The 57,671-nt window shown below is 36.7% G+C and carries 58 protein-coding genes and 1 pseudogene (2 of these 59 running past the window's edge); 29 read left to right on the top strand and 30 right to left on the bottom strand.

What is annotated here, in order from left to right; all coding sequences use genetic code 11:
• Window positions 1-1,886, bottom strand: partial view of an NACHT domain-containing protein gene (locus ACTHN6_RS05930; RefSeq protein WP_440434804.1) — the start only. It extends 2,245 nt beyond the left edge of the window; 1,886 of the gene's 4,131 nt are visible here — the first part of the coding sequence; it begins with the start codon at window positions 1,884-1,886; the stop codon falls past the left edge of the window.
• 268 nt (window positions 1,887-2,154) lie between these two features.
• On the opposite strand from ACTHN6_RS05930, the gene ACTHN6_RS05925 reads away from it, so the two are divergent.
• Window positions 2,155-2,649: a hypothetical protein gene (locus tag ACTHN6_RS05925; protein WP_440434803.1), complete on the top strand. Its 495-nt coding sequence runs from the start codon at window positions 2,155-2,157 to the stop codon at window positions 2,647-2,649.
• Here the strand turns inward: ACTHN6_RS05925 and ACTHN6_RS05920 are convergent.
• The 7 genes from ACTHN6_RS05920 to ACTHN6_RS05890 form a co-directional block, all read right to left on the bottom strand.
• On the bottom strand, window positions 2,636-2,824 hold the full coding sequence (locus ACTHN6_RS05920; RefSeq protein WP_440434802.1) for a hypothetical protein: 189 nt from the start codon (window positions 2,822-2,824) through the stop codon (window positions 2,636-2,638). The genes ACTHN6_RS05925 and ACTHN6_RS05920 overlap by 14 nt on opposite strands.
• Window positions 2,825-2,992: 168 nt before the next feature.
• Window positions 2,993-3,916: a hypothetical protein gene (locus ACTHN6_RS05915; protein ID WP_440434801.1), complete on the bottom strand. Its 924-nt coding sequence runs from the start codon at window positions 3,914-3,916 to the stop codon at window positions 2,993-2,995.
• A 251-nt stretch (window positions 3,917-4,167) separates the two neighbouring features.
• Window positions 4,168-5,238, bottom strand: coding sequence for a ParA family protein (locus tag ACTHN6_RS05910; protein WP_440434800.1), 1,071 nt, complete (start codon window positions 5,236-5,238; stop codon window positions 4,168-4,170).
• A gap of 286 nt (window positions 5,239-5,524) precedes the next feature.
• A complete protein-coding gene (locus ACTHN6_RS05905; RefSeq protein ID WP_440434799.1) occupies window positions 5,525-6,106 on the bottom strand; it encodes a RusA family crossover junction endodeoxyribonuclease in 582 nt (193 codons plus the stop codon).
• Between the two features lie 202 nt (window positions 6,107-6,308).
• Window positions 6,309-6,950, bottom strand: coding sequence for a hypothetical protein (locus ACTHN6_RS05900; protein WP_440434798.1), 642 nt, complete (start codon window positions 6,948-6,950; stop codon window positions 6,309-6,311).
• 348 nt (window positions 6,951-7,298) lie between these two features.
• Entirely contained in the window at window positions 7,299-7,805 is a 507-nt protein-coding gene (locus ACTHN6_RS05895) for a hypothetical protein (protein ID WP_440434797.1), read from the bottom strand.
• Window positions 7,806-8,021: 216 nt separating this feature from the next.
• Window positions 8,022-9,302 carry an AAA family ATPase gene (locus ACTHN6_RS05890; protein WP_440434796.1) on the bottom strand — a complete coding sequence of 427 codons (1,281 nt, stop codon included), beginning with the start codon at window positions 9,300-9,302 and terminating at the stop codon, window positions 8,022-8,024.
• A gap of 462 nt (window positions 9,303-9,764) precedes the next feature.
• On the opposite strand from ACTHN6_RS05890, the gene ACTHN6_RS05885 reads away from it, so the two are divergent.
• From ACTHN6_RS05885 to ACTHN6_RS05870, 4 genes are read left to right on the top strand one after another with little or no spacing between them, the layout of a single operon-like run.
• A complete protein-coding gene (locus tag ACTHN6_RS05885; protein ID WP_440434795.1) occupies window positions 9,765-10,028 on the top strand; it encodes a hypothetical protein in 264 nt (87 codons plus the stop codon).
• Between the two features lie 3 nt (window positions 10,029-10,031).
• Complete coding sequence (locus tag ACTHN6_RS05880; protein WP_440434794.1) at window positions 10,032-11,045, top strand: CBASS cGAMP-activated phospholipase; 1,014 nt, start codon at window positions 10,032-10,034, stop codon at window positions 11,043-11,045.
• Between the two features lies 1 nt (window position 11,046).
• A complete protein-coding gene (locus ACTHN6_RS05875; RefSeq protein WP_440434793.1) occupies window positions 11,047-11,994 on the top strand; it encodes a cyclic GMP-AMP synthase DncV-like nucleotidyltransferase in 948 nt (315 codons plus the stop codon).
• 58 nt (window positions 11,995-12,052) lie between these two features.
• Window positions 12,053-12,625, top strand: a complete 573-nt coding sequence (locus ACTHN6_RS05870) for an SEC-C domain-containing protein (protein WP_440434792.1) — start codon at window positions 12,053-12,055, stop codon at window positions 12,623-12,625.
• Between the two features lie 74 nt (window positions 12,626-12,699).
• Here the strand turns inward: ACTHN6_RS05870 and ACTHN6_RS05865 are convergent, their stop codons facing one another.
• From ACTHN6_RS05865 to ACTHN6_RS05850, 4 genes and pseudogenes are all read right to left on the bottom strand, one after another.
• Entirely contained in the window at window positions 12,700-13,461 is a 762-nt protein-coding gene (locus tag ACTHN6_RS05865; RefSeq protein ID WP_440434791.1) for a restriction endonuclease, read from the bottom strand.
• Window positions 13,462-13,678: 217 nt separating this feature from the next.
• Entirely contained in the window at window positions 13,679-14,686 is a 1,008-nt protein-coding gene (locus ACTHN6_RS05860) for a hypothetical protein (protein ID WP_440434790.1), read from the bottom strand.
• A 292-nt stretch (window positions 14,687-14,978) separates the two neighbouring features.
• Window positions 14,979-16,053, bottom strand: a pseudogene (locus ACTHN6_RS05855) (IS3 family transposase); the annotation flags it as partial.
• Window positions 16,054-16,294: 241 nt separating this feature from the next.
• The gene (locus ACTHN6_RS05850; protein WP_440434789.1) at window positions 16,295-16,600 is read right to left on the bottom strand and encodes a hypothetical protein; all 306 of its coding nucleotides are present in this window, start codon (window positions 16,598-16,600) and stop codon (window positions 16,295-16,297) included.
• 400 nt (window positions 16,601-17,000) lie between these two features.
• Here ACTHN6_RS05850 and ACTHN6_RS05845 point away from each other — a divergent pair, with 400 nt between their 5' ends.
• The 4 genes from ACTHN6_RS05845 to ACTHN6_RS05830 all read left to right on the top strand — a co-directional run bounded on the left by ACTHN6_RS05845 (window position 17,001) and on the right by ACTHN6_RS05830 (window position 23,234).
• Window positions 17,001-17,306, top strand: a complete 306-nt coding sequence (locus tag ACTHN6_RS05845) for a hypothetical protein (RefSeq protein WP_440434788.1) — start codon at window positions 17,001-17,003, stop codon at window positions 17,304-17,306.
• 223 nt (window positions 17,307-17,529) lie between these two features.
• The gene (locus tag ACTHN6_RS05840; RefSeq protein WP_440434787.1) at window positions 17,530-20,568 is read left to right on the top strand and encodes a SusC/RagA family TonB-linked outer membrane protein; all 3,039 of its coding nucleotides are present in this window, start codon (window positions 17,530-17,532) and stop codon (window positions 20,566-20,568) included.
• Window positions 20,569-20,578: 10 nt separating this feature from the next.
• Window positions 20,579-21,937, top strand: coding sequence for a RagB/SusD family nutrient uptake outer membrane protein (locus ACTHN6_RS05835; protein ID WP_440434786.1), 1,359 nt, complete (start codon window positions 20,579-20,581; stop codon window positions 21,935-21,937).
• 1 nt (window position 21,938) lies between these two features.
• A complete protein-coding gene (locus tag ACTHN6_RS05830; protein WP_440434785.1) occupies window positions 21,939-23,234 on the top strand; it encodes a TlpA family protein disulfide reductase in 1,296 nt (431 codons plus the stop codon).
• 27 nt (window positions 23,235-23,261) lie between these two features.
• Here ACTHN6_RS05830 and ACTHN6_RS05825 read toward each other — a convergent pair whose 3' ends face one another.
• The 4 genes from ACTHN6_RS05825 to ACTHN6_RS05810 form a co-directional block, all read right to left on the bottom strand.
• Entirely contained in the window at window positions 23,262-23,573 is a 312-nt protein-coding gene (locus ACTHN6_RS05825) for a hypothetical protein (protein WP_440434784.1), read from the bottom strand.
• Between the two features lie 145 nt (window positions 23,574-23,718).
• Window positions 23,719-24,117 (bottom strand): MauE/DoxX family redox-associated membrane protein, encoded by a 399-nt coding sequence (locus ACTHN6_RS05820; protein WP_440434783.1) that lies wholly within the window; start codon window positions 24,115-24,117, stop codon window positions 23,719-23,721.
• A 149-nt stretch (window positions 24,118-24,266) separates the two neighbouring features.
• Window positions 24,267-24,539: a helix-turn-helix domain-containing protein gene (locus ACTHN6_RS05815; protein WP_440434996.1), complete on the bottom strand. Its 273-nt coding sequence runs from the start codon at window positions 24,537-24,539 to the stop codon at window positions 24,267-24,269.
• A 35-nt stretch (window positions 24,540-24,574) separates the two neighbouring features.
• Window positions 24,575-25,267, bottom strand: a complete 693-nt coding sequence (locus ACTHN6_RS05810; RefSeq protein ID WP_440434782.1) for a hypothetical protein — start codon at window positions 25,265-25,267, stop codon at window positions 24,575-24,577.
• 165 nt (window positions 25,268-25,432) lie between these two features.
• Here ACTHN6_RS05810 and ACTHN6_RS05805 point away from each other — a divergent pair, with 165 nt between their 5' ends.
• The gene (locus ACTHN6_RS05805; protein WP_440434781.1) at window positions 25,433-26,182 is read left to right on the top strand and encodes a ThiF family adenylyltransferase; all 750 of its coding nucleotides are present in this window, start codon (window positions 25,433-25,435) and stop codon (window positions 26,180-26,182) included.
• Between the two features lie 8 nt (window positions 26,183-26,190).
• Here ACTHN6_RS05805 and ACTHN6_RS05800 read toward each other — a convergent pair whose 3' ends face one another.
• Complete coding sequence (locus ACTHN6_RS05800; RefSeq protein ID WP_440434780.1) at window positions 26,191-26,955, bottom strand: response regulator transcription factor; 765 nt, start codon at window positions 26,953-26,955, stop codon at window positions 26,191-26,193.
• Window positions 26,956-27,079: 124 nt separating this feature from the next.
• On the opposite strand from ACTHN6_RS05800, the gene ACTHN6_RS05795 reads away from it, so the two are divergent.
• Window positions 27,080-27,775 carry a hypothetical protein gene (locus ACTHN6_RS05795; protein WP_440434779.1) on the top strand — a complete coding sequence of 232 codons (696 nt, stop codon included), beginning with the start codon at window positions 27,080-27,082 and terminating at the stop codon, window positions 27,773-27,775.
• An 89-nt stretch (window positions 27,776-27,864) separates the two neighbouring features.
• On the opposite strand, the gene ACTHN6_RS05790 is transcribed toward ACTHN6_RS05795, so the two are convergent.
• Complete coding sequence (locus ACTHN6_RS05790) at window positions 27,865-28,626, bottom strand: response regulator transcription factor (protein WP_440434778.1); 762 nt, start codon at window positions 28,624-28,626, stop codon at window positions 27,865-27,867.
• Window positions 28,627-29,591: 965 nt separating this feature from the next.
• Here ACTHN6_RS05790 and ACTHN6_RS05785 point away from each other — a divergent pair.
• From ACTHN6_RS05785 to ACTHN6_RS05760, 6 genes are all read left to right on the top strand, one after another.
• Complete coding sequence (locus ACTHN6_RS05785) at window positions 29,592-29,798, top strand: hypothetical protein (protein ID WP_440434777.1); 207 nt, start codon at window positions 29,592-29,594, stop codon at window positions 29,796-29,798.
• Window positions 29,799-29,830: 32 nt separating this feature from the next.
• Window positions 29,831-30,223, top strand: coding sequence for a single-stranded DNA-binding protein (locus tag ACTHN6_RS05780; protein ID WP_440434776.1), 393 nt, complete (start codon window positions 29,831-29,833; stop codon window positions 30,221-30,223).
• Between the two features lie 43 nt (window positions 30,224-30,266).
• The gene (locus tag ACTHN6_RS05775) at window positions 30,267-30,743 is read left to right on the top strand and encodes a hypothetical protein (protein ID WP_440434775.1); all 477 of its coding nucleotides are present in this window, start codon (window positions 30,267-30,269) and stop codon (window positions 30,741-30,743) included.
• A gap of 11 nt (window positions 30,744-30,754) precedes the next feature.
• A complete protein-coding gene (locus tag ACTHN6_RS05770) occupies window positions 30,755-31,189 on the top strand; it encodes a DUF6908 domain-containing protein (RefSeq protein ID WP_440434774.1) in 435 nt (144 codons plus the stop codon).
• A 78-nt stretch (window positions 31,190-31,267) separates the two neighbouring features.
• Window positions 31,268-31,750 (top strand): JAB domain-containing protein, encoded by a 483-nt coding sequence (locus tag ACTHN6_RS05765; RefSeq protein WP_440434773.1) that lies wholly within the window; start codon window positions 31,268-31,270, stop codon window positions 31,748-31,750.
• A 787-nt stretch (window positions 31,751-32,537) separates the two neighbouring features.
• Window positions 32,538-32,786: a hypothetical protein gene (locus tag ACTHN6_RS05760; RefSeq protein WP_440434772.1), complete on the top strand. Its 249-nt coding sequence runs from the start codon at window positions 32,538-32,540 to the stop codon at window positions 32,784-32,786.
• Between the two features lie 94 nt (window positions 32,787-32,880).
• On the opposite strand, the gene ACTHN6_RS05755 is transcribed toward ACTHN6_RS05760, so the two are convergent.
• Window positions 32,881-33,057: a hypothetical protein gene (locus ACTHN6_RS05755; RefSeq protein ID WP_440434771.1), complete on the bottom strand. Its 177-nt coding sequence runs from the start codon at window positions 33,055-33,057 to the stop codon at window positions 32,881-32,883.
• Window positions 33,058-33,115: 58 nt separating this feature from the next.
• On the opposite strand from ACTHN6_RS05755, the gene ACTHN6_RS05750 reads away from it, so the two are divergent.
• From ACTHN6_RS05750 to ACTHN6_RS05725, 6 genes are all read left to right on the top strand, one after another.
• Window positions 33,116-33,487 carry a hypothetical protein gene (locus ACTHN6_RS05750; protein WP_440434770.1) on the top strand — a complete coding sequence of 124 codons (372 nt, stop codon included), beginning with the start codon at window positions 33,116-33,118 and terminating at the stop codon, window positions 33,485-33,487.
• Between the two features lie 235 nt (window positions 33,488-33,722).
• A complete protein-coding gene (gene eat, locus ACTHN6_RS05745; RefSeq protein ID WP_440434769.1) occupies window positions 33,723-35,099 on the top strand; it encodes an ethanolamine permease in 1,377 nt (458 codons plus the stop codon).
• A 43-nt stretch (window positions 35,100-35,142) separates the two neighbouring features.
• Entirely contained in the window at window positions 35,143-36,501 is a 1,359-nt protein-coding gene (locus ACTHN6_RS05740; protein WP_440434768.1) for a glutamine synthetase family protein, read from the top strand.
• Window positions 36,502-36,592: 91 nt separating this feature from the next.
• Window positions 36,593-37,741: an iron-containing alcohol dehydrogenase gene (locus ACTHN6_RS05735; protein WP_440434767.1), complete on the top strand. Its 1,149-nt coding sequence runs from the start codon at window positions 36,593-36,595 to the stop codon at window positions 37,739-37,741.
• Window positions 37,742-37,752: 11 nt separating this feature from the next.
• Entirely contained in the window at window positions 37,753-38,481 is a 729-nt protein-coding gene (locus ACTHN6_RS05730; protein WP_440434766.1) for a gamma-glutamyl-gamma-aminobutyrate hydrolase family protein, read from the top strand.
• Window positions 38,456-39,820 (top strand): aldehyde dehydrogenase family protein, encoded by a 1,365-nt coding sequence (locus ACTHN6_RS05725; RefSeq protein WP_440434765.1) that lies wholly within the window; start codon window positions 38,456-38,458, stop codon window positions 39,818-39,820. Before ACTHN6_RS05730 ends, ACTHN6_RS05725 begins: the two co-directional genes overlap by 26 nt.
• 355 nt (window positions 39,821-40,175) lie before the next feature.
• Here the strand turns inward: ACTHN6_RS05725 and ACTHN6_RS05720 are convergent, their stop codons facing one another.
• The 3 genes from ACTHN6_RS05720 to ACTHN6_RS05710 all read right to left on the bottom strand — a co-directional run bounded on the left by ACTHN6_RS05720 (window position 40,176) and on the right by ACTHN6_RS05710 (window position 41,496).
• The gene (locus ACTHN6_RS05720; RefSeq protein ID WP_440434764.1) at window positions 40,176-40,604 is read right to left on the bottom strand and encodes a hypothetical protein; all 429 of its coding nucleotides are present in this window, start codon (window positions 40,602-40,604) and stop codon (window positions 40,176-40,178) included.
• A gap of 238 nt (window positions 40,605-40,842) precedes the next feature.
• Entirely contained in the window at window positions 40,843-41,208 is a 366-nt protein-coding gene (locus ACTHN6_RS05715; RefSeq protein ID WP_440434763.1) for a hypothetical protein, read from the bottom strand.
• 6 nt (window positions 41,209-41,214) lie between these two features.
• A complete protein-coding gene (locus tag ACTHN6_RS05710; RefSeq protein WP_440434762.1) occupies window positions 41,215-41,496 on the bottom strand; it encodes a hypothetical protein in 282 nt (93 codons plus the stop codon).
• Between the two features lie 177 nt (window positions 41,497-41,673).
• Here ACTHN6_RS05710 and ACTHN6_RS05705 point away from each other — a divergent pair, with 177 nt between their 5' ends.
• From ACTHN6_RS05705 to ACTHN6_RS05680, 6 genes are all read left to right on the top strand, one after another.
• Window positions 41,674-42,261, top strand: a complete 588-nt coding sequence (locus ACTHN6_RS05705) for an RNA polymerase sigma-70 factor (RefSeq protein WP_440434761.1) — start codon at window positions 41,674-41,676, stop codon at window positions 42,259-42,261.
• Between the two features lie 170 nt (window positions 42,262-42,431).
• Window positions 42,432-43,313, top strand: coding sequence for a toprim domain-containing protein (locus tag ACTHN6_RS05700; protein WP_440434760.1), 882 nt, complete (start codon window positions 42,432-42,434; stop codon window positions 43,311-43,313).
• 222 nt (window positions 43,314-43,535) lie between these two features.
• A complete protein-coding gene (locus tag ACTHN6_RS05695) occupies window positions 43,536-43,925 on the top strand; it encodes a plasmid mobilization protein (protein ID WP_440434759.1) in 390 nt (129 codons plus the stop codon).
• Window positions 43,913-45,199 carry a relaxase/mobilization nuclease domain-containing protein gene (locus ACTHN6_RS05690; protein ID WP_440434758.1) on the top strand — a complete coding sequence of 429 codons (1,287 nt, stop codon included), beginning with the start codon at window positions 43,913-43,915 and terminating at the stop codon, window positions 45,197-45,199. Before ACTHN6_RS05695 ends, ACTHN6_RS05690 begins: the two co-directional genes overlap by 13 nt.
• 17 nt (window positions 45,200-45,216) lie before the next feature.
• A complete protein-coding gene (gene mobC / locus ACTHN6_RS05685; RefSeq protein ID WP_440434757.1) occupies window positions 45,217-47,214 on the top strand; it encodes a conjugal transfer protein MobC in 1,998 nt (665 codons plus the stop codon).
• 89 nt (window positions 47,215-47,303) lie between these two features.
• A complete protein-coding gene (locus ACTHN6_RS05680) occupies window positions 47,304-50,006 on the top strand; it encodes a PIN domain-containing protein (RefSeq protein WP_440434756.1) in 2,703 nt (900 codons plus the stop codon).
• A gap of 117 nt (window positions 50,007-50,123) precedes the next feature.
• Here the strand turns inward: ACTHN6_RS05680 and ACTHN6_RS05675 are convergent, their stop codons facing one another.
• From ACTHN6_RS05675 to ACTHN6_RS05640, 8 genes are all read right to left on the bottom strand, one after another.
• Window positions 50,124-50,501 carry a helix-turn-helix domain-containing protein gene (locus ACTHN6_RS05675; protein ID WP_440434755.1) on the bottom strand — a complete coding sequence of 126 codons (378 nt, stop codon included), beginning with the start codon at window positions 50,499-50,501 and terminating at the stop codon, window positions 50,124-50,126.
• Window positions 50,502-50,506: 5 nt separating this feature from the next.
• A complete protein-coding gene (locus ACTHN6_RS05670; protein ID WP_440434754.1) occupies window positions 50,507-50,812 on the bottom strand; it encodes a type II toxin-antitoxin system HigB family toxin in 306 nt (101 codons plus the stop codon).
• Window positions 50,813-50,950: 138 nt separating this feature from the next.
• Window positions 50,951-51,295, bottom strand: coding sequence for a helix-turn-helix domain-containing protein (locus tag ACTHN6_RS05665; RefSeq protein WP_440434753.1), 345 nt, complete (start codon window positions 51,293-51,295; stop codon window positions 50,951-50,953).
• The gene (locus ACTHN6_RS05660; RefSeq protein ID WP_440434752.1) at window positions 51,283-52,425 is read right to left on the bottom strand and encodes a tyrosine-type recombinase/integrase; all 1,143 of its coding nucleotides are present in this window, start codon (window positions 52,423-52,425) and stop codon (window positions 51,283-51,285) included. Before ACTHN6_RS05660 ends, ACTHN6_RS05665 begins: the two co-directional genes overlap by 13 nt.
• Complete coding sequence (locus ACTHN6_RS05655) at window positions 52,422-52,826, bottom strand: helix-turn-helix domain-containing protein (protein ID WP_440434751.1); 405 nt, start codon at window positions 52,824-52,826, stop codon at window positions 52,422-52,424. The genes ACTHN6_RS05660 and ACTHN6_RS05655 overlap by 4 nt, the downstream gene beginning before the upstream one ends.
• A 357-nt stretch (window positions 52,827-53,183) precedes the next feature.
• Complete coding sequence (gene mnmE / locus ACTHN6_RS05650) at window positions 53,184-54,557, bottom strand: tRNA uridine-5-carboxymethylaminomethyl(34) synthesis GTPase MnmE (RefSeq protein WP_440434995.1); 1,374 nt, start codon at window positions 54,555-54,557, stop codon at window positions 53,184-53,186.
• Between the two features lie 200 nt (window positions 54,558-54,757).
• Window positions 54,758-56,302, bottom strand: a complete 1,545-nt coding sequence (locus ACTHN6_RS05645) for an alpha/beta hydrolase family protein (RefSeq protein ID WP_440434750.1) — start codon at window positions 56,300-56,302, stop codon at window positions 54,758-54,760.
• A 71-nt stretch (window positions 56,303-56,373) separates the two neighbouring features.
• Window positions 56,374-57,671: the 3' portion of a sialate O-acetylesterase gene (locus ACTHN6_RS05640; protein ID WP_440434749.1), read on the bottom strand. It continues 628 nt past the right edge of the window; the window shows 1,298 of its 1,926 coding nt (coding positions 629-1,926); its start codon lies beyond the right edge, outside the window — the gene reads right to left on this strand; its stop codon occupies window positions 56,374-56,376.

The raw sequence follows: 57,671 nt of genomic DNA, 5'->3' as shown, positions 1-57,671 counted from the left end.
ATATCTGTGAATAACAGTATGCGTATGCACATGTCCTTGATGCGTTCAGAAACATCTCTTCTATTCAAACAACTCAATAAATAAGAAGTAATTGTATTAATACCATCAATAAATCTGCCTATCGTATCTTCATAAATTATTGTAGTTCTGGCATTTGTTTTTATACATTTTTCAATGAGCTTTTGAAGCAGGTCTAATTTAAATGTTGAATCAAATCGAGACGGTTCGGTTTGAAAAAGAAGCTCTATATTATCCTGTTCAATTAAACTAAATACTTGACTATATAATGGATTCTCTAAGGGAAGGATTGACAATAAGGTTGATATTGTTTGAACCCATTTGCCTTTTATTTTTCTGATATGCGTACCAACAGTAGAATATTTAACTATTTGCTGAAAAGATAGTTGAGAAAGCAATAGTGCAGCTAAATATTCCTGGAACATTGCGTTTACAAAACTCCATGAATTGTTATTGATACTAATCATAGAGTTATGGCGGAGTAATTCTATTTCATCAATATCAAAAAGTTCTTGTACTTGTTCATATTTAAAGGCATTTACACCGGCAAACTGCATGGCCAAGGCAAAGCGAATGATTACTTGTTCAAATTTGATATGAGCGTCTTGTATAACCTGTCCATTTTTTATGCGCCTTTTTAAAGAGTTTTCAAATGATTTGTTTAAAAACAATTTAATAATATCAATCCTGTTCGAAGGTATTTGCCCTGACATATTATATTCTTCAACCAGGTTAACAAGATAGAAAGGGTGGCTTAAAAAACCAGTAATTTTTGATTTATCAGCTAATAATACAAAATCGTCTATGCTTCCTTTTAATATTCTGCTCAGGTAATTATTACGGTCTTCCTGTCGGATACCATACAATTCGAATAACTCAAATTGTTGAAGCTTTTCTTTAATTCCTAATTGATCATAAAATTGTTTTCTACAGGTCACTATAATGCTTACGGAAGGATAAGAATCTGCAAACTGTTTAATATGTGTAACAATGTCCCTAAACCTATCTGTCGGAGCTTCATCTAAGCCATCAATAAAAAGCATTATATCTTTCAAAGGAATATTTTTCCAATAGCGGAATTTTTCATCGAGTATGCTTTCAAGTGATGCGACAAACACATCTTTGATTTCAAGAAACAGGGGCTGTAAACCCGAAGCATTATGCTGCAATTCAAATGCAGCTTGCTTTAAATAACTGCTTTTGCCCTGATATGCATCTCCAATGATGCAAATCCTCTTGCTTAAAATTCTTTCTTTATCAAGTAATGGTATAAGATCATCAAGTTGCCTCCCACTATTCCAACTCATCCACTCAATGCCTTTTGAAACAGACTTATAAATTTTGCGCGGTATATAGTCATTTACCGGCTTTATGTATATATATTTTTGTTGCGGAATGCAGAATAAGTCAGCAGCTTCCTTCCCAAAAAAGTGACTGACAATTCCCCAGTTAGATTTAAGGTATTTTTCTATGTCTTGTCTACCCCAGCAATGAAATTCGATTCCGTACTTACTCAATAATTCTTCTTTAAATTTTGCAATTGCAGTAATTAATTTTTTGTTATTGGTATCTATGCTGGTGGCTAATATAAAATGACTACTCTTTGCTGCAAGTTCGTTCCCTGTAAATTCGGATACTATTTTTTCAAGATCAGCTTCAGTTAGTTTTTTTACTTTTTTACATTGTACATTTAGTTGCTGGCCATGCTGGTAATTAAAACTTAATAAATCTGTGCCGCTTTGTTTATTGCCTTGTTTAAGATATTCCTGAAAATCACACCCAGGAAATTTAAACTCGGCAATAAGTATGCAAAGTTGCTGGAAATAGTCCCAGTTAAATTTGTTCCAGTTTAGAGAATTAGAAATCATAGATGCAATAAGTAAGCAATAAATAAGGTATGAAAAATTTATTTTATTGACAGACGTGTGGAAAAATGTTTATGCCACATTTGCAACTATTATGTAACCACAGCAATCGCAAGTTTCGTTTAATAACGCTTCCATTGCTTGTCTGGAAGGCACAGCGAATGCTTAGTTATTATACACAGTTCTTCTAACTTTAAACTAAAAAACTATATCACTAAGAGATAGATGGTCTATAAAGAATGCATATGTTAACAATTTAAGTATTGACGACTTGAAATTTATTTTTGGTCAATCAGAAAAAAAATTGGACGATACAATAAAAGTATCAGACTTAATAACGTCACGAACAAATAATTTGATAACGATTATTTCTGCGATCATTATTGCTTTGTCTGCATATATTATACAGCAATGGCAAACCGGAGATATAAACAACAAAATTTGGTCTGCGATTGCCGGTTTTGTTTATTTAATTTCCCTGATTGTTTACATAATAAGAAACATCCTCCCAAACAATTATTATGTACCAGGTTTATATCCAAAAGATGTAGTGATTGATAAATATTATAAAACTAAATTCCCTAAAGACGTGTCATTAATATTTGTCATTATGAACGAAATAGAAAATTATGAGTTTAGAATATCGTCAAACGAAAAATTGAACGATGATAGATGGGCAAAATATATCTGTTCTGTAATAGCATTGTTATTAATGCCGCTTACAGTTGGAATTTTGTTTTGTGTATTACAAATCACTCATCATTAGAGCCGCCCTTTCTTTGCATGCCTGCATCGTTTTGGCTTCTCGTAGAGAAATGACTTGTGTCTGTTGGGTCTGGCCTCAAAGAAGAAATGTCAACTGTTGTTGTGGTTTGTTGTTGAGATTGTCCGCTTTGTTCTCCAGAGCTTTGACTGTTTGAATTTTGTTGAGTGTCGTCCATAAAATGTGAATAATGCAAAGATTTATGTTATTATAGGTAGCACCAAATTAAATTTCACAAATCAAAGATTTGATAACACTACGGCGTAGTCATGGAGACTACCCCGAGCAGGGGTCCCGCTTACAATCGCTTTACATAGGATACTTTTGTTGTGCGTAGTTTTATATATTATTTTAATTCGACTGGATTTATGTTGTCAGCCGAAGCACATATTTTTACACTTATCTGTTTGAATTTAGTGTCAGTTTGATTGTATTTATCACCTTTAAAGTAATGGATTGAATGTTGTCTTGCGCTAATATTGTAGGCACAGCTTGTTTCATTTGGTTCTAAAGTTAAGATAGGTACTCTATATCCTTCATAGGTATTTGGGTCTCTTATTTTTTCATCATCAATATAAATGGTAATTATTGAAGAAGATTTATTTGTAAAACAGATATCACCTGTGTTTTTAATTTTACAATCATCAAGTTGTCCATTGTCGTAAGCAGAATTGTTTGTTTTTATAATGATTGGTAGAAGATTAGAGGAATCAACGTAACCATAAATATTTTTTCCGTAACGGTCTTTTCCCATAGGCAATATCCACCAATTAGAATTTGAAACTCGTCGTATTAAAACAAGTTGTCCATTTTCTAAGCGAATAGTCTTACTTGCATAAGCTTCATAGTTATTACCAGGCCCCATTCTAACGTTTATACCGTTACCCTTTGTATAATATAGATTACCCGGTAATGTAACTTCTCCTGCATTGACTAAATTAATTTTGTTTTCGTCTAAAACGTTAGCAATTTTTATGTTACCCTTCTCTGATTTAATCCAAAGTTCATTGTTGTTTTGTATAAAAACCCTTGAAAGATTTTTATTTACTTCGGTTACATCTTGAATTATAATTACTTCATTTTCAACTTTGAAACCTCGTTCAAAAGCGGCTATTTCTGGTTCCTCCGCTACTATTGTTTCCAAACTTGCACCTTCAATAATTTCACTTCCTGCTATTGCTTCTCCAGCAAACAATTCTGCAACACAACTTGTGAATAAGATAACAATAATACTCCCTAATAAGAAGAGTAAAAAGTTGCTTGGTTTCATATGAAAGATTTGAAGTTAAACGAAGTATTTATCAAATGTAGCAGTTAATTAAAAATTACGCCCAATGAGAGTTTGTGAAAAAAACCTTGTTGTTTACTCAAATATACACATGATGTAAATAGCTTAAACAGCATGTAATTATTGCTTTTAAAAAGCATGCAACCCAAAAGCAACTATTCAACAACGCCTTCATTGTTCGTCCTGCAAACGCAACGAATGCTTAGTTATTGTATGCAGGGCCAATATGAAATCTAAATCCTCGCAAGAATTGAATCAACTGCATCCAAGCATTCATCAATTCTTTGTTTGTTTAATTGTACTTGTTGTCCATGAACAGGATAATAATTAGCTCGCATCTGGCTAAGTCTATTTCCAAGATGTGCCGTTACTACACCTGCTGTATTAAAATCTCTGAGTAATGCGGAGTAATTCGTTCTAAAGTCTTGAATATTATTTGTCGCAACAGGTCTAGTTGTAAAATAGCCTGGATTTGCTGTATAAATATTATATAGTGCTTGGATTGAAGCATCGGACAAAGCATTAAAAGCATTGGCAGCTCCTTCAAACTGTGTTAACCGATTGCCTATAAGTAAATGTATAAGTGGAACATGCGTGTGAAATTGGCCTGCTTTTGTAGCAAATGTCCAAGCCCCATAAATTGGATGAGGTGGATTAGTGCCATGTAAAAGTATTGCCATCGCATTTGAAGCAGTTCTTGAAGAATCATCTGCATTAACAGGGCATAATAATCTATCACTGGCTGTTATAGCTAACTCTGTATAAATACCAAAGGCAGGATTGGTGTCAATAAAAACCATTAAATCCCTATTATTATGTACTCTTGCAAACTCGTCCGCATACGCTCTAAATATATTATGAATCCAAACCCAAGGTTGACTTGTTGGAGTCAACGCAGGTGCGTTAGCCTGATTTACAATAGCTGGGGAAATGGGTTCTAAATTACCGTCACCAGAAAGCAAAAACAGGTTATCTGTAAGGTTATTATTATAAGCATTTACGGAAACAGTAAAAGTGTCAGGGTTAGGTAAAGCGCCACCTTGACCACCCGCAATTACAGTACTTAAATATCCTACAACTGTTTGAGGAGTCGCGGCCGTACAAAGGTTTATAACATTTGTCTCACCAATTGTACCGCCACCTAAAAGCATCATGCTTGAATTGGCTTGAGGGCAGAGGTCAATAACTAAAACGTTTACATTGGGATTTACTTCTGCGTATCTGGTTGCAAGATGAAATGTAATTGTACTTTTACCCACCCCACCTTTATTGTTCCAAATTCCGTATCGATTTAAAATTGCCATTTAATATAAGTTTTTGTGAAAGATAATTTACGAAGAAAATTAAACCTGAGTTGAGGTGCTCGTCAGCCCTTGCATACAAAAATATGCGAAAGTTTACAGGCAAAACAATTTTTTAAACCACCCGATTGCCAGGTTTTTATTTAAGAAATGCGCAACCACGCACTTTATAAGTCAGTGTAAAGTTTGTTTAAAATGGATAGCAAACTCAAATTCAATATCTGATAACACTACAACGTAGTCATGGAGATTACGCCGAACTGGGGATACTCTTGTTGGCTGTAGTACTTTAGTAAAATTCAAAAGAACTAAACTCTTCATCTGTTGGTTTCGTGAATCTGTCAATAAATGCTTGCCCCCAATGTTCATGATTATCAGAAAATAAGGTTGGAACGTACTTGTCAATTACTGTATTGTCTATAATCTTTAAACCTATCATCAAGCCCACAATGTCTTGAGGAACTATTTGCTTGAATGCAATGGTTATTTCAATTTGATTGTCGTCTTCAAATACAATACCCTTGAAAGCGTCAAAAACTGATTTTAAAATATTATCAATATCCCTTCTTTCATAAAATTTTTTAAGTCCTGTTACACCAACCGTTAACAAAAGTTTTTCCTTATAAGGCCACCTTTTTTTTCGTTTTGCTACCAACTTTGCTCTCATATTTCCAATAAACTCTTGAGAGCCTCTTGAACCTTCTCCTTTCTTAAACAACGGTACATTCAATTCAGGAAAAACTTGTTTTATTTTCTCTTGCATTTCTTGAGAAATGGGTTTGAATTCTTTCTTTGAAGTCGGCACCTCAATTCTATGAAAGACGAATATTTCATCAATGTCAGGGTTTTGAAAGAATTGAACTGTTCCCATGGTATTAATGCTAACGTTAAAGCATTGGCGATGTGGCGGTAGTCTGTGTTCCGTCAGCCCGGTGCCGCTGCTGATTAAAGATACAAAAGCTCATTGTTTATTTTATTGCTCGGCATTATTCGTTGGCCGGAACTGATGCCGAATAACGGGATGAAAATATATTCGTTGCTCCGCCATATTGCCAATGCAACGTTATATGCAGTTAATTTGAGTCCATCTGAACTATGCGATTTTCGATGTCCTCTAATAATTTGAATACATATTTAAAATAGTTCGTCGCATTAAGTTTTGCAAAGTTTTCCATGTGCAGCGCCTGTAAGGGAGGAATTACTTTTGGATTCATACTTATTTCTTCAAGTTTAGTTGGTTCATTCAATGTCCCTTGAAACATTTGCACTTTGTCTGGAAGATTTGCGAGGATTTTAGTTGCGTCTGCATGAGAAAATCCATTTCGCATTAATTCTCTGACTGTAGTAAATAAAGTGTCCTTTTCGCTTTCTGTTATGAGATTTTCTTTTCTACATAACTCGATTGAATTTCCAAGATTAATAGAACTATATTTTTGATGGGGTTCAAGAAATACAGAATTCCATTTTTCAGTTGGAATACCTTTAATGCCGACAGCTTTTGTAATTAAAGCCAGTTTTAAAAGCCTTTCCAAAATATGATTAGTCAAGGTAATTGTCGCAAAGTGTAATTCTAAGATTATGCATTTTGCAGCTTGAAATACAATTGGGCTGAAAGCAAAAAATACTTTGTACCTATAGTCAAAGTAATAATTTACTTCTGTAAAATTTTCGTCAAGCTTGCTTATAAAGTCGTCCCTAAAGAGTTGTTGTTCCATTCAGTAAAGCAACCTCGATTGTAAGTTTTATTTGCACACAACAAATATAAAAGTATCCTCAAAGCCCCGATTAAAACCCCGTATAAAAAAATCCTGTGGGGCTTTGTAGATGCAAAGTTAAAAGCAAAGATTTGATAACACGGCAATTAGTTATAGAAACTACACCAGGCACCGGTGAATGCATCGTCCGCATTGCGAGACGATGCACGACATAAAAGATACAAAAGCTCATTGTTTATTCCGTTGCATGACGTTATTCGTCTGCCGAAACTAAAGCAATTAGCAATATGTTATTCAGTGCTTTTGAGTTGCCCCGCCCTATATGCCAATTGAACTGTTAGTGTCAGTTCAAGGTATGTCCAACACATATAACTTACAATTCTTATGAACTTCTAAAAGCGCGTCCAATACATTATTTAAATCCAACCTTTCACCACGAAACATCAGAGAATTATCAAATGAATTATATCCGCGGTGATCATTACCATCAAAACCTCCTCTGAGAGATGGATTCATTGCTAAATCAATATAAACACCGCCGGTACGATGATCAAACCAATCTTCAATCCGTTCATCATAATGTTCGAAGTGATTTCTAAAATTTCGATTTGATAGAATATTGTCTGCCTCCACTTTTAGCATCCCTCGCAATCTTTTTCCACGTACCCGATTCTTACCTGGCCAAAGAATCTTGGATATATTGGCTGTTGAGACAAGTATTGATTGAATTGAGCACCAAACTTCTAAGCGATCAAAATTTTTATGTGTAGCCTGTAATCTTTCAAAGGCTCTTTGTGCAATCTTTGATTGTAGTAAAATCTCACTAATAAAAATCATGTCTTGAAATTCATTCATATGGTGCAAAGGCTGAATTACCACTAACTCAAAAATATGCCAAAGTTAAACTACCTAGCTGCCAGGTTTTACTTAAGAAATGCGCAACCACGCACTTATAAGTCAGTGTAAATTTTGTTTAAACTGAATGGTAAATTCAATTCAAAGATTTGATAACACTGCAACGTAGTCATGGAGACTACGCCGAATATAAAATGGCGCGAAGATTTATTTCAATTAGAAATCAGGAAAATCTAACAAGCCAGAGAATAAATTGTAATCATCTCTTTGCTTTTTTTTAAGTGTTCGTTGTTCATACTCTTTTAAAAGAGAAGCATCTGTTCGTAAGGTGCTTCCTTTTTCATGAAATCTCTTTAGAACAGACTCTCCATGCAAATTTTTTTCGAGGCTATAAAACTGATCCCTTCGAATTTTATTTCTATCAAGTAGTGTTGTGTTGTGACTTGTATAAATTAATTGCGAACCATATTGGTTGAACGATGAATTATTAAAAAATCTTACTAAAGTTTCATAAAGGGCGAAATGAAATTTGCTATCTAATTCATCAATCATTAAAATTCTTTTATTTACAATCGAGTCTAAAAAAAGACCAATTATTCCAAAGAATTTTTTTGTGCCTTCTGATTCTTGTTTGCGTAAATCAAACTGTACTGTGCCTGCCTCATTTCCATTTTCGTCAAAAATTTTATGTATGGTATGAACAGTATATCTGTCTTTAGGTAAAAGCTCATTTAACAACATGAATTCAATAAAATCTACACCTACATCGCCGCTTTTCTCAGATAATGAAACTTTCTTGTCAAAAAACGCTTCAAACCCAACGTTCCCATCTTTTATAACTCTTAAAAAAACTGATTTGAAAATATCATCACGTAATTTTTCTGTGGCAAAGTCTATAAACTTATCAGTATCTAAATTTTCAATAATTATAATTTTCTGAAACCATTTTAATATATCGACAGCTGGTTGAACATTTAAAAAACTTAAAACAGATAAGAATAAAGTGTGATCCTGAACTCTTTTAAAAAGAGAATCAATGGAATTATCGGCTTCCTGATTCCAAGTTTTACTATAATTGATAATGCGCTTATTTCTATAAAACAAATTATTTTCTCTAATTTTTGGTTCAGCATAAAACAACCACTCTTCTAAAACTGCTCCCTTTAATACTTTATATCCATATCGGTATTTTCTATTGTTCAAGAAAAAGGATACTTCAAATTCTGTAGGGTCCGTATTGTTTTTTCTCAACAAAAAAGGTATTGTCGTTGACTGGAACACATTAGTTGAAGAGTTTCCAGAATACAATACGGCATATTTCATAGTAGCTAAAGCTTTTAATAAATTGCTCTTGCCACTTGCATTAAATCCAAGTATGCCAATAGATTTAACTAACCGGTAATCCCATTGTAGGCTTGGCGGTAAAAAAGTATTTTCCTTTCCGGTTTTTATTGAAGTTGCCTCAAATGACAAAATGCTTTTCGAACCGAAGGACATAAAGTTTGATAATGTAAAACTTATAAGCATTACTAAAAAAAGGCTAAACTACAAAATTGTTTAAAACACAAGATGTGTAAAATTATTTCCATATCAAACTATTTATTAGTCGTAAATTTCGTTTGAAATTACATTTGAAATAATTTTAATCTTGATGGCTTTATGAAAGAAAGTATGAAAAAATTTAAAAACTATATAAACTTGAATAGCTCTTAATAGGAAAACAAAAGCCTCAAGAGATCCTACCCTCTGAGGCCTTTCGGAAAAGAGTTTGAAACGTGCTCTTTCCTGGTCTTGTTTTGACTTAGTAAATGTAGGTGTTGTTCAGTATATAAACAACACTTGCTTTTATCAGTAGCCTAAACCACCGGTATAACAAGCCTTCTTACACGTCTTCAGGCTACAAGCCTTGCTAATCCGTAAGCTAATCGCAGGTAAGTATATTAATTTAAACAATTGGAAATGGCTTGTTACATTATTAATTACGATTTAAGAAAACAAAAAGATTATGAAAGTCTAATCGCTGCAATTAAATCTTATGATACTTGGGCTAAAATTTTAAAATCCTGTTGGGCAATCGTTACAGATAAATCTGCAGTGGAAGTAAGAGATCATCTGTTGAAATATATGGATGCAGATGATGGGATATTCGTTATAAAGTCTGGCAGGGAAGCTGCTTGGCGTAATGTAGAATGTAGTGATGATTGGTTGAAAAAACATTTATAGATCATGAGCCAGAGATTTCGAATATTATCAATAGATGGTGGTGGCATACGAGGTATGATACCAGCAAAAGTTTTGTCCGAACTAGAGCAGGAGCTAATTAGAATTAATCCGGATAAAAAATTGTACGAGTACTTTGATTTAATCTGCGGTACCTCCACCGGCGCTATCTTAGCTATAGCCATTTCTCTGGGAATTCCTGCTTCAGATTTAGTAGAGTTTTACAAAGAGAATGCACAATTAATATTTCCAAAATGGTATCTCAAGATATTACCTCGCAGCAGCCGTGCCATAGTTACTTCAATTTACAGTAACAAACAATTAAGAAGGAAGTTGAAAGAGATTTATTCTGCTGCGAATGGCGGAACGCCACCAACACTTAATGATTTAAAAGCCAAAGTATGTATACCAACATTCAATGGTATTGATGGTAAGATTAATGTACTAAAGACACGTCATAATGCGGAATACGTACGTGATTATAAATTGCCTGCTCATGAAGTAGCGTTATCAAGTGCTTCTGCGCCTGTTTACTTCCCACCACATACATTTTCCTTTTCAAATGAGCACGGTTCAGGTCAAAATGTAAACATGATTGATGGTGGCGTCTTTGCTAACAATCCCTCCCTTATTGGTATTCTTGAAGCTACAGATAAGATGGGGCATAGTTTTTCCGACATACAGCTTTTATCCTTGGGTACCGGTAAGGGTAAACACGTCATTAAAACCGGATGGAAGCCAAAAGATATATGGTATTGGTTATTTCCCAAACCCCGGTTGTTTGATATCATTTTAGACAGCCAGGCACAAATAACCGAGCAATATATTTCCTTCCTTAAAAGATTGGTGGCAAAACAGGATAATGTTTTTGATTATATGCGCATACAATATGACTTAGGTAGTGATACTATTAATTTAAATGCTTCTGATAAAAAAGATATACAACGGTTAGAAGCAATCGGCGATGAATTATCAAAGAATAACATTCATAATATTTTAAAATTTTTAAACCAGAAATAATATGGCAAACTGTCACGAACTGTTTCAGATATATCACGGTGAAATTTGTATTGGTGGTAACAAAAAAAACAAAATGATAACTTCTAAAGGTAAGCTAAGAGAGCGCATACGAAAATGGTTTAAAGAGAATCATCCGGAGTACGAACCAAAATTCTTTATTCAGGGTTCACATAAAATGAAGAATGGTATTCGTACGGAAGAAGATATATGTGATTTGGATGATGGTGTGTATTTCTTTCGTGAACCAGATGTTACTGCTACCACTTTGCAAGGATGGATATGGAATGCGGTAAACGGTTATACGAATACAACGCCGGAACACCGAAAGAAATGCATTCGTTCAATTTTTGCAGGTGATTATGAAATTGATCATCCTGTCTATTACAAAATTGATGGACAGTGTTATCGCATTGCTGTTAAAGATGTCGGTTTTGAAGATAGTGATCCAAAGGCAATGGTTGACTGGTTCAATAAAAGGAAAGATAAAGATGGAAGATTAGTAAGAGATACCATGTTTCTTAAAGGATGGTGTGATCATCATGATAAAAAAATGCCAAGTGGTTTAGCTATGACAATTTTGGCATCTAATGCCAAAGAGAAGATTGTGTTAAATGAAAGAGATGATATAACCTTAAAAGACATTTTGAAGGAAATAAAAAAAACATTGGACAGTAGATTTGAATGCATTGCACCGGCCATGCCTAATGATGATTTATTTGCTAACTACAATGATGATAGGAAGGCAAATTTTCTAACATCTCTGCAGGAATTTATTGATGATGCAGAGGCTGCGTTAAGGGAAGAAAATCAGCTTAAGGCGAGTAAACTGTGGCGGAAACATTTGGGAGATAGATTCCCGTTAGGAGAAGATAATAAGGAACAAAATAATTCGAGAATATTTACAGCTACGGCAATTGGCGCCAGAACTGCCAACCCTTATGCAAAATAATGGTTTCATAAAATTTAGGGTTGAAGCTGCAAATATTCAGGAAATATATCCTAAGTTAATGTATGCAGAAACAGAAAATAATGTTCCATATATACATGGGGAGCTGGAATTAAAGGATGCGAATGGATTGTTAGTGGATAGTTATTTCATAAAAATGCAACCAACACCAGAATATCCTTCTTATTTCCCCCATGTTTTTGAAACAAACGGAAGAATACCCGTTAATATTGACTGGCATATTTATACTGATGGGCATTGTTGTATTAAATCTATTCCGGAAGAAATATTTATATGTCGAAAAGGGATGACATTGCATCAGTTTATACAAAATGAGGTTATACCATATTTCTTTAATCAAAAATATAAAGAACTGCATGGCTATTTTTTGAATGAAAGATCTCACGGCGATAAAGGCAATTTGGAGTTCTTTAAAGACATCTTCCAAACAAATGACCTGAGAACAATCAAAACCGCTATTGAGCTAAATATCTCAAAAAAAGAATATAGCAAAGTTGCTAAATGTTTCTGCGGAAGCGGAAAAAAGTACAGTAAATGTCACCGCAAAGCCTTTCGTACTTTAAACGTATATTCTACAATAGAACTTAAATATTTTCTCTCTTATTTCAGTTAAATTAGAACAAAATCCGCAACCGCAGGTTTCGTTCTAAATTGCCTTCATTGTTCGTACTTCGTACGCATCGAATCTTAGTTATTAGCTGTAGTTTTCCTTCTTAGCTTTTCATTAAATAAGTTGTCAAATTCTTCAATTCCTTTTTTTGCTTTTTCAATTAAGTAATTATAATACTCCTCATAGGAGGCGAAGCTACGATTGAAATCCTTCTCTGCTTGTTCAAAAAACATTTCAAACACTCTCAGATCAAAATCATTGGTATTAAAATCTTTGTAGTCTAAGTTAGATGAATTGAAAGAAATATGAAAGTACTTCCAATTTAGAGCTTCAAACGTTTTTAGTTCAGCCTCTGAAAGTTTATTGTACTGTTCTTTGAAAAATACAGGAAATCCAGCTGATATATAATCATATAGCGGCTTAGTTTCTTTGGAAACTAAAAACTGTTTGCTTTTTATCCATTTTACCCTGAAATAATTTTGAAATTCCTCCCAATTCAATAGCAAAATGTTTGTATTCTTTACTGCCTCATGAGAACCGCTTTGAAAACCAGCTTTTGAAATAATTATTCCATAGTTCGCTCCGAAGTCGGTCACGGCCGTCCTAAACGCATGTACAATGGTTTTTGGGACAGGATTATTCCAAAACTTACATTCACAAAGTATTTTGCTCTGCGGGATTTGCTTGTTATTGACAGCGAAAACATCAATGTTGATAATTTCTCTTACCGTTTTAATATCCTTTTCAACGTCAGTTTCATAGCCTAATTCGGAAAGAAATCTAGCAACCTTATTTTGTAAGTCTCTCCAATCTTTGGGAGTTTTAGAATATATATCCATTTTGAAGCAGAAGTCAAATTACAGCTAACGGAACAGGGCTTGCTGCTGTGCTGGTATTTCATAATGTTCAGCCCGGAACTGAAGCCCACAATAAAATTAATGATGGTGAAGTTAAAAACAAAAGCTCAATAGAAATACGTCTGACCGAACCGCCGCTGGCAGCGAACAGAAAGATGAGGGTTTATTCGCCAGCATAGGAATCCATGTTAGGTGATGTTTATCTGAACAAAATTTTAAATTCTTTGTGCTCGACTTCAACTTTTACATCCAACCACCCAACAAGACCTATCGCTTTTTTAATAAGTTTATAAAAATCGATTTTAGAGCTATTAGATTCTATGACTCTAATGTATTGTTTTCCAAATTCGATGTTGATACTTTTTAAAATGTCAGTATCAGAAAGATTATCGTCCTTATATTCTTTTAAAGGTTCTATAGTATCGATAATACCTAAAATGTAAAATAGTGGAAACTCTTTAAAATTAATTGGCTTGAAGCTTATTAACTCTTTCAAGTCAAATTGGTCACAAATATCTTTTGATTGTACCCAAATATTATGAATGCTTATTGCATTTGAAGCTATTTCATACTGGTTCTCTAATTTCTTTCCCCAGAAAAGTGTGTCCTCATTCTTTCTTTTCTTTTCACGTCTTATTTTGACAAGTCGGTCAAAGAGTAGTGTTCCTCCTAAAATACCATGGTCAACAACACCCCATCTTCTTTTGCGAAATAGAAAATAGTTATTGCGAAGACTTAGTAGTTCTTTGCATTTTGTAAATTTTCTATCAAGCAGAAAGTATTGAATATTGAACTTTTCATTCAAATCGGCAATTGAAACAACGTCCTGTAGTTGATTTTTATCTTCCATTTGATAAGCGTTGTCATGGAAAAGTGCAATTAAAAACCAAATGAACGGGAATGATTTATATCCAGGGTCGTTGCTACCTAATTTATACTTTTTATGAAATGAAGTCTGGTAATAAATTAACACTCCTAATAAAAAAACTGAGCATATGTGATTAGGAAGTCTAAGGTCTATTGGATTTATTTGACAAGATTCAAATACTTCAACTTTTCCGCCTTTTTTGAAGTAGTTTAAGATGAAGTCTGAATAGTTTGAACTATCAATAAAAGGCTTTTCGCTTTCTAAATCATTATTAAGTCCATAGTAGTAATGCCATTGGTCAATTGGCAATTCGTTTATATACTCATAAAGACTCTTCATATTTAGTGGGGGTCTACAAATATCGCCTAACGCTAATCTGTGTTATATAATACGAAACTCCTCAAAAAACCACTATTCAAAATCAGCACTTTAATGTTATACAAATTCAATTGTCGTTGGGACAATCTGTAAGCTCCCCTTATTTTAGTGCCGGTTGCAATTAGAGTTTTCTAAATTAATCATCTTTTTGTTTTTCAAATACTTTATCCACGAAACAGCTCTCTACAATTGGTAAAGTATTTCCGTTCGCTGTTTGTGGATAAAGCTGCTGTACATGTTCTGTGCTTTTGTAATGCTGTTCGACAAACTTAACCGGAGACAGGTAACCTAATGATTTATGCGGTCTTTCAACATTATAATCTATTCTCCATTCTTCACTCATTGTTTTTACTTCTGTTAAGGAATAAAATAAATATGCATTCAACAGCTCACGCCTGATGCTTCCGTTCTTTCTTTCAATGTATGCATTTTGCATGGGTTTGCCTGGCTGTATGTATTGCAACGCAATATTGTTTTGTTCACACCATTGCTGCAACTTATGAGAGATAAATTCAGGCCCGTTATCTGTTCTGATATTTGCTGGTTTACCCCTTGCTGCCATCAGTTGATTCAAAACTCTTATTACCCGTAAAGTTGGCAGTGAAGTATCCACTTCAATGGCCAGTGATTCACGGTTAAAATCATCTATCACATTGAGTAAACGAAACCTTCTTCCATCTACAAGGCTATCACTCATGAAATCTATGCTCCATGTCTGGTTGGGTGCCGTTGCTGCCTGCAATGGTTGTTTTACTCTTTCAGGCAGGCGCTTCTTTGCCCTTCTCCTGATGTTTAACTTCATCTCTGTATATACACGGTAAATGCGCTTATGATTCCAGGTATATCCTTTATTCCATAAACGATAGCAACATTGCCAGTAACCTATTGCCGCATGTTTATCTGTAGTGTTGTGAGTTCCTGTTGAAGTTCGCTATCATCCTTTGGTTTTGCTTTATACTGAAAGGTGCTTCGGGAAATGCCTATCAGCTTACACGCCCTGCGGTTACTAAGCTGTTCATCCGCTACAAGATACTCTACAGCTTCCCGTTTCACTTCAGGCGTTATAACTTTTTTTCAATCAGGTTCCTTAGTGCACGGTTTTCTATGCTCATTTCTGCAAACATTTTCTTCAGCTCTGTATTCTCTTTTTCCAACTCCCGCATCTTTGCCACATCACTGGCTTCCATGCCTCCATACTTCGCTTTCCAGTTATAAAATGTCGCATCGCTGATACCTAATTCACGGCATATATCTTTTACTGCCATGCCGTTTTCCTGTTTCTTGATGGCTGCCACTATCTGGCCTTCTGTAAGCTTCCTTTTCATGATTTATAAATTTTTAAAGTTAACAATACATCCTTGTTAACTCTAAATGCACCGGCTGAATTTTGGGGAAGCTTACAAATCCACCATCACCTATAAAACTTTTTTCTTAAAACGATTTCCTTTTGTACCTTAGTCCTTTAAGGGTTTAGGGTTGAAAAAAAATCCCACCAGTCTTGGCGGGATTTTTTTATATGATATTGATTAATAAATCACTCCGTTATTTGGCTTAATTATATAAATAACATCATGTACTTTTTTTAGTTCCTCTCGTTTTTTTTGCAACATTTTTTTTAGAAGAATTATCAATTTGATTATGGATTAATTCCGAAGCTTGACGAGGATCAATATCAAAAATTGTTGCTACTTGATAGGCATCCTCAAATTGAAATTTTTTAGGATTTTTTAAAATTCTTAAAAAACGATTATAATTTATTCCCATTCGTTCATGAAGCTGTTTCTTTTTTATGTACAAGAAAATTTCATCGAATTGTTTAATATTTCCTGTGTCAATAAGATTTTTAATGGCTCTGCGTTGTTCATCTTGAATCATTCATTAAATAATCGAATTATTCTGATTTATAAACTATAGTATTCAAAATGATATATATAACTTACATTTTAAAAACTTTTAGTTAATAAAATGATGTTTTAATTAAAGTTTGTTATATTTGATAAAAGTTAGTACACTAAATTAGTGTTGACTTTATAATACATTTGCAAATTGTCACATTTTGGCAGATTTGCTACAAGTCTCGTATAGGAAGCCGCGAACTTTCAAAGATCCGAGATGATAGTCAAAGCCTGCTCCATATAAATATATGGGGTAGGTCTCTATCAGCTTACTGGGTCAAGGCTCTTCGCGGCGCCTCTATACGGTAAGACGGGGCCTATCCTATATATTTTTTTATGGGTTCTCCGTTTTACAACGACTTGCTTTCAATTAAAGCAAGATGCAAGAACTGCAAAACATACAATTCCATAACAATAGTGCACATAATGCTCAAGGTGCAAGCCTGTACCAAAAACTATTGGACAGCGGTTTCACCAAGCGAGAAATAGATAATGTTATCTACAAGTGCATCATGCATGAGATAGCCTGCAAAAAAGCTTATCAACAATTACCCATAACCGGTAAAATAAAATGGCATATACAAAATTATTCGTGGCAGGCAACCCGCTTTTGTAAACGGCTTACAGCCAAAGGCCTGGTGTTATTAAAAACCCAGTTTGCCAAAAAACCGCGCAACCCCATCTAAGTTTTATCATAGATGTGATTTAAGGATTAATAAAGCGTATAAGGCTTAAGGCGGAGGGTGGACAAGACCACGGGCTTTCTCTACGTTTCGCTTTAGCCTTATATTGAGCCGTCAGCTTTAGCAATGCATTGTACATGCTCTATGGTCTGTGGACTGTTGACAATTGACCTTTTATCACCTTCTCTTTCATTTAATCTCTAACCTCAACAATTACTTAACTGCAATGAAATTTAAACCATGCATTGCGGCCCTGCTAATGCTATGTGTTTATGGCAGGCTGCAAGGGCAAAACAACTTTACAATAACCGGCACTGTACTCGATGCCGAAACCCATGCCGCTATAGAGAGTGCTGAAATTATTGATAGCGCCCGCAACCACACATTACTAACCAATGCAAACGGCGGTTTTGTATTAGCAGGTTTAAGCAATGGTCAGTACATAAACGTCACCTGTACAGGCTATCTGTCAAAGCACGTTATTATAAACGGGCAGTCAAACCTGGTTGTACTGCTCACACCTTCCGTAAACCAGTTAGATGAAACTATTGTTATTGCTTATGGCAAAACCACCCGCCGCATGAATACCGGCGCTATAAGCCGGGTTACGGCAGCAACTTTAGATAAACAGCCGGTTTCAAACCCGTTGGCCGCATTGGCAGGCAGGGTGCCCGGTTTATTAATAGCGCAGCAGAGCGGTATTGCAGGTTCATCTTTTAATACAGCTATCAGGGGGCAATCTGCCCTTGATCTTTCCCTTTCCCGCAATGACCCGCTTTTTGTTATCGACGGTGTGCCTTTAGAATCAGGCAACCAGCCATCCAGCCAGCTTACATCAGCAGCCAACAATCCTGTGGCGATAAGCAGTGGCGGCATCAGCCCGCTTAACAGTATTAACCCTTCTGATATTGAGAGCATCGAAGTATTAAAAGATGCTGATGCCACCAGCATTTATGGAAGCAGGGGAGCCAATGGGGTAATACTGATTACTACTAAAAAAGGAAAGGTGGGGCATACTGAATTTTCTGCAAGTTATTACACGGGTTACAGCAGAATTACACACAGAATGCCCATGTCAAATACCAATCAATATGTTGCCATGCGCAGGGAAGCTTTTGCCAATGATGGGCTGGTACCAGGTTCTGACCCTTTTGATGCAGGTTATGCCCCGGACATAATGTTATGGGATACAACCCGCTACACCGATTTTGTTCACCTCCTGGAAGGCGGCACTTCAAGAACCAATAATGCAGACATTTCTGTAAGTGGTGGTAACCAACAAACCAGCTTTTTAATTGGTTTGCACTATCATAAAGAAACAACTGTTTTCAGCAACGACTTTGCGGATGCATTAGCATCCACGCATATCAACATTCACCATCAGAGCACAGATGGCCGTTTTCATTTGCAATTCTCAGGCATCTTCGGGTACGACCATAATAGCCTGCCTGTAACAGATTTTACACGTTATATTAACCTGCCACCCAATCTTAAGCTTTACAATACAGATGGCACACTTGCATGGCAGGACAGCGCTGTGGTGTATGCATATCTCGGCAATGGTGATATTACTAACCCATTGGCGTTGCTGCAGCAGCATTACTTGTCCATTAATGAAAACCTTGGCAGCAACCTGCAGATTGATTATATGTTATGGAAAGGGTTTAAGCTAAGTTTAAGTACGGGCTATAACAGGCTGGGCGTAAGAGAAAAAAGCCAGATACCTTCTGTGTCTATTGATCCGAATACCGGTGCATTGCCTTCAGCAGCATTTGCAAACAACTATACCGGAAGCTGGATAGCGGAGCCACAACTGAATTATACACTTCGCAAAAAAAGACATGAATTAAGCATACTATTAGGCAATACGCTGCAGGAAAAAACAACACAACAGAACACCGAATACGGAACTAATTACAGCAGCGATCTATTGCTGGGCTCAATCGCAGCCGCGGGGGATATTAGTGCAAATAACAATTATACTAATTACAGGTACACAGCCTTTTTTGGAAGATTGCATTACAGCTTTGCCGACAGGTATGTGATTAATCTTTCAGGAAGAAGGGATGGTTCAAGCCGGTTTGGGCCAGGCAGGCAATGGGCAAACTTTGGGGCGGCAGGGGCAGCATGGATATTTTCAGCAGAAAAGGGCATGAATAAAGCAATACCGTGGCTCAGCTTTGGTAAACTACGCGCCAGTTACGGCACCACAGGTAATGACCAGATAGGAGATTATAAATATTTAAACCTTTGGCGGAATACGTCAAGGCCCTACGATGGTGTATCCGGGCTTTATCCGGCTAATTTGTATAATCCAGCCTATAGCTGGGAAATAAATAAAAAATTAGAGGCGGCTATTGAGTTAGGTTTTTTGAAAGACCAGGTAATGCTTTCTGTTGATTATTACAACAACCGTTGCAGTAACCAGTTGGTTGGTTATTCCTTACCCGGACAAACAGGTTTTTTCAGCGTTGTAAAAAATTTTCCGGGGCTGGTGCAAAATAGCGGGTGGGAAATAGTACTAACAGCTAAACCGGTATGGAAAACCGTGCATTGGGAAAGCAACCTTACGTTAACCGTACCAAAGAATAAGCTTATAGCTTTTCCGGGTTTAGCGCAGTCCAGCTATGCTTATCAATATGCTATAGGAAAGCCATTAAGTGTTATAATGGGGTATAAATATTTAGGGGTTGACCCAACAACCGGCCTGTATAGTTTTGAAGATGTAAATAAAGACGGATGGATAAGCAGCGACGATTACCAGGTACTTGGACATACAGGCCCTGTTTATTATGCCGGGTGGGAAAACAATCTAACCTACAAACAATGGACATTCAGCATCTTTTTTGACGGCAGAAAACAAACAGGCGTAAACTATTTAAATGAACTATCGGCGTACCCGCCGGGCTGGATATACAACCAGCCGGCGTTGGTGAACACCAGGTGGCAACAGCCGGGCGACCATGCCCCGGTGCAGCGGTATACCACCGGCTATACTGATGCTTATACAGCCATCGGCAACCTTGCCTATTCCAATGGCAAATATGGCGATGCTTCTTTTATACGTTGCCGTAACATTACTTTGAATTATAACATTCCCAAACGATGGTTGCAATATTGCCATATCAGTAACAGCAGCCTGTATGTAGAAAGCCAAAACCTCTTTACTATAACAAAGTATAAAGGCAGCGACCCTGAAACACAAAACCTTTTTGTACTACCACCTTTACGCACATTGGTAATGGGCGTTCGCTTAACCTTTTAAATATTATTCTATGTTGACATATCGTTTATGGTTATTGTATTTATTATTACTGGTATCTGCCTGTACCAAGTTTGTTCAGGTAGATCCTCCGGACACTGCTGCAGAACAAACACGTGTATTTACCAATGATGCTGATGCTGTGGCCGCTGCAACGGGTGTGTATTATCAATTAGCCGCATACAACCTCACATTCTGCAATGGCGCAGCAACGTTTTATGGCGGGCTTTCTTCTGATGAGTTTATAAATACTGATGGCAATACAGATGAAACTTCTTTTGCTTCTAATAATTTGACTGCGGACAACAGTGTTTTAGAAAGTAGTTTTTGGGCAAGTGCATATAAAAATATTTACCACACCAATGCCGTGCTGGAAGGGCTTGAGTCGTCAAACACAATATCAACCCCTGTCAAAGAACAATTACGGGGCGAAATGCTCTTTACCCGTAGCCTGTTGTATTTCTATCTTGTAAATTTTTTTGGCGATGTGCCCCTGATATTATCTACCGATTATACTGCTTCAGGCGTTATGCCGCGTACGCTTTCAGATAGCATCTATTCTCAAATCACTTCCGATCTGCAGGAAGCTGTTGCACTCCTCAGAAATAAAACCGTAAAAGATAACCAAAGGCCATCTGCCGCAGCGGCGGCGGCTCTTTTAGCCCGTGTATATTTATACAGGCAACAATGGGCATCTGCTACAGAATCTGCTTCTTACGTAATAGACAGTTGTTATTTTTCACTGGAACCAGATGTATCCAACGTATTTCTAAACAGTTCTTCAGAAACTATTTTCCAGTTAAGCCGCTCAAATGCCAATACAGCAGAAGGGCAGGCTTTTATTCCCTATGCACCATTTGTGCCGCCTGCGTGCACGATCAGTGACAGCCTGTTGGCAGCCTTCGAACCTGGGGATAAAAGACGGGATAGTTGGTTGCAGGCATCTGTTGTTGATGGAACTACTTACCATTATCCCTATAAATATAAAGTATGGAGCAGCCCATCTGTTACGGAATATTATGTGGTTTTACGTTTGGCAGAACAATATCTCATCAGGGCCGAGGCAAGGTTAATGGCAGGAGACCTTAAGGGTAGTGCTGCTGACCTGAATGTAATAAGGCAAAGAGCCGGTCTTTCTGCAATTACAGATGATAGTAAAGATGCCTTACAAAAAGCTGTGCAACAGGAGCGGCGGATAGAGCTTTTTGCGGAATGGGGCCACCGATGGTTCGATCTGAAAAGATGGAACTTATGTGATGAGGTGCTTGGCCTGATAAAATCGCCGGGATGGCAATCTTCCGATACGCTGTATCCGATTCCTTTACAGGAAATGCAACTGAATCCTTTGTTAACTCAAAATGCCGGGTATTGAAATGAAAATGATTTTCTTAGTAGTTTCCTGCTGTCTTTCTTTAATGGTTTTCTCCCAATCGCACAGGCTATACCAGGGTGATAAACTGCCGGTTCTTAAACCACTGCATGCTCTGCAAACCATCGATGGCTACGTTGATTTGCAACAATACAGGGGAAAGTTAGTAATACTTGACTTTTGGAGTATCTATTGCGGAAGTTGCATTGCGGCTTTCCCGGAACTTGAAGCTATGCAAGAGAAATTAAAAGACAGTTTGCAAATAATCCTTGTTAACAGCGAAACCGATAGGGCAACGAAAACATTTTTACAAAGTAAAAAGCATCTAAGCCCTCCGCAGGTACCACTAATTACATCTGATACATTACTTCATCAACTATTTGCTGCTGAAGCTTACCCTGCACATGTATGGATAAGCCGGGAAGGAAAGATATTAGCCATCACAGATGGCTATAGCACCACGAAAGAAAATATCAGGTCTGCATTAAGCGGAAATATACCTGTCGGAATGAAAGCTCCTGTGAAGGCGGCCTATGGTACACTTTTACCTGACAGCCTGCTGCATAAATACATTTTTTTTAGTTGCTTAAAACATTATGACCCTACCATTGACATTGGCAACACCGACAAATTGCCTGTTGATAGCGGCAGGATGGTACGCATATCTGCGAATGGCGCATCTGTTGTTGAACTACTTCAAAAAGCATTTAGAAATGAGACTGATGGCACTGCAGATAAAAAGTATGGATTAGCCTTACAATTATCCGATAGCAATTTATTTGTACGTCCTGCTGATCCTGAAGCAGAATCGCTTTGGGAAAATCAAAATGCATGGGATTACGAATTGGTTTTACCCTTTTCTCTTCAAGACAGTGGCTATCATATCATGCAACGTGATATACTAAGCTTATTTCCAGTAAAAGCATTTATTGAACCACGGCCGGTAACGGCATTTGTATTGGAAAGGTTACCGGGCAGGCCAATGCCTATTTCGAAAGGTGGGGCGTCATTAAACACGCTGGATGGCAGCAGGTTGAAAGGCTATCCGGACAGTTTACGGTTTTTACGCAACAGGCCTTTCGCCGAACTGGTGGCGTGGGTCAAATTATGGTTGGAGGATGAATATCCATTTGAAGACAGTTCCGGGATTACAGCAAATATGGATGCAATTATCAGGGAAAATTCCGTAAATCCATTATGTCTTTCTAAACTTCAGGAGGATTTAGAACAAGCTGGGTTAATACTTAAGCAAGCAACTCGTATCGTGCCTGTCTTAGTTATAAAGGCAAGGGATGATTAATCATTCCTTGCCTTTAGTAGAGGTCTTTTAGTTAGGCTTTTTAATTTGATCCGTTCCTGTAGCAGATGATGGGAAACTGGATAACGCAGTTGTAAACCCTCTCAGGCAATCTTTGACACTACCTGATGGGCACGGTGAATTTACATTTTGCTTTTCATCCTGTATATAAAAAGCCGATGAATTAGGAATATATCCTCCGGTATGACTTGCGTCATAAGTTACCTTATACCAGTATAAGGATGCGGCATGTGCATGGTTTATTGCAGGTTGATTAACAGTAAAAGCACTGGCTATAACTGCAAATAAAATAGCGGTTATTCCTCCAATATACTTTTTCATAGTTTTATTTTTTAAATGATAGATACGCCTACGTCTTTTTTTACAGGATTTTCGGCTTCCAACCTGTTTATTGCGCAATAAAATAATTTATGTAACTGCTTTAGTTGATAGAGCATGATTTGAAATGTGCCGCCTATTATCCTTTTTAAAAAAAAAATATTGCATACACTGTAAGAGCAATAAAAAAACAATTAAAGAAAATATGCTGCTTCCATGATAGATATCCTATGAGTCCTCCACAAGAACAGGGAAGGGCTGTTTTAAATGTAATCATGCATATTAGATAAAGAGTAAATAAAATAAGCAATAGTAAAGATGCATATAGGCCATAGAGCCTGAAAATGGGAATAACAAGCGCCAGTGCAATCAAAATTTCTAGAATGGGAATTGCATAAGATAAAACAGGTTCAGCATAATGAATTAAATACATGTTGCCGAGCTGTACATGAAAATTTGCATGATCTGCCAGTTTACTTATACCTGCATACACAAACAAGAAAATAAGCAGAAAGCATATAATATCTATGATTATATTTTTTTTCAATTAAGGATTGTTTTTATAAGACTTAACAATAAAAATTTGTGACGATGCTTTTTCCTTAAATAGCAGATTTTTTCTTAACCTTTCAATATGCAAGCTATCCTAAATTATATATGAGTGTAGTACGAAGTTGTATGCAAGTGGAACTTATTTTATTCAGAGGGTTCATTGCCCCTGCTGTTAAATTTTCTTCTCCATTCAAGTGGGGGCATACCAAATTTTTTCCGGAAAGCTGCAGATAAATTATTTCCGTTTTTATAACCGGTATGCTGGGCAATTTGCTTTACAGAACGTTTGGTTTGTTCAACCTCTATTTTGGCTATTTCCAATATACGATTTAAAAAATAACCATATAGTCCGATCCCTATAACCTCTTTGAATCCATATTTCAGCTTTTTCTCGTTCATACCTACATGCCTTGCAATATGGTTTATGCTGTAGTGAGTAGGCAGATGTTTATCTATAAAAGCTTGTGCTGCATATATTCTTTCAAGCTCATCAACAGTAAACCTATGTTAACAGGCTTTGAGTGCGAGGTTGCCTCTAAAATGTGAATCAGCAGGTCTTTTATACTTTTAATGTGAAACTGGCGAACATTTTCAGAAAAAGGCGAATGGATTATTTTGTAAACACATTCTATAACCGAAGCTGATGGTTTAATATGCGGCATACACAGTAAGGCTGGTTTATATGCTGTGATGTTTGCTTTAAAGTCTTCAAACATCGGAAAATATATGAGTGTTTGCAGTATTGAAGACGAAGAATACAATGTTTCAAATAAAATATATTCTCCGGGGCAAAAATGAAGCTTATTTAAAGGTGTAGGCAAACAAATGACATTACATTGATTCTCACCCAATGGAACATTTCCCAAAAATTCAATTTCATAACTGAAATTTCCTTTTAAAATAATTCTTACCAGGATAAGTGGTGCTGAATAGGTTAGCAGGAAAGTTATTTCTTCCTTAATCATAAAAATATAATACAGCCAGGAATATTCCCCAAGGTCAACTAACTGTATCATAAATTTTCCAAAGGTTGCAACGGCACATAACACCTTGGTGTCGGGTATATAATACCCGGATAACCCTTCAGGTATTTCATTTGATATTGAAAAGGGCTCAATTCCTAATGCTTTAATTGTAAGATTCATTATTCTTTGCTTCTAATAGGAAGGCCTGTACTAGTGAATTTAGAAGAGGATTTTGAAATTTTAATAGATGAAAGCATGTTTGTCTAAAAATTTACCCAATTGGGTGATGATAGATATTTAAATCAAAATACAAATTGATCTTCGACCTTTGTAAAAACGTTCCAAATGAATAATAGATATATTCGAAATAACATTTACATTACGGAAAACCAACAAGAAGTTATCAGGGATTTTAAAGTATTAATAGCCGGTTGCGGTATCGGAAGTGTAATCGCGGAATGTATATTAAGACTTGGGTTTGAAAACATCACAATTATTGACGGGGATGAAGTAGAGGAATCAAATTTAAACAGGCAAAATTATCTGGAAGCTGATATAGGCAATAATAAAGCTATAGCTTTAAAACAAAGGCTTCTTTCTATTAATCCTGAAGCGAAAATAGAAGCGTTGCCATATTATATAACCGTAGAAAATCTTAAAGAGTTGAACATTGTTCACCAAGTGGCAATCAATGCGCTTGATTTTAGTACAGGTGTTCCCTTTTTATTTGATGAATTATGTTGTGAAAAAGGTATCCCTGTGATACATCCTTATAATTTAGGTTGGGCCGGCTTTGTAACGATTATAACAGAAGAAAGCAATAAGGTTAAATCGCTTGATAGTAATAAAAGTGTATTTGAACTTAATATCGGCGCATTTATAATTGATGCGCTCAAAAAACATAATTACCCGACCGCATGGTTTGAGAATTTTCTTAACAAGTATGAAAAAATAAGTGCAAATACACCACCATCACAACTGTCAATTGGCGTCAATATTTTAGCTGGTATGGTATCGCATATCATTTTTAATATAGCAACAGAAAAACCTTTTAAAGTTTTTCCTGAGTTTTATTACTTATCAATTCATGAGTAGCGGGTAGCCTATATTTTTTTATGAGTGACCATATAACCTATAGCTTCAGTTATATTGCTTACGCCTAATTTTTTGAAGAGTTTGCTTTTATGAAATTTTATTGTTGATTCGGCTAAATAAAGCTTTGTAGAAATGGCCTTGTTTGTTAGTCCTTGGGCAGAAAGTAAGGCTATTTCTTTTTCCCTGTTGGTAATTCGTACTATCTTTTCAGATACCCAGCTATTTTTTTCACCCTTATAAATATACCGTTTTGTTGAATCGCTATTCCTGATTTCGACAAGTTCGTAATTCTCATCCGCCGCAATAGAGATAACTCCTAATGCCAACCAAATGCTACCACAGTTGTCAAGCAGCATTGGTGTCATCTTCTGATTTACTAATACTTTTTTATTTGTATGCTCCAGGTGGAAGTTGTAGGATATAAAATGATTCAGTTTTTCGTTGGGTGAAAGGTTGTGAAAAAAATTGAAGCCTGCAGCATGTATATTGATTAACCGGTTTAGGTCGTATTCAGGAACATGCTTGATAAAATAATGAAATCCTTCATACTTAAGCAGCGCGGCCTTGTTGCCATTAAGGAATAGCGGGTTATCAGACAGGTATAAAAAATTGTTTTTATAATAATCGAATATATAAACGCTTTGATAATTCAATCTGGCAAAAGCCTCTGCAGTTTTGATATAAGGCTCTAATGAAAGATAATCTCTCTCTGTTTTTTCCGATTTCAGGGCGCTTATGCTTGAGAATGTGTAACTGGTTATTTTGGGTTGCATATAGTTTTATTAGACTACAAATATGCCTTAAACCCCTATACTTTAGTACAGGTTTTAGAAAAATCTGCATCATCTAAGTTAATGAAATTAAGCTTATTGGTTACTTTAAAAAAAACCAATACCGATGAGTTGGCAACCCAATAACTTTTATTTCTCAAGATTGAGAAAAGATGAATTAAAAGACCTTGTCTCATTTGTTGTGCTCGAGATTTACGAGCATTTTAATTACAAAGATTACACGCAGCAAAGTTTTGAAAACGAATTTGAATATTTATTAAAAGAAGACCTGGCATTTTTTGGTAATTCTGTATATTATGTTTTGCGTAACCACTTTGATCATAAGATATATGGTTCTATAAAAACGACCTATTGGGATAGGGCAGCAACTATTCCAATGGAAAAATTATTTGGTATCAATGTTCAGGATGTTTTAATTCCTGACTACCTAAATATATGGCATCTTGGAAGGTTCGTTATTTCAGGGAAGATTTGCGAGGAGAGGATAGGTATTTTAAAGAAGATGCTGTTCAACGCTTTTTACCCGATAAGTACAATGGGTGCAGGACTTGTACTTGCAGAGTGCGATAAAAAATTGACAATGACATTAAAAAAAATGGGTATTGATTCGTTTGTCCTGGGTGATTCTATTGAATATATATGCTCAGAAACTTTACCGATATATATAAAATCTGATTGGCTGAATCAGTATATTTCATCTAATTCACAGCGGTACCTTGACAAGGAAAACAGCCAGGATTTTCAGTTCTTTTTAAAGAAGATAAATAGTAATGTTGAAGTAAATACTGACGCGAACTTTTAGGAATTGGGCTTGTTTGGGATTTAAAAACGTACGCATTGCAATTACCTTAAATAGTTAAAGAGAGGGCTTAAACATAATTTCCAATCAGATTAAATGAGCGCCAGTTCCATTGCTGCAGCAATCGCCTCGGTAATATTTTTGACATTCAGCTTTCGAAAAATATTTTTTTTATGAAACTTTATGGTATCGGCAGACAAAAACAACCTGGAAGCAATTTGTTCCATGGTTAATCCTTGTGCAGACAGCATAAGAATATTTTTTTCCCTGTTATTCAAAGCAATCGTTTCCATTTCGTACCATTCATTTGTTTCTATATTAAACTCATACGATTTATTAAGCTCACTGTTTTTAAATTTTATATTCCCGGCTTTATTGTTTGATGAAATCGATACCAGGCATAAGGCTATCCAGGGATTACCATGCTGATCTAAAAGCAAAGGTTTTAATTTATGATTGATAAGCATTAAATCGCCTTTCGGTTGCTTTAGATGGAAGTCATAAGATATAAAATAATTAAACCGTTCTTCTTTTGGAAGTTGGTTAAAAAACGCAAAGCCTGCTTTATTTATCTGCAATAACATTTCCAGGTCTTTTTCTGGTATATTCCTCAAATAAAACATGTAGCCTTCTTTTAAGACCTGCTCGGGCTTTGTTCCACATAGAAATATGGGATTATCTGATACGTATATAAAACTTCTTTTAGAATAGTCAACTATATAAAGACTTTGATATGTCATTTGACTGAAGGCCTTAGCCAATTGAATAAGAAATTCAATCTTTTGTTGTGCATTCTCGTTAAGCTCGCCCTTTGTTTGAACTGGTTTGAAAAAGTCAGTTATTGATATACTCATTCATAACTAATTTTTGCCTTAAAGATTTAATATAAATATAGACTTCTTAGTGAAGAAAATAGTTCAGGCTTTTTAGCAGGGTTCTAAAATTTATTTAACAACCTTCTCTTAAATTTCTTTACCAAAGTTAACTACTTTATAAATCATTAAAACTACACAATTGGGTAGTTTTTGACAATTTCTATGTAAGATGATTTTATCTAGTTATTTTGCTGCCGGAACAGATAGCCATAAACATCCATAGTAATTATTTTTTAATGAAAGTATCGTAGGATTATACAGTTGATCTAGGTTGGTTTGGGATTTGCTGTTTGACCGGATACAACGACACTAAAAGTTGAGGCCTCTTATTTCTCCCTAAACCCTTTTGTATTTTTGTATAGGTTCTTCTTTCTTAACTAATTATTTGTAAAACAAGACTTAGCAATAGTTACTATAAGCTGTTTTCCTTTTAAAACGAAGCCATCCAGCCCATGCGGTGGCTTTTTATTTGCGATTAGTCCGCATCCGCTGTCTTGCTTCAAAGGTGTATGCAGACAGGCAGTTTCTTCCTTCATGATTGCTGCGTTCCGCTCATGCATCGCTTCACCTGCGGACAACATTCCATCTTTCATTTGCCTGCCACCATACCTGTCTTTTTGATTTTATTTTCTAAATAAGAAAAGCTCGTCTATCCCTTCCTGCGCGAAGATCCTGGCAGGCTGTGCTAAAAGCAAGGTCTGCGCCTTCATAAACTCCGGCTTGCCACAGGTTTTACTCAAAAAAGCGCCCCGCTTTGGAGCGGGACTTTTTTGCTTTCGCGGCATAAACCGCTCTCGCTTTTTATTCCACGGTCAAAAATTTTTTGGGTAAAAACCTTGCTTTTATCCCTTCCTGCCTTAGGGACGGGTTGCTACGAGAGAAAGGACGAGGCGCTAAGCCGGGTACAAGAACAAAAATTAAATCACATTAAAATCTTTCATCGTATGCAGCACGAACAACGTTCAAAACTGATGCGGCTTTCATGGCAGATACAACGCCGTAGGCATTACAACCGCTCAAAATCTTTAATAAGCGCATGGGCAATTTATCTAAACGAGGACATAACCGTGTATCATCTTGTACAGAAACACAGCGGCAACAGGGAGATCAATTATAACAAAGCCGCTTCGCTCACTTTATTCAATCAGTAATCAATTTTTATTCATCAATTAAATTTTAAGTTATGGAAACTTTAGTAGGGCGTGTAGTAAAAAACGCAGAAGTAAGAATAACAAAGAATGACAAACAGGTTGTTAATTTTTCTATTGCTGTTAATGACAGCTACAAAGCAAAGAACGACAGCGAAGCAAAAAAGGTAGTCAGGTATTTCAACTGCGCTTACTGGATTAACACCACCATTGCCGAACATTTAACCAAAGGCACACTCGTAGAGTTAAGCGGCCGCATCAATCTTGACACATGGGAAAACATGAAAGGCAAAACGATGGCTTCTTTATCAATGTATGTAAACAATATCAAACTGCATGGTAAAGGTGCCGGCAAAAAGCAGGCTGATGCAAATGAAAGCAATACCGCAACAGCCGCCGGTGAAACAGGCGACGACCTGCCATTTTAAAAGTTTATCAACCCAAACCCTTTAACCGCTAAACAGAAAGGATATGAAATATTTTAAAGATTGTACAACAATAGACGAAGTAACAGCGCAGTATAAAAAATTAGCAAAAGAACATCACCCCGATGCAGGCGGCGACACGGCCACCATGCAGGAGATAAACCGTGAGTATAGTTATGCCTGCGCACATATCGCAAAAGGCGAAGGCATGAGCGATGAAGAAGCCGACACAGCTATAAAATTCTCCGAAGAATATCGTAAAGTAATCGAACAAATCATACACCTGCCGGACATCATTATTGAAGCGGTAGGCCATTGGATATGGGTAACCGGCAGCACTTACCCGGTACGCAAAGAGCTAAAAGAAGCGGGGTTATTTTTTGCACCCAAAAAAGGCGCTTGGTATTACCGCAGTGAATTGTATAAAACACGCGGCGGCAGCAAAACACTTCCCGAAATCAAAGCCAAATATGGCAGCGAAACCATTAACCGCAAACAGGAAGCAAACATTTTGGAAGATTAAAACAAAACAAGATGAAAAAGATAAATAAAGAAGCTGCAGGAATTTTTTGCAGGCTGTTAAACCGGATGGGCGTAAAAGATTATATCAAATTTACAAGTGAAGGCTTTATGCCGTTGGTGATGGAACAAATCGGAACATTAATCAATACACCTTATGGCAAAGCGCAATTGTACAGCCTTGCGCATTACTATGAACAAAACGGCGATTTGATGCGCGACCCTGAAATGGTTTTTATCGTAGTGGATAACCGGAAAGATGAAAGAGATTATGACAGCATCGGCATTTATCCGCAGCTATTTCAGCAGGATAATTTAGGCGTTTATGAAGAAAGTGTTTGCATAGAAAACAATGCTGTAACTACTTACAAACCCGCATGGCAGGAAGCGCATACGGCATTTGCAAACCAGTGGCTGCGGAATATAAATCAACAAGGGTTTTTAAAATAACCTTTGGTGCGGGAGCACCGCCGCGATAAAAACAGGCGCATATTAAAACGAAAATCAGGAAAAAATAAACAAGGTATTATGGAAAATATACAGGCAGTAACGACAGGAAAAATAAAATGCACTAAGGTTGCCGAAGTGGAAATTGTCTATAAATCAAATGTGAAACCTTCTGAACGACCGGTTATCAAAAGTTCAAAAGATGCGTATGGTATATTAAGTAACTATTATAATACAAACATTCTTGAATTGCAGGAACAGTTTTGTGTTCTTTATCTCAACAATGCAAAAAAAGTTCTTGCCATCAATAAGCACTCAATAGGCGGAATTGTCGGCACCGTTGCCGATATACGCCTTATATTGGCTACGGCTTTAAAGCTGGCAGCTTCAGGCTTAATAATTTCGCACTCACACCCAAGCGGCAATCTTTCTCCAAGCAGGCAGGATGAAGCAATCACCAATAAAATAAAAAATGCCGCGCAATTGATGGATATTGCCCTGCTTGACCATATCATTATCAGCAGTGAAAATTATTATTCAATGTCAGATAATGGAATAATATAAAGCGCTTAATTTTTTAAAGTAGTTACCGGCACAGATAAATCTGTGCGGCGCTACTTTTCTTTTTGCAGGCGCGGCAAAAGAAAAGTAGCAAAAGAAAAACGCTGATGCCGGAAGGATTGTTATAGTTTTTTTGATGTGCATTGTTCAACATAAATGTATTGATAGCATTACTGAAGTCTAATCCGTCATAATTTATTATCCAATAGATTTGTAGAAAATATTTCTGTTGATTCTTTGTATTGCCTGCCATCAAAAATTATAAACAGATGAACCAGCCAATACTTTTTATATCATTGTTTTTATTGCTTTTCGTTTTACTTGCAGGCATTAAGGTATTTATATTATTCCATGCATCCCGCAGAAAAAATTTTCGCCGGTGGATATATATAACCAGTTTGAAATCGTCAATGCGCCTTCAGAGCGTGCCAGGAGATTAAGTAAACTGCAAAATAATTTATCCGTTATCCTGTTTATTTTCTTGCTGCTTTCAGCAGTAGTATATTACCTGTTTTTAAAAAAAATAATTTGATAATAGAAGCAATTTTCCTAAAAATTAAGCTCTTCCTGTTTTACATTGCTCCAAAAACCTCTTAATGCTTGTGCCTATGTTTGCACATGGTTAACCATTGTTTGGAAAACAAAACTAATTGCAAAACAACTCTATAAAACTATGATGTTCTGACAAGCGTATATTGCTTCGAAATGTTGATATTTTGTGCGAATCGCAATATGATTTTTTAGTAGTTTAGGTTTGGTATTGAGGGTAGTTTATTTTAATTGTAGGACTATGGAGCACGATACATTACAGCAGGAAATGGAAAAATTACAGGCCTTCCTTTTTATAGAAATGGAAAATTATCGAAGAGCCATAAATGAAAGTTTAGATGTAAACGCCGTTAAAACCCCATATCGTAAATTAAAGGCAACTTTGCAGGCGTTCCGGTTGCTAACTCTTGAGTATGAGCAACAAAATAATAAAGAAATAGAAATGTATAATCGGCGGCATTTATATGGTAACCCAAGAGAAATGGCATAATAAAAGAATGTTGCTTCTTTAATAACACCAGAACAAAACAAAATGACTGTTTTTGATATTACTTGCTTTTTCACCTATATAAAAACAGGCTCTATCATTTTCCCCTGAAACTTATCATCCAGTTAATGCCAAACTGGTCTATTATCATTCCAAAATAATCACCCCCAAACGTTGTTGCAAGCGGCATGCTTATTTGTCCGTATTGTGCTAAGCCGCTAAACAGTTTATCCGCTTCTTCTTTGCCGTTAGTGTAGGCGACAAAGCGAGTCATTAATGGATGATAGACGATTTTGAAAACGACCTTTATTCTTTGCGAGTATATAACCTTAATGGATTCTTCAAAGAATTTTCAGGCAATAAAAAATGACCCATTTGTAAGTATTGCGTTAGATTATGAACGAACGAAAACATCGCCTAAAAAACTCACCGGAAATATTGTTTTTACCATAAAAAATCTCAACAACAATAATTCTTATACGATTGACCTTCCTGATAAAAGTTATAAGAAAGATGATAGGAAGAGTACAATAAGCATTAACGAGCCTGTTGCAGCTATTGTATGGGATAATAGTGATAGTTTTAACTGGTATGATGTTTCTATAAAAGTACAAGGATATAACAATTTTGAGAAGCGGTATGCGGGACGTGTAGAAACAGGGCAAAAGGGTAAAACTGATCCATTAATGGCAGGGATGATGTAGCAAGGTGATGAGAAAGATTATTCGTCGCTAAATTTGTTTCCTTGTAAAATGAGAGAATGAGCTAAGATATATTCCGCTTAAGTGATTGTTATATCTTTTTGTGATAGCAGTATCCTTTTGCCGAAGGCATGACTGGAAGATGGAATATTATCTTTTTCTTTATGTACTGGGTGCCTTAGTGAATTTAAACACTCAAATGTAATTGTCCATTTCTTAATCATAAAAATTTATCATCTTGTCCTCTTTACCAAACGAACTAAAACGAACCCTCACACCCCTTATGCTGTGGGGCCTTGGCGTGGGTTATGTTATTTCAGGTATGTATTTCGGATGGAATCTGGGTTTGGAAAAAGGTGGTACGCTCGGATTGGCAATTGCCACTTTTTTTATCATTATTCTATATATAACTTTTACTTTTAGTTATACCGAATTAGCTTGTGCTATACCTAAAGCCGGCGGCGCATTTGATTATGCCAACCGGGCTCTCGGAAAAGACTGGGGCTTTATCGCCGGTATGGCACAGAACATCGAATTTATTTTTGCACCCCCTGCCATTGCTTTTGCCGTTGGGGCGTATTTCAATTTATTCTTTCCTCAAATTCCGGTATTGGCAATTGCTATTTTCAGTTATGTGGTTTTTACGGGATTGAATATTTATGGCGTAAAAGCAGCCGCCACTTTTGAATTGATCATTACTATATTAGCGGTTGGCGAATTATTGTTATTCACAGGAGTTACCCTGCCTCGTTTCGAGATGAAAAATTTACAGCATAATGCTTTCCCCCACGGATGGCAGGGTGTGTTTGCGGCCATTCCTTTTGCTATATGGTTTTTCCTTGCTATTGAAGGCGTTGCTAATGTAGCGGAAGAAGCCATTCGTCCTCAACGCACCATTCTGTTAGGTTTTGGGTCTGCCATTCTTACTTTGATCATTTTGTGTGTGCTGGTGTTTGTAAGTTCTATAGGAGTAGCAGGCTGGGAACAAATCGTTTATAAGCCGGATGGAACGACCTCCGATTCGCCTTTGCCCTTAGCACTGGGTCAAATTGTAGGGAATAATAACCTGCTGTACCATTTACTGATAACAATAGGATTATTTGGATTGATTGCTTCGTTTCATGGAATTATTTTAGCCGCCGGCCGTTCCAGCTTTGAATTTGGAAGAATAAAGTCTGCGCCGGCTTTCTTAGGAAAAATTCATCGGCGTTTTAGAACGCCATCTAATGCTTTGTTAGTAAATATGTTTATTGGCATCATCGCGTTATTAACCGGTAAAACAGCCGAAATTATTACTATTTCTGTGTTTGGAGCTTTAACCTTGTATATTGTGTCTATGCTGGCATTTTTTCGGTTAAGAAAGAAGGAGCCGCAATTGGAGCGTCCTTTTAAAGTACCATTCTATCCATATTTTCCAGTAATTGCGTTGGTGATTGCTGTTTTTTCATTTGGTGCTATGGCGGTGTACAATTTTAAACTGGCGCTGATTTATTTTGTGATTGTCGGCTTCAGTTTTCTGTTATTTAAATTGTTTAAAAATAAATCCATTACTAATAAAACCTATAACAAAAACATTTCTCACGAAGACCCGAGCTGCACAAAGAATATTCATTAATGCTTTGTGCTTTGTGAGAAAATAAAACTTCCGAAGTTATTATATGACAAAAACTGAGATTATTCAATATGTAAAAGACCATCCTTCCAAAAGGGTTAAAATTGCCTTTACTGATATTGACGGCGTTTTGCGGGGAAAATATGTTTCAACTGAAAAATTTCTCGCCGTAATTGAATCGGGAATGGGTTTTTGCGACGTCATCTTTGGCTGGGATGTCGGTGATTTAGCTTACGATAATGCCCGGCATACCGGATGGCATACCGGTTATCCGGATGCGCCGGCCCGAATAGATATTACAACTTTTCGTAAAATTCCCTGGGAGAACGAAATGCCGTTTTTTTTGGGTGAATTAATAGATAAAGAAGGCAATCCCTGCTATGTTTGTCCGCGACAATTATTAAAGAAAGTATTGAATAACACAGAGCAACAGGGCTATATGCCTTATTTCTCACAGGAATTTGAGTGGTTCAATTTTGCTGAAACGCCACAAACAACCTCCGATAAACAATTCAAAAATCTTACACCGCTTACGCCGGGCATGTTTGGTTATTCTATCTTGCGCAGCTCGTTAAAAAACCCTTTTTTTAATGACCTGTTTGAAGGGCTGAATAAATTTGATGTACCATTAGAAGGGCTGCACACCGAAACCGGCCCTGGCACTTATGAAGCGGCTATTGTTTATGCACCCGTTATAGAGGCTGCCGACCGGGCTGTATTGTTTAAAACAGCCGTGAAGGAAATTGCGTACCGGCATGGCATTATGGCTACGTTCATGGCAAAAATCAGCGAAAACCTGCCTGGATGTGGAGGACATGTACACCAAAGTTTATGGGATAGCAAAGTGAAGAAAAACCTGTTTTACAACGAAAACGATCCCATGAAAATGAGCAAGCAAATGAAGCAGTATGTGGCCGGACAATTATTTTGCCTGCCCCATATCCTACCCCTGTTTGCTCCGACTATCAATAGTTACAAGCGACTGGTGGAAGGAGCCTGGGCGCCCACTACACTTACTTGGGGAATAGATAACAGAACAACTGCCCTTCGTGTATTAGCGGACAGCAATAAATCCTGCCGTCTCGAAACGAGAGTGATTGGTTCGGATGTAAATCCTTACCTCGCTATGGCAGCTTGTTTGGCCAGCGGATTATATGGCATAAAAAATAAAATCGAATTAAAACAACCGGCTACGGCTGGCAATGGTTACAGAGATTATTCTAACGGCTCATTACCTGCTACTTTGCATGAAGCTACCCAACTGATGAAGCAATCGGATGTAGCCAAAGAAATATTAGGTGAAAATTTTATTGAGCATTTTGCCCAAACCCGTGAGTGGGAGTGGCGGCAACATCTCAAAGCCGTAACGGATTGGGAGTATAAACGTTATTTTGAAATAATTTAGCCTTCAACTCCCTAAAGGGAAGTAGAATAGATGCCTTGTGATTGCGATAATTAATGTAGGCTTTTTCGAACAAATAAATTATAAATAACGAATGACCTTCAATACTATCTATCAGTATAATTTTCCTGCTACCATCCGGTTTGGCGCGGGAGCCAGTAAAGAATTAGGTGATTACCTGCTGAAAAATAATTTATTTCGGCCATTAATTGTAACCGATGCTACAGTGGAGCAACTCTCTTTTTTTAAAACAATTGTGGAAGAACTTAAGAAGAAAAATATTTCCGTTGAAGTATTTCCAGATATACATAAAAACCCGGTAAAATCAGATGTGTATAGAGGAACGGAAATGTATGATGCCACACAACGGGATGCTATCGTAGGCATTGGTGGCGGCGCGGCATTAGACGTGTCAAGAGCGATTGTACTAAGAGTGAATCATCGTGAAGATTTGTTTAAGTACGATGATTTAATTGGAGGTGATATATATATTACCAACGATGTTCCGCATTTCATTACCATTCCTACCACCGCTGGCACGGGAAGTGAAGTAGGAAGAAGCGCCATTATTGCCGATGACGAAACGCATCAGAAAAAAATACTTTTCTCTCCCAAACTAATGGCTAAAATAGTTTTTGCGGACCCATTGCTTACGATGGAGCTACCATCTTTTATTACCGCCGCTACCGGCATGGATGCGTTAACACATAATATGGAAGCCTATTTGGCTAAGATGCCGCATCCCTTATGCGAAGGCATTGCACTGGAAGGTATTTCGTTAATTAGTCAATCATTAGAAAAAGCTGTGAATAACCCGGATTTGAAATCAAGAAGTAAAATGCTAATGGCTTCGATGATGGGCGCTATTGCGTTTCAAAAAGGATTGGGTGTGGTACATTCGTTAGCGCATCCGCTTTCTTCGTTGCTTGATACGCATCATGGATTAGCCAATGCCGTAAACATTCCTTATGGTATGCAATTCAATATAGAAGGTTTTGAAAATAAATTTAAACGCATAGCAAGAACGTTGGAATTAGAAGACGAAAGTGGTGAAGCGGTGGTAAATTATTTATTTGACTTAAATTCAAAAATAAATATACCACATAAACTAAGTGCTATTGGTGTGAAGCCGGAACATATTGAACCCTTAGCCGGTTTAGCTATAGCTGATTTCGCGCATCCCAATAATCCCAAACCTGTTACAAGAGAAGATTTTAAACAACTGTATCTGGCAGCTTTATAATATGAGCCTATATGAAAATTGCATTAACCTATACCGGTTCGGATGAAAAACATAATAACTATGTACGTTGGTTGCAGGGGAATGAAAACATAACTGTTATAAAAATCTCAGCTGATGATAACAATTTACACGAATTAAAGCACTGTGATGCGCTGATATTATCCGGTGGGGTAGATGTTCATCCGGGGGTTTATAATCATCACTCAGTTTATGCGAATGCTCCTGAAACATTTAACAAAGAACGCGATCAAATCGAATTAGCTATTTTTCAATCCGCACTCAAAAGCCATAAGCCAATATTGGGTATATGTCGTGGCCTGCAATTAATCAATTGTTTTTTTGGAGGAAGCCTGCGGCAGGATTTGGGAAATGATTTGAATAAAATTCATAAAGCGGAAGAAAAAGATAAAGCACATGGGCTAACCATTGAAGCCGGAACGCTATTACACAAAATAATTCATAAGGAAAGAGGTGTAGTAAACAGTGCACATCATCAGGCTATAAAAAAGTTAGGCGAAGGACTAAAGATAAATTGTATGGCAGATGATGGTACGATTGAAGGACTCGAATGGGCTGAAGCCTCTGATAAATCATTCCTGCTGGGTATTCAATGGCATCCGGAACGTATGTTTCAATTGGGGCTGGAAGATTCCCCGTTATCCAAAAACATTAGAAACGTATTTATTGAAGTCATTAATCAATCAAAAAAAATCAATGAAAATTATAAACCCTGCCACTGAAGAAGTAATTATCGAAATACCGGAAGATAACCGGCAATCTGTAGAACAAAAATTCCATCAATTACAAGCAGCACAGCCAGCATGGCAACAAGTTTCGTTAGCAGAAAGAGCAGCTATATTGCAGCAGTTTGCCGGGCTGTTAGAAAAAAATAAAGAGCACTTAGCCACTATTCTCACTTCAGAAGTGGGCAAACCCTTGCAGCAATCCCGCAATGAAATTAATGGTGCTTGTACCCGCATTAAATGGCTGGTTGAAAACGCCGAAAAATATTTAGCCGATGAAACCATGTTTGCCGATGCAGGCCTGAGAGAAAAAATAGTGTATGAACCCTTAGGTGTGGTGTGTAATATTTCTGCATGGAATTATCCGTATTTGGTAGGCGTGAATGTATTTGTACCGGCACTGTTAGCCGGGAATGCAGTGTTATACAAGCCTTCAGAATATGCTGCTTTAACGGGATTGGAAATAGAAAAATTATTGAGAAAAGCCGGAGTGCCGCAGCATATTTTTCATATTGCCATAGGTGCACGGGAAGTAGGGAAGTTGTTATTAGAACTTCCATTTGACGGATACTTTTTTACCGGCTCTTACAAAACCGGAAAATATATTTATGAAAAAGTAGCGCCGAAAATGGTGCCCTGTCAATGTGAATTAGGCGGCAAAGACCCTTTATATGTGGCCGATGATATTGCCAATATAAAAGCGGTTGCGGCCGGTACGGCCGATGGTGCTTTTTATAACAATGGGCAAAGTTGTTGTGCGGTAGAACGTATTTATGTACACAAAAATATTTATGATGAATATATAGATGCTTTTATTAAAGAAATGCAATCGTGGAAGATAGGCCTACCTACAGAAGAAGGCGTATATATTGGCCCGTTAAGCCAGGAAGCACAACTGGATTTTTTGGAACAACAAGTAACTGATGCACTGCAAAAAGGAGCTACCCTCGTAACCGGCGGTCATCGTCTTAATCATAAAGGTTATTATTTTGAACCAACAGTTTTAACCAATGTAAGCCATACAATGACGGTGATGAAAGAGGAATCGTTCGGGCCTGTTATTGGCATTATGAAAGTAAATAATGATGAAGAGGCAATACAATTGATGCAGGATACAGAATACGGTTTAACTGCCTCAGTTTATACTAGTAACCAACCCAGAGCCGAAAATATACTTAAACAACTTAATGTAGGAACCGGTTATTGGAACTGCTGCGACCGGGTAAGTGCAGCCTTGCCCTGGAGTGGCAGAAAACACTCGGGTTTTGGCACTACTTTGTCTCATGCCGGCCTGCGAACTTTTACCAAACCAAAGGCCTATCATTTAAGGAGTTAAAATTTATAAGAAGAAATATAAAAAAAGATTCCTATACAGGAAAAAAACCGTTTACCTCAAAAGAAATGGCAAAAGTAGTAATGCAGTAATTGCTTTTGTCCAAAAAAAGCGGTATTTAGTTTTATCGCATACTTTACTCCGTAAGTCAAAATTTTAGAAAAACAGGTTATGACATTAAATAAATTTCAGTTAATCGAACCGGATGAACAATCAGCTATTATTGCACAGGCAAAATACCTAACTGAGCGTATTGATGGCGCATATACTTAAATTGGCATCGTGTATTTAATGAACGAAGAAATTTTGTTGCCTTCATTGCTGATGACGGTTGAAATTATATACAGATTTAGCAGGTTTATCCTCGAAAGCTTAGTGCTACTGTTTCATGAAGATGCGCATCCAGTTGTTTATAAAAATCTGCAACTAGTTTGGTATAAATTTTACTTCTCGATTCAAACTGGCGTTCATAATGAATCTGCGAATAAGAAAGAATTAGCGATGCGTAAGAAATAAACACTTCTTTTGAGCAATTCCTTTTTTGAAATTCAATGAATGCTTTTTTAAATAAATCGTACAGCGTTTCTTTTTCTTCCCCGGTTAAAAATAATGCTTCCTGCCTGTCGTAATTGGCAAACGAAATATCTTTTACAGCCTTGCTCAACAATTTTGCATCAATCAAAATAGCATATCCCGCAAAAGGCGCATTCAAATCCCATTGAATTATATTACCGGGCTTATCAAGAAATAAATAAGCGTCAGATATTTCTTCGATTGGCGACTGCACTTCAATTTATCTTTCAATGCCAGCAGGTAAAAATCTATTTCAACCGGGTTGGATTTAAGCCGCATTTTAGGATGTTCATCGTAATGTATAACCTGACTGTTTCACTAGTGCTGGCAATATGAAGATATTCTAAAAAAGGAGTATGTTGTACACTTTAATCACACGCAAAAAAATATGTGCAAAGTTATACGCTAAGCTTACTATTGATGAAAACGTTTAACAGATAAAATGAAACTTTTCACCGGGTGATTTGGTTAATATGCTGTATAAGTTGAACGCTGCTGATAAATACTTTGTCTTTATTATTCTTTTGAATACAGATATGATAAGAAGCGTTAACTGCACAATCGGCAAAATTCACGTCCGAGCCTGTTATATTATATTTCCCTGTGTGGTTGTTGCAATATACCGTTACCACAAATTTTTCTTTGGTGGCAATCTTTGTAAGATAACAGTTGATGGCTATGATGCGTTTTGACCATGTTTTAAAATCCAGTATCACGTCAAATTCACCTAATGGTATTTGCGATGTATCATAAGTATATAATCGCGGCTCAAAGCCTTTGCGGATAGCTGTTTTAAATGACGATACTGTGTATTCCATACAGGTTTACTTTGATTGCAGTGCGTTGAGCTTGCTGTACATTTCCGTTAGCCCTGCTTTTTGCAGAACGTCGCCGGTAAGGTTATTGAGTTCTGTTATGGTATCTTTACCTGCTGTTTGCAACAAACCGCCTTCGCTGTCTTTTGCCGATAATCCCAATTCTATAACCCTGGTTAGTAACAGTGCATTTTTACGCGGCATACGCAAATCTATTTTCACTGTGTCATTCATGCCCGGAGACGTTAAGAGCGTCTCATAAATAATGCTTACATCTTTTGCTGATAACATACAATAGAATTTTTAATTTCATGAATCTTGTTCATACTGTAAAGCTATTATGCAATAAGTTTCAACGAGGATTTTACCTGTTCAAAAATTGAAGGGGTGGTCGGAAGTTGATAAGAATTTTATTCAATGCAATGATGTCATCCGCAAAAAATAATTTCAAAAGTTTAACTTTATCTGATGAATTCTGATAATTCTATACCGTCTGCAAAAAAAGACAATGTCCTAAATATTGGTGTAGAACAAAATTTTGATTATTTCTTTAGACAATACTATGTTGCTTTATGTTTTTTTGCAAATTCAATCATCCATAACGATGAAGATGCAAAAGATATAGTACAAGATTGTTTTATAAAATTTTGGAGTAATGATATTGTTAATGAAAAAGTGGATATCGTTAAATCATTTCTTTATACAATGGTTCGTAATCGTTGTATTGATTATACAAGAAAACAGAAGACCATAACTAAAACTAAATCTATCCTGCTAAAGAGTGAAGAAGAATTTGAACACTTTGATGAACTTGTTTTTGCAGAAATGATGCGCCAGATATTTGACCAGATTGAAGAACTGCCCGAAACAATGAAGACCATCCTGAAAAAATATTATTTTGAAGGAAAGAAATACAAAGAAATTGCTGCTGAAATGAATACAACGCCAGATGCGGTACGAATGCAAAAAACAAGAGCTATTAAAATTTTAAAACAGAAGTTGCCTCCTCATATTGGATTGTTGCTTATGTTCCTGCTTCAAAATTTAGGACAATAAAACTATTCTAAAGACTACTATTCCCATGCAAGTATAAGCGTTGCACCTAACAATTAAATTTAGCGATAATACCATTCACTTCTTCAAAAATTGAAGGGGTCATTTTTATTTGTATTGTCATACATACTTTCGATACTGTCATTTGAATTGTGAACAGGAAAATGTGTGTTATGACAATTGAACAGGCAAAACAAATGGACATGGTAGATTACCTGTCCGGGCTGGGCTTTCAGCCAACAAAAATCTCCGGCCATAGCTATTGGTATCATTCTCCTTTACATGATGAAAAAACGCCTTCCTTTAAAGTAAACCGAAAAATGAATCGTTGGTATGATTTTGCCGAAGGCAAAGGAGGCAACTTGGTTGACTTTGGTATTTTATTTCACCGTTGCAGCGTTAGTGATTTCTTGCAGAAGCTGGATAGCCCGGTTATTGCATTGAAACATCAAACAACGGGACAATCGAACCCGGATAATGAAGGCAGTACAATCAGCATTCTTTCCACCCATTCCATTGGTTCTTATCCACTGTTAAAATACCTGCATGAAAGAAGAATTGCACTTCCTGTTGCAGAGCAATATTTAAAAGAAGTTCGTTATCAAATCGGCGATAAAACTTACTATGCTTTAGGCTTTAAAAATGATGCAGGGGGCTATGAATTGCGTAATGCTTCTTTTAAAGGAAGCAGTTCTCCAAAAGACAGTACGTTTATTGATAACGGGACGAAGGAATTAGCCGTCTTTGAAGGCTTTTTCAATTTCCTTTCTTACAAGAATATGTATTACAACCAGCAGGAGCCTTTGCGCAATTACCTGGTCTTAAATTCTACTTCTTTCTTTGAAAAGAACCTGCCGAAAATGCAGGAGCATACCTGCGTTCATTTGTTTTTAGACAACGATAGAACAGGACAAAAGTTTACACAAAAAGCATTGGATTTGAATAAAGAAAAATTTCGGGATGAACGCCATTTATACCAGCGATATGATGACCTGAATGATTGGTTAGTGCATATCGGGCTATCGCAAAAACAGCAGATCAAACAAAAACTTTAAATCTTCTTTGGATAGCAGAACGCTCCAAAAACAATCTTTGAAATAACCTGATAATAGTATATAAGAAAGTACCGGCGGTTGAGGCAGCCTGCTTCGCTGCTACCGGTAAAATGTCCCGTTGTAATACAACGGAAATTTTACTGCCATTTCCTCCGAAGTCGGTGGCGGTTATTTGAGAGATTTTGAACAGTGTTTATTTATTAACGAGGTAAAAGAAATGTGATGACGAAAGAAAAAATAAGCAGGTCTAAGCTCTTACAGGTAAGGCTTACACCAAAAGAATTGGAAAAGATTAACCACAAATTTTCCCACTCCACCTGCAGAAAATTGAGCGACTACGTACGTAAAAAATTATTGGACAAACCCATTGCAATTTATACTCGCAATCAATCGCTGGACGACTTTATGGCAGAGATGATAGCCTTGCGCAATGAGCTTAATGCTATCGGAAACAACTACAACCAGGTAGTAAAAAGGCTGCACAGTTTACAGCATTTTCAAGACATAAAAACATGGTTGTTGCTGAATGAATCAAGCAAACAAATCCTGCTGAAAAAAGTAGATGAAATCAAATCAAAAATCAATCAAATCAACGAACAATGGTTGCAGTAATCAAGTCATCCGCCAGCATCAGAAATGTATTACAATACAATGAGAATAAGTTGAAACAAAATGTTGCCCAACTGATCTATTCAAAGAATTATGGAAAGGATACAGAACAGTTAGGATTTACTGATAAAATCAGGACGCTCGAAAAGATTATTTCATTAAACGAAAGAACCAAGTTAAATGCTGTTCATATCTCCTTAAATTTTGATCCTTCCGAAAAGCTGGATAAAGAAACACTACAAAAAATTGCAGACGCTTACATGCAAAGAATTGGTTTCGGTAACCAACCCTATTTGGTTTATCAGCATCGTGATGCGGGGCATCCCCATGTGCATCTCGTAACTACGAATATTCAGCGGGACGGAAAGCGGATCAGGATGCAGAACATCGGCCGCAACCAATCAGAAAAAGCAAGGAAAGAAATTGAAAAAGAATTTAAGCTGGTGCAGGCAGAGGCGCATCATTTAAAACAGGCTTACGAAATCAAACCTGTAAACGTTCAAAAAGTACAGTATGGTAAATCAGATACGCGCCGGGCTATCACGAATGTATTGGACGCTGTTTTACCAACTTATAAATATGCTTCACTTCCCGAATTAAATGCTGTATTAAAACAATACAACATCGTTGCTGACAGAGGCAAGGAAGGTTCACGATTGTATAACAGTAAAGGTTTGATGTATCGCATATTAAATGATAAAGGAGAAAAGATCGGCATACCTATCAAAGCCAGCCAGATTTATAACAAGCCTACTTTGAAATTTCTGCAGCAAAAATTTCTGCAAAACCAGACAGAAAAGCAGAGATATAAACTACGGGTTAAAAATGCGATTGACTTTTCTTTTGCCAAACAACCGAAACAATCATTGCAAGGCCTCATGACTGCTTTACAAAAAGAACGCATACAGTTAGTGCTTCGTCAAAATGATAAGGGTATTATTTATGGTTTGACATACATAGATCATCAAACCAAATGTGTACTCAATGGCAGCGATTTGGGTAAGCCTTACAGCGCTAATCAGATCCAGGAACGTTGCCGGCAGCAAGAGATAAAATACGATGAACAAAAGCTTGTGCAGCAACCTGCACTGAAACAGGCAAATGAACAAAAACAATCTGCACCAACAACCGCAGAAGAAGCCGGCGCCGCTTTGAAGATGACAGGAATAAAAGAAGTGTTTAAAGAGCTTACTCAAACCGAGCAGGAAGGCCCGCTGGCCGCTGAATTGAGAAACGATGAACTCCGCAGAAAAAGAAGGAAAAAATTACACTATTAAAATAAAACAAAATAGTTATGACTATGCATACTGGAGAGAATGAACAGGGGTTAAAGAAAGTCATAGATATGACCCGGATGATTGCCATAGCGGTGTTATTGATACACTGCTATTATTATTGTTACGTTGCTTTTGAAGCATGGCAATTAACAAGCAAAATTTCCGACCAGGTATTAAAAGACATCAGCCATACAGGATTATTAAATGGGTTTATGAAATCCAAATTAATTGCGCTTGCCTTTTTGTTATTATCGGTATTGGGAGTGAAGGGAAGAAAAAGTGAAAAGCTGAATTACCGTACCGCTTTTGCTTATCTTATTACAGGACTATTTTTATACTTAACAAGCGGCTTTATTTTATACATTAATAGTTTATCCGCTACTGCTTTGGCAGCCGCTTATATCAGCATTACAGGCACCGGTTTCATTCTTATATTAACAGGAGGTGGATTGCTTACACGCATCATTAAGCGCAAACTCAAATCGGATGTTTTTAACAAAGGCAATGAAACTTTTCCGCAGGAAGAAAGATTAGTCACCAATGCTTATTCTCTTAATCTGCCCGCAAGATATAAGCTGAAGTCGCAAACACGGAACAGTTGGATCAACTTTGTGAATGCACGCAGGGGCATACTCATTATGGGTTCTCCTGGCAGTGGTAAAAGTTATTTTGTTGTTGAGAATTTTATCCGACAGATCATTGAAAGGGGGATGGCGTTATTTGTATTTGACCACAAGTTTCCTGAGCTAAGCACGCTTACCTATAATTGTTTTCTAAAACACAGAAATAAATATCCCAGAGGCACTGCATATTATTCTATCAACTTCACCAAACCAGAACTTTCACATCAATGTAACCCTATTCATCCGGCAACATTATTAAACTTGACCAGCGCCATTGAATCCAGCAGATCATTGTTATTAAGCATGAACAGAACATGGGTAAACAAGCAGGGAGATTTTTTTATTGAATCGCCTATCAATTTATTGGCGGCTGTGATTTGGTTTTTGCGTAAATACCGTGATGGCATGTATTGCACTTTACCACATGCTATCGAGCTTCTTCATGTTGAATACGAAAAGTTATTTACAGTGCTGAATACAGAAACAGAAATTTCAACTTTAATAAACCCATTCATCCAGCTTTATAAAGATGATGATATGGAAACACTGGGCAACCAGGTAGTGTCTGTTAAGATACCATTGGGCAGGATTTCATCGCCGGAGTTTTATTACATTCTTTCAGGTGATGATTTTTCATTAGACATCAATAATCCTAAAGCGCCTAAAATCTTTTGCCTCGGTAATGATCCGCAAAGCCAGGAAGCGCTTGCACCGCTCATGTCTTTATATGTGGACAGGTTAAATAAAATCATCAACCAGCCAGGCCGATATCCCTGCGCACAGGTCTGTGATGAATTTGCTTCCATACGCGCCACCAGTGTAATGAAAACAATTGCTACCGGTAGGTCAAATAATATTATCACGGTTATTGCGGTACAGGATTACAGCCAGTTAAAACTGATGTATTCAAAAGAAGAAGCTGAAGTAATATTTAATATCACCGGCAATATCATTTCCGGACAAGTAAGTGGTGAAACTGCCAAGTTGTTAAGTGATCGCTTTGCAAAGACCTTTCAGGAGCGGGAGAGTATATCCGTTAATAGCGGCGATACTTCAATATCAAGATCAAAGCAACTGGAAGTAGCTGTACCGGCCAGCACAATTTCCAGTTTATCATCCGGCGAATTTGTGGGACTTGTAGCAGACAACCCGGATGAATTGATTGAGCTAAAAACTTTTCATGCAATGGTAGTGAATGATCATGCCGCGATTAGCAAGGAAAACCAAAACTATTTGCCTTTGTCAATCATTCGGAAGATTGATCAGAAAGAGATAAATACTATTCAACAAATCATTAAGCAGGATGTTCAGGATATTGTGGATGCAGTGATGGAGGAGGTGCTGAATGATCCGGGGAAAGCGGGATTGGTGGTAAAAGAGAGAAAAAATTGATGCTAATTATTTTAGTATATTCGTGTTTGGCACATTTTATAAAAGAGAGCTATTGAAAATTATACCAAATAAATAAATTCAACTTGACTATGTATTTTCTTTTAGATACAAATATATTAATAGACTATATAAAAGACGGGAAGGACGATTATTTCATAGAGCAAATAAATATGCTTGCTGAGGAGGGAGTAATTAAGATATTAGTGCCGGATATACTTCGTACGGAATGGAATGAAAAAAAACAAAAAACGCTGGAGTTTATTTCAAATGCGCTGAACACTGCTGCAGTTATAACTAAAAGTGATGTTACCAGAAAAGCGTCGGATAGAGTTAAATTTATAGATGATCTTTTCTCAGATTGCATAAATATTAAGACTTCACAAAAAGTGAAGGCAGCCACAATGGATAGAGCTGTTGCGCATAAAGCTCCATTTCATGGAGCAAAAACAAGAACTATAAATGATGCTTTAATCTTTTTTTCTACTATTGATTATTTAAAGAAAAATCAAATTTCATCCTTTGTTTTTATAACAAAAGATTCAGGTGATTTTGGCTCTCCTGAAAACAAAAATGAGGTGTTACACCCGGAACTTGAAGACCCCCAAATCACAATTCTATATTTTACTTCTTTATATAAATGTTTTAATAAGCTTAAAGAAGAATTGAAATTAAAACAGCCTGAAAAAGAAGGAGCATATCAATTAATTATTACAAAGAAAAAACCGAAAAATATTCTTGATCATTTATACGTTGTAATTCGCTTATACAAATCGAAAATAGATTTCTTACCAACTTTTTTGCTTTCCAAAATAGAGCCATTTCGGGTTCGTGACTTGAGATATGATTATTCCTACCATTCAGGATCTACTTTATACACAAATAATAAATCATTAATTGAATTTCTTAGTCATATAGAAATTAAGAAAATGAAATTTAAAAAAAGCTCAGAATTCAGTAATAGCAAGAATAATTTAGAAAAGCTTCAATACATTATAACCGCTTTAAATGAAAATTTTGTTTTTACGATTTCACACGTAGCTGATAACAAACCCATTGATATTCTCAAAGAATTTAATAGTAATTGCTCTTGTGCAGTTTGTACATATTCAAGATTGTCGATAGACAATCTATTAAATAATATTTATAACGAACCGGATGAACTAAAAAGAGCCTTCATATTATTTCAAATCGGAAGATTCGACGAATCGTTAATTATATTCCATAACATATATCAGAATGCCATAGTCGAAAATAATAATAGTGTTGCTTACCGAACTCTCTTAGTACTTAAATGGATTGCTCAATTTGCCGAGTATCAAATTTCACGGAATGGCGATAAAACACTGATAAATAAGATAAATGCAATTGATCTTGAAAAGTCTTTTTTATCAGCTTTAACCGGAGATAAATTGGATAAAGAAATCGCGTTATTTTTTCATAATGGTGCTTCTATTGGTTATTACAAAATAACCATTAAAGAAGTTGTAGAAAAAATAAGAGAACATTATCAATCTCAATTAAGGCATAGCTATAGTTCAAACAGTAATCTTAAAAACTTACTAAACGATTTTCTAAACTTTGAGATGTTCATTGAACACAACGGGCTGGCATATACCAGGTATTTAGATTTTAAGAATATCTGCATAGATTTTACGGAAGGAATATTTTTGAGCATTGCCTTAAATGAATATCAGTCATCCAAAATTGAACATTTAGATGATTTAATATTAGAGAGGTTGCTTTTTTATAGCGATGCTGATACAATGATTCGTTTTTTTAACCGCTATATTAAAAAGCAGATACAATATCAAAGTGAAGAAAAGAACTTTGAGAAAACTGCCCTGAATTTTCTTAACACCAATAAGGAAACTGTTGAATACATAGCAAGCATTGGTTATTATGAAGGGAATTCATTTTTTTATAAAATTTTTTGGAATTTAATATTACTTATTTCCATAGTTGACTTCGATAAAGATTTTATATTGAAATGTGCTGACAAAATTTTCATTTTTCTTGAAAGCTTGCCCAAGCATGAAACAAATCAAATTCATCATATAGCTTCACTTATCCATTCCAAAGGTCATATTCTTAAGAAGGAAATATTACAACCATTAATTAAGTTTATTATTGCTAATCCCAATTTCCACAATGATGATGTCTTTCATGCACTATTGGGTATCAATAATTACAGATTTAAGATTGATTTTACAATATCAGAATTTAAACAACTATGCGATTTGACTCTTAATAAATGCGAAAAATGTAATAAATATCATAACGAAATGATTTTTTATTTGTTTCCTTTTTTGTCAAAGAAATTCCAGAATGAAGTTTCACAAATGATAAATGAAAAACTTAAAAAGAAATTTGACAGGGATTTATATTACTTATCCGTTTTAGGAGATTTGATTGACTATAAACCGTTTTTTAATCAATATATCAGTCCATTTAAATCCCTAAATAAATCCACCAATCCACTTCATTATCTTGAAGGGGAGATTCACTATCGCCAGGTAAATAATCTTATGAATTTAATTTTCAAAACAGGTGCGAAGCTTCCAAAAATTTATAAAGATAATTTTAAGGAATTAAGCAATTATTATAACTGGATTACTGACATGAAAGGATTTGATTATAATAAATTTGATTCAATATGGATTATACAATATCCTACAAAATACTATCTAAAAAATGCGTTTTCCATAAAAAAGGTTCGAGATGCAGTTAGGCAATTCTTAAAAGTAAATAATCAGCCTACACTTGCAAGTTATTATGTTCAATATGTTAGGTGATATAACTTATGCATAATTAAATTAAATGCGATTTAAATGAAGACTATATAATACTTTCTGCATCTTCATAAACTAATTAGCTCTCATTTGTATTATTGAGGCAAGAGCTTTTAAATATCAAGCATGCTCTAATAAAAAATTCGCATCAATTTTTAATACTTTATGTACACCTTTCAAAAAAGGTAAATCGGGTTTACGTTTTCCTGATAGAATTTCTGAAACCTTCGATTGTCCTAATCCAATTTCAGTAGCGAGCTTTGTTTGCGTTAGTTTGTTTTCGAACATTTTCAATTCTATTATCTCAATAATGTTTTCGGGGTTCTTTTTAGGTTTCAGACCCAATACTTCATCTTCATACTTTTCAGCAGCAGTAGCCATTGTTGCAAGTTTTTTAAGCTCCGCTGCAGACAAATTGGATTCACCCTTATCCATTAGCTTATATATTGCGAGCATTGTTTCATGATAGACCTTCTTGGAATTAATTTCGTGTTTCATATTCGCTACTTTTTAAAAGTAATTTTATCCGCTTTAATTTTATCGTATTCTTTATGAGATCCTATAAAAAGAATAAATACTGTTCTCACTTTAAAAATGATCAGAGCAATCAAACGGTATTGATTCCCTTTAATATCAAAAATGTACCGGTCATTGCCAACACTATCAGTTGTATTAAATGTTTTCTTTACCTCACTAAAGTCTTTCCAGTTTGCAGCCTTTGTATCATTATACCACCTCTCCAGAGCACCCTCACCATCCGGATGCTTTTGAATGAATGCCTGAATAGTAGCTTTAGAGATAATTACCATTTTTTAAAGTATTTCAAAATTAAATAAAAATTTTAATTATAGATAAAATATCTAAATTTTAGATATTTTATCTTACCTGTTATTATTATTATTATTATTTTAATTTTCGCTGTTCCTATATTTTCAAAATATCCATGTTTATACTTTTAGAATGTTTTTTTGCATATACCTGTTCACATAATCATCAACTGAAAATTCCGGTTCCTCTTTTTGCCCTTTAATCCATTCCAGTATTTCCGCTTTCTTAAAGCGGTATTGTTTACCTATCTTGAAATAAGGAATGCCGCCTTTCGCGCATTTGGCATAAATAACGTTAATGTCAAGATTTAAGAATTGAGCTACTTGTTTTACACTCATTATTCCTTTATCATTTGAGGTTGATTGAACTGCATGCTTGTTTAATAGATCTCTCAACATTTGTTTGATGGCTGTTATATTTTCATCAATCTTATTTAATCGTTGTTCAATATTTAGTTCTCGCATATATCAGGCTTTATAATGATAGAAGGTTTACTTGCCGCTTTTGCCCTGTTAGCATCGGGCACCTGCGCATAGATTTGAGTAGTCTTAACATGCTTATGGTTAAGCATTTTACTGACAATGTATATATCTTCTCCATTCTCAATAAGCGTGGTAGCGTATTTGTGCCGCCAGTTATGAAACTTTGCTTTGTCTTTTAAGCCAACTGAATTAAACCATTCTTTCAGCTTAGCCCTTGTCCTGGAATATGTAAGACCAGAAAAGACTAATTCATCGCCTTGTTTCATTTCACCAAGTATGTTTACCGCTTCCAGGCTGATATAATGTTTAAAACAACGTTCTGGCTTCGGATCAATAAAATAGATATACCATGCTTTCAAAATATTGGAATAATGAAAATCATCCCATCTTAAAATTTTAATGGCACTAAATCTACAGCCTGTTAGCAAGGCAAATATGGAAGACTTAAAAACCAATGGGTCATCAATCGGGTTTTCAAGCAATAACCGCAGTTCGTCATCGTCAATAATTTCACGAAAAGTATCAACATTATTGATACGAGAAACTCTGATAGTATAATCTTCCGGAAGATACCTGTCTAAAAATGCCTGGTGAACTATAAGTGAAAACTTATCATAGTAAGAAGCGGCCGAATTTTGCACCAGCTTTAAGTGCTTTGATTTAAGAGAGGGGGCCGTAAGCAAATACTCTTTAAATTTCTGTAGAAGGCGATCATCAATATCCCTGAACTTGAAATGTTCGCCTATCCATCGCTTTAAATATTTGATGGCTGTTTCGTAATGGGCGGTATCCACTTTTTCCCTTTGCTTATTTCGGATAAAGTTTAAAGCATAAGTGAAAAAATCTGCATCAAGCACATCTTTATTGAATAGCCCGTTGGCATCGAGCATTAATGCCTTCATACGTTTAATAAAGATTTTTTCGGCGATCTCCTGATAAAGCAGGTTCTCTTTCTTTTCCAATGATGTTACAGGTTTGACATATAGATGAAGATTTAAGTATTCTCTTCGTGTATAAATCTGTTTTTGCGGATTCCACACCGGCGGATAATAATCAATGTACAAACTGTACTTCCCTGATTTCAGTAATTTTTTTCTGATCTTTCCTCTCATAATCCTTCACTTTTACTGGTGAGATAATCTATAACACATTGTTTATTGAACAGTAATCTCTTTCCAATTTTCAATCTTGGAAAAGACTTATCCTTTATAGAACGGAATAGGGTCCGTTCACCAACGCCTAATAATGTTGCGATGTCCTGAATATTGAACCATTCTTTGTTCAACCTGTCTATGTTTGGCCTTGCGTGATTGTCAACCGATGCTATTGCATAACGCTCCAGCGATTGCCCGTTGACAGACAGAATGGACTCCGTAATTTTTTCTTCTCTTTTTCGCTTTTTATAATTGCGTTGAGCGCAAACGAGTGAACAGAATTTTGTAACTGTTGTTTGCGCAATGAATGGCTGCTTACAGTGCTGGCAGATCTTTTTGATGCGGATATTCGAGCTCATATATTCTACACTTTTTGTCCAGATTAGCTGCTCCAGTTATTTCGCCGGTTATTTCCCCTGTTATTTCGCCCGTATCTCGCCGTTTATTTGGTGAGTTTTTACTGGTTATTTCACCGGTTGTTTCGCCGTTGCGCTGCCAGTAACTGCCTGGCACTGCCTGAAGCTGCCTGATACTGCCATCATTTCGCCATTCATTTTTAAATTTTGTACCTCCCTGATTTTTTGGAAAAAGGTACAAATGAGGACACAGATGACAATAAAAAAAGGGTAAAATGTAGTAAATTTAACTTTTGTAAAAAATTGATTTACAATAGTTTAGTAAAGTGAAGTAAAATAAATTCAACTGAAGTAGCCCGCCTATTTTCCGATACAGAATTTACTAAATATATAATCAAGCTGGTCTTCATTTGTTATCTGGCCTGTTATTTCACCGAGATAATGCAGGCAGCGGCGAATGTCTAAAGCAATAAGATCACCGGGAAGTTTATCATTCATTCCTTTGCGTATATCCGTTAAAGCCTCACTTACTTTTTGCAGCGCGTCATAATGCCGGGCATTTGTTACAACCACATTTTCCGTTTCTATACTTCCGGTTATAACTTCTTCAACCAGCCGTTTCTTTAAAAGGTTGACATGTGTATGTTCTTTCGCTGAAATAAATAAAATATCAAGGCCATCAAATTTTTTAATGATGTCATCAGCATTCATCAGATCAAGCTTGTTGCCAATAAGCAGATAATTTTTACTGGCTGATATAAGCTGTTCCTGTTCATGCAGCAGGTTTTCTTTTGTTTCATGTGCACAGTCAAACATGTAAATAACAATATCTGCGTTGCGCATTTTTTCCAAACTTTTTTCAACGCCGATCGTTTCAATTTCGTTATCACTTGTTCTTATGCCTGCCGTGTCAATTAACCTGAATAAAATCCCTTCAATATTGATGATTTCTTCAATCGTATCTCTTGTAGTGCCGGCAATATCGCTTACAATAGCGCGGTTTTCATTCAATAAAGTATTAAGCAATGTGGACTTGCCTGCATTAGGCTTTCCAATGATAGCTACCTGCACGCCATTCCTGATAACATTTCCCAACTTGAATGACTGCAATAAATTACCGGTTATTATTTCTGCTTCTGAAATAAGTGCATAGAATTGTGTGCGGTCAGCAAACTCCACATCTTCCTGCGAAAAATCAAGTTCCAGTTCTATTAAAGCGGAAAATTTTAATAACTGTTCCCTTAAATTTTTAAGCACGCCGGAGAAGCCGCCACGCATATTTTGCAAGGCTGTTTTCCTGCTGGCTTCTGTGTTGCTGGCAATTAAATCAGCTACGGCTTCTGCCTGTGCAAGATCAAGCTTGCCGTTTAAAAAAGCACGTTGTGTAAACTCGCCGGGTTTTGCCAGTCTTGCACCTTTTTCTATGCAGGCATCGAGTATTTTTTGCTGAATATAAGCTGAACCATGGCAGGAAATTTCCACTACATTTTCACCCGTATAGGAGCGGGGTGCTTTGTATAATGAAACAACAACTTCATCAATAACAGCATCCTTATTTTTTAACAGGCCAACATGCAATGTATGTGAAGGTTGTTCAACAAGATTTTTATTTGGGAATAATGCATCAACAATTTCAACCGCTTTATTACCGCTTAAACGAATAACGCCAATTGCACCAATGCCCTGCGGTGTTGCTATCGCTATAATGGTATCATTCCAGTCGTTTATGTACATAGCTGCCAAAAATAAAATATACTTGTAAGCTGCAAAGTTGCAGTTAAATAAATATATGCCGGAGAGCAACACCGGATATTATACCCTGTAAGCAGTTTACAAGTTTACCGGGTTTGACTTGTTTAGGCTGAAACGGGGAGTTAAACAGCTTATAAACTTATGAACAGGGCCATCTTAATAAATATTATATAAACCCTTATTTACCGTGCTTTCTTTTCATATCCCAACATCTCATTAGCCCACGGAATAAAATATTTAAAATTAGGCGCATCGGTATGGCCGCCATCATGCTGGCGCCAGGCAAGCTGTCCGTTTAATAAGCCAACATTAACAGGCGGCATATATTCTTTCATATAATCATTGGAAACGCCAAGGTCTTTTGCGCCCAGCAATTTATAGGCAGCGCCGGCAGCAATAATGGCTTTATAACTGCCGCGATGATCAAGCCAGTTAGCATCACCTTTTTCAGGGATACCATAACTCAAAAACATAGGCCGCGGCGCACACAGGGCAATTAATCCATGCGCGTCAACTGGCAAATCACAACCGGTCATCTTACCAAATTTGGATGCTTCCGTGCCATACTTTAAAAAGTTGCCAGCCATCCAGTAAGACTCTCCACCGGTAAGGCTTTCAACGGCTTCGCCGTAATTGCGCCGCAATAAAGTAGCGCCTCCTTTTCCGGGTGAACCCACTAACGCTGTTGCAAAACGCGGCTCGAATGCTAACGTAACCAATGCTGCTTTTCCATATCTTGATACACCTTCAATACCCACTTTTTTTGCATCCACCAAACTGTCTGTTTCAAGATAATCCAATGCTCTTGCTGCACCCCAGCTCCAGGCCCGCAATGTGCCCCAGTCATCGGGTTTACGTGGCTGCCCTTTATTCACCAAACCAATAATGCCGTTGGTTAAACCATCGCCGTTATCGGCCTGTATGCTGCCGGGTTCTATTGTACAATAACCCCAGCCTGCCGCCAGCAATTGTTCCGTTGGCGGCGCATCTCCCACACGTGGTGGTGCGAAAAAATTGACGCTGGTTTTTGTGATGGCTGTGTAAGCAGGATACTTATCAAAAATAGCTTTTACAGCAGGATTGGTTTTTATCATCAGTTCTTTAAAGGTTGCATTTAATATTTCCATATCATCATTCGATGGTTGCGCAGGCGCCGGAAAAGACGGCTGCCCGAACATCATCAGCACAGGCACAGGGCCTTTGACATTCATGGGAATTACGAGCATCATTTTAATATCAACATTCACCAGTGGGTAAGAACTGTTATCTACATGACCAACAATTTGCTTTGCAATAACTGGTATAAAGCCCGGAAATATAAATTCACGGTCAGTTACTTTCACTTCCCATTTCACCGCTGGAACATGTTTCGGAATCCTTCCATACACTTCACGTTCATAATCTTCCATAATCTCCGCACGGCGGGCTTTCCACATTTCAGGCGTAGTTACTTTTGTGCCATTTTTCATGGTGAGGATATCCGGCAGTTGCGGGCAGGGGTCAGCCAGTGTTGTATCATAGTTGGCATGATTGGGCGCTGCTTCATTCCCGCTTGGTCCCGGCCTTAATTGGGTAATGCCCAGTTGCTGCATCATATTTTCCTGGTTTTGCTGCGATGTGAAATTTGATGGTTTTGGATAAGCAATGCCGTTAATGGTGGTGTCTTGTGCAGCAGAAGTAACATATAAGAATGATGCTGTAACTGCGATAAGCAAAAGTTTATTCATTGATGAATTTTTTTAGTTTTTACAGACTGGTTCAGTCTTAAAGACTGAACCAGTTTAACTATCCTGTCCACTCAGGGAATATTGCTTTCAAACGGTGCTGCAGGTAACCCTTCTTTATTAATTAAATTGGGATTAACAGGATCGTCAGCCCAGGCATAACGCACATACTTTGGCGCCGGTACTTCATCGCTTGATACAACAATTGTATTGCCTTCAATCTTCGCATTTGCCCAAACAAATTTTTTGTCATCACCGGCAACAGCAAATTCAGCAGGCGCTTCGCCATCGCTTGTCGCCAAACCGCTTCCTGTATTTGTAAATGATATTATTATCTTATTGCCTTCTATAGTTTGCGATTGATAAGTTGGGCCTGAATAAACTATGTTCTCACTATACGCAATTTTTTCAGCGGCTAAAGCGAGCCTGTCGCCAACTTCTTTTTTCCTGTCCGGATGAATATCATTCCATTCACCCAAATCAATGGCAACTGCCATGGCCGTATTTGGAACGGATAACGATTTGGCCTGCGCCTCCCTGAAGGCCGCCCAATTACTTTCGGATGGCTGATAATTATAATCCATAAAACCGGGAAGCTGTACAAACAAAAACGGCAGGTCACCCTGTTGCCATTTGCTGCGCCAGTCGTTGATCATAGCGGGTTGCAGCTTTGCATATTCATCAAACCTGTCTGTATTGCTTTCGCCCTGGTACCATACAAAACCTTTGATAGTGTAATTAACCAACGGCGCTATCATAGCATTATACAAAGCTGTTGGTTGGTTTTGCAAAGCAATAGCTGGCGTAAACGCGCCATTTTTACGGTGCACATTAACAGCACCAACCTTATATTGCCAGTAACCTGTAAGATCAATCGTATCATTGCCTGCTATTAACTGGTAAGGCTTATCAGGCACAAAACCGCCTTTGCCAAAGTTGTTGGTAACGCGGACAACAAATAAATTTTTGCCTGCTTTTAAAACACCATCCGGAACTGCATAACGGCGCTGCGGATACATATAACCGGTGCTGCCAACTTTTGTTCCGTTAATGTACAGTTCATCTGCATCTACAATCCTTCCCAAAAAAACCTTCGCTGATGTATTAATCATTGATGCGGGTACATCAATTTCTCTCCTGTACCAAACAATGCCATCTAAATCTTTTACGCCCTGGTCTTCCCAATAGCCTGGAATAGCGATGGTACGCCATCCTTTCGGAACATAGGATGGCTCATACCATTTTTCATGCATGTCTTTATCTTCAGGCTTTGGCATCGCTTGCATAGCAGCAAATGCCTTGCGGTTGGTTTCATTTACATAGCCCGTGTCTTTATTTTTTTCAACTGTTGTAAGAATGTTTGGGAAATCCT

It is taken from the genome of Parafilimonas sp. (assembly GCF_051953455.1).
Classification (GTDB): Bacteria; Bacteroidota; Bacteroidia; order Chitinophagales; family Chitinophagaceae; genus Parafilimonas.
Note: the sequence above shows the minus strand (reverse complement) of the source record. Positions and strands in the feature narration are given on the sequence as shown.

Coding starts and splice junctions, on each gene's coding strand:
- ACTHN6_RS05905 (WP_440434799.1), bottom strand. CDS start 6,106: ATGGGAACAGTTCAATTCTTTCAAAACCCTGACATTGATGAAATATTC.
- ACTHN6_RS05845 (WP_440434788.1), top strand. CDS start 17,001: ATGCAAGAACTGCAAAACATACAATTCCATAACAATAGTGCACATAAT.
- ACTHN6_RS05780 (WP_440434776.1), top strand. CDS start 29,831: ATGGAAACTTTAGTAGGGCGTGTAGTAAAAAACGCAGAAGTAAGAATA.
- ACTHN6_RS05740 (WP_440434768.1), top strand. CDS start 35,143: ATGACAAAAACTGAGATTATTCAATATGTAAAAGACCATCCTTCCAAA.
- ACTHN6_RS05785 (WP_440434777.1), top strand. CDS start 29,592: ATGCAGCACGAACAACGTTCAAAACTGATGCGGCTTTCATGGCAGATA.
- ACTHN6_RS05735 (WP_440434767.1), top strand. CDS start 36,593: ATGACCTTCAATACTATCTATCAGTATAATTTTCCTGCTACCATCCGG.
- ACTHN6_RS05700 (WP_440434760.1), top strand. CDS start 42,432: ATGACAATTGAACAGGCAAAACAAATGGACATGGTAGATTACCTGTCC.
- ACTHN6_RS05910 (WP_440434800.1), bottom strand. CDS start 5,238: ATGGCAATTTTAAATCGATACGGAATTTGGAACAATAAAGGTGGGGTG.
- ACTHN6_RS05830 (WP_440434785.1), top strand. CDS start 21,939: ATGAAAATGATTTTCTTAGTAGTTTCCTGCTGTCTTTCTTTAATGGTT.
- ACTHN6_RS05860 (WP_440434790.1), bottom strand. CDS start 14,686: ATGAAGAGTCTTTATGAGTATATAAACGAATTGCCAATTGACCAATGG.
- ACTHN6_RS05915 (WP_440434801.1), bottom strand. CDS start 3,916: ATGAAACCAAGCAACTTTTTACTCTTCTTATTAGGGAGTATTATTGTT.
- ACTHN6_RS05885 (WP_440434795.1), top strand. CDS start 9,765: ATGGCTTGTTACATTATTAATTACGATTTAAGAAAACAAAAAGATTAT.
- ACTHN6_RS05750 (WP_440434770.1), top strand. CDS start 33,116: ATGGATTCTTCAAAGAATTTTCAGGCAATAAAAAATGACCCATTTGTA.
- ACTHN6_RS05760 (WP_440434772.1), top strand. CDS start 32,538: ATGGAGCACGATACATTACAGCAGGAAATGGAAAAATTACAGGCCTTC.
- ACTHN6_RS05900 (WP_440434798.1), bottom strand. CDS start 6,950: ATGGAACAACAACTCTTTAGGGACGACTTTATAAGCAAGCTTGACGAA.
- ACTHN6_RS05800 (WP_440434780.1), bottom strand. CDS start 26,955: ATGCAACCCAAAATAACCAGTTACACATTCTCAAGCATAAGCGCCCTG.
- ACTHN6_RS05665 (WP_440434753.1), bottom strand. CDS start 51,295: ATGCGAGAACTAAATATTGAACAACGATTAAATAAGATTGATGAAAAT.
- ACTHN6_RS05795 (WP_440434779.1), top strand. CDS start 27,080: ATGAGTTGGCAACCCAATAACTTTTATTTCTCAAGATTGAGAAAAGAT.
- ACTHN6_RS05670 (WP_440434754.1), bottom strand. CDS start 50,812: ATGGTAATTATCTCTAAAGCTACTATTCAGGCATTCATTCAAAAGCAT.
- ACTHN6_RS05880 (WP_440434794.1), top strand. CDS start 10,032: ATGAGCCAGAGATTTCGAATATTATCAATAGATGGTGGTGGCATACGA.
- ACTHN6_RS05770 (WP_440434774.1), top strand. CDS start 30,755: ATGAAAAAGATAAATAAAGAAGCTGCAGGAATTTTTTGCAGGCTGTTA.
- ACTHN6_RS05645 (WP_440434750.1), bottom strand. CDS start 56,302: ATGAATAAACTTTTGCTTATCGCAGTTACAGCATCATTCTTATATGTT.
- ACTHN6_RS05890 (WP_440434796.1), bottom strand. CDS start 9,302: ATGTCCTTCGGTTCGAAAAGCATTTTGTCATTTGAGGCAACTTCAATA.
- ACTHN6_RS05660 (WP_440434752.1), bottom strand. CDS start 52,425: ATGAGAGGAAAGATCAGAAAAAAATTACTGAAATCAGGGAAGTACAGT.
- ACTHN6_RS05895 (WP_440434797.1), bottom strand. CDS start 7,805: ATGAATGAATTTCAAGACATGATTTTTATTAGTGAGATTTTACTACAA.
- ACTHN6_RS05865 (WP_440434791.1), bottom strand. CDS start 13,461: ATGGATATATATTCTAAAACTCCCAAAGATTGGAGAGACTTACAAAAT.
- ACTHN6_RS05765 (WP_440434773.1), top strand. CDS start 31,268: ATGGAAAATATACAGGCAGTAACGACAGGAAAAATAAAATGCACTAAG.
- ACTHN6_RS05810 (WP_440434782.1), bottom strand. CDS start 25,267: ATGAATCTTACAATTAAAGCATTAGGAATTGAGCCCTTTTCAATATCA.
- ACTHN6_RS05715 (WP_440434763.1), bottom strand. CDS start 41,208: ATGGAATACACAGTATCGTCATTTAAAACAGCTATCCGCAAAGGCTTT.
- ACTHN6_RS05840 (WP_440434787.1), top strand. CDS start 17,530: ATGAAATTTAAACCATGCATTGCGGCCCTGCTAATGCTATGTGTTTAT.
- ACTHN6_RS05825 (WP_440434784.1), bottom strand. CDS start 23,573: ATGAAAAAGTATATTGGAGGAATAACCGCTATTTTATTTGCAGTTATA.
- ACTHN6_RS05870 (WP_440434792.1), top strand. CDS start 12,053: ATGTATGCAGAAACAGAAAATAATGTTCCATATATACATGGGGAGCTG.
- ACTHN6_RS05730 (WP_440434766.1), top strand. CDS start 37,753: ATGAAAATTGCATTAACCTATACCGGTTCGGATGAAAAACATAATAAC.
- ACTHN6_RS05690 (WP_440434758.1), top strand. CDS start 43,913: ATGGTTGCAGTAATCAAGTCATCCGCCAGCATCAGAAATGTATTACAA.
- ACTHN6_RS05850 (WP_440434789.1), bottom strand. CDS start 16,600: ATGATTCAAGATGAACAACGCAGAGCCATTAAAAATCTTATTGACACA.
- ACTHN6_RS05835 (WP_440434786.1), top strand. CDS start 20,579: ATGTTGACATATCGTTTATGGTTATTGTATTTATTATTACTGGTATCT.
- ACTHN6_RS05920 (WP_440434802.1), bottom strand. CDS start 2,824: ATGGACGACACTCAACAAAATTCAAACAGTCAAAGCTCTGGAGAACAA.
- ACTHN6_RS05705 (WP_440434761.1), top strand. CDS start 41,674: ATGAATTCTGATAATTCTATACCGTCTGCAAAAAAAGACAATGTCCTA.
- ACTHN6_RS05805 (WP_440434781.1), top strand. CDS start 25,433: ATGAATAATAGATATATTCGAAATAACATTTACATTACGGAAAACCAA.
- ACTHN6_RS05655 (WP_440434751.1), bottom strand. CDS start 52,826: ATGAGCTCGAATATCCGCATCAAAAAGATCTGCCAGCACTGTAAGCAG.
- ACTHN6_RS05695 (WP_440434759.1), top strand. CDS start 43,536: ATGACGAAAGAAAAAATAAGCAGGTCTAAGCTCTTACAGGTAAGGCTT.
- ACTHN6_RS05680 (WP_440434756.1), top strand. CDS start 47,304: ATGTATTTTCTTTTAGATACAAATATATTAATAGACTATATAAAAGAC.
- ACTHN6_RS05725 (WP_440434765.1), top strand. CDS start 38,456: ATGAAAATTATAAACCCTGCCACTGAAGAAGTAATTATCGAAATACCG.
- ACTHN6_RS05755 (WP_440434771.1), bottom strand. CDS start 33,057: ATGACTCGCTTTGTCGCCTACACTAACGGCAAAGAAGAAGCGGATAAA.
- ACTHN6_RS05875 (WP_440434793.1), top strand. CDS start 11,047: ATGGCAAACTGTCACGAACTGTTTCAGATATATCACGGTGAAATTTGT.
- ACTHN6_RS05710 (WP_440434762.1), bottom strand. CDS start 41,496: ATGTTATCAGCAAAAGATGTAAGCATTATTTATGAGACGCTCTTAACG.
- ACTHN6_RS05675 (WP_440434755.1), bottom strand. CDS start 50,501: ATGAAACACGAAATTAATTCCAAGAAGGTCTATCATGAAACAATGCTC.
- mobC (WP_440434757.1), top strand. CDS start 45,217: ATGACTATGCATACTGGAGAGAATGAACAGGGGTTAAAGAAAGTCATA.
- mnmE (WP_440434995.1), bottom strand. CDS start 54,557: ATGTACATAAACGACTGGAATGATACCATTATAGCGATAGCAACACCG.
- ACTHN6_RS05775 (WP_440434775.1), top strand. CDS start 30,267: ATGAAATATTTTAAAGATTGTACAACAATAGACGAAGTAACAGCGCAG.
- ACTHN6_RS05790 (WP_440434778.1), bottom strand. CDS start 28,626: ATGAGTATATCAATAACTGACTTTTTCAAACCAGTTCAAACAAAGGGC.